Source organism: Rhodococcus pyridinivorans (assembly GCF_900105195.1).
Classification (GTDB): Bacteria; Actinomycetota; Actinomycetes; order Mycobacteriales; family Mycobacteriaceae; genus Rhodococcus; species Rhodococcus pyridinivorans.
Genome location: NZ_FNRX01000002.1, coordinates 3,784,754 through 3,842,233, shown reverse-complemented (window position 1 = coordinate 3,842,233; position 57,480 = coordinate 3,784,754). Strand labels below are relative to the sequence as shown.

The following is a 57,480-nucleotide window of genomic DNA, read 5'->3' as shown; positions in this document are numbered from 1 at the left end:
GCCCTGCTCGGTGTCGGCGTGTGTCTCGCCTTTCCGCGCCGGAATCCGGCCGCGACCGTCCACACCCTCGAATCCGTCACCCCACTGAAGGAGTCCGCATGACCATCGTCGATCGTGCAGAACAGGCCGCCGACTACGCCCGCGCCGGTTTCGGGCAGGAGCTCCAGCCCGGAACCCGTCCTGCGCTGGTCGTCGTCGATCCCGCCCGTGCCTACATCGATCCCGACTCCCCGCTGTATGCAGGGGTGGAGGAGAACGTCGAGGCGATGCGCACCCTGCTCACTTCCGCGCGCGAGGCCGGAATCCCGGTGGTGATCACCGAGGTTCGCCTGCGCGCCGACGGTGCCGACGCCGGGGTGTTCTTCAAGAAGTCGGGCACCCTCGTCGCGTTCTGCGAAGGCAGTCCGTACGGGGAGTTGATCGAGGGTCTCGAACCGACGTGCGCGGAAATGCTGGTGACGAAGAAGTATCCGAGCGCGTTCTTCGGGACCACTCTCAATTCGCACCTCACGTCGCTCGGCGTGGACACCGTGCTCATCGCGGGGTTGTCCACCAGCGGGTGCGTCCGCGCGACGACACTGGATGCGATGCAGCACGGCTTCGTTCCGATCGTCGTGGAAGATGCTGTGGGAGATCGTGATCCGGCGATCCATTCGTCGAACCTGTTCGACATGCAGCAGAAGATGGCAGAGGTGTGGCCGCTCGGCCGGGCACAGGAGTACCTGGAGACGATTTCCGCACGCAATTAACACGATCGAACCAAGGATGTCGGCGCACGCAACACGATGCGGATACATTCGAAGTCATCGCCTTCCCAGTCGGTCCCGCAACGACGCGGCCGCTTCTTCTTCGGCACACTCCTCATCCCCCAGGAGAATCCATGCGTCATTCCCTTCCCGGCCGCGCCGCGATCGCCGCGCTCGCCTTCTCGGCCGTCTTCGGTCTCGCCGCGTGCAGCAGCGTCGGCTCGGGTGGCGGCGACGTGTCCGACGCCGACGTCACCGCCGGAATCGAGTACGCCCGCGCCCAGCTCGCCCTGTACGAGGCGGACCCGGAGTTCACGCTCGAGGCCGAGCCGTTCCCGATGAAGGACATCGCCGGCAAGACGATCTTCGCGATCCCCACCAACAGCGAGAACCCGTACAACGTCGCCGTCGACGAGGAATCGAAGAAGGTCGCCGAACGCTACGGCGCCACCTGGATCGAGTACACGAACCAGGGCCAGCCCGCCCAGTGGGCGACCGGTGTCGAACAGGCCGTGAACCAGAAGGTCGATCTCATCATCCTGTCGCAGGGTGTCGACGCATCCCTCATCAAGCCGGCGCTCGAAAAAGCCGATGCTGCGGGGATTCCCGTTCTGCTCACCCATACCATCCTGCGCGGCGAGCCGGTGCCGACCGACCTCGAAGGACTGATCGACGCCACCACCGACGCCCCGCTCTCCGAGGCCAACCGGCTCACCGTCGACTGGATGATCGACCGCACCGAAGGCGAGGGCAACGCGCTCATCATCACCTCCAACGAGGTTCCGCCGGCCAAGGCCGAGGTCGCTGCGATGGAAGACGAGATCGCACAGTACTGCCCCAAGTGCACCTACAAGATCGTCAACGTCCCGGTCACGGAGTGGGCCACCAAGATCCAGTCCGAGGTGCAATCCGCGCTCTCCGCCGACCCGAACATCAACTTCATCCTGCCCATCTACGACTCGATGTCGCTCTACGCCCAGTCGGGCATCAATGCCGCGGGCAAGACCGGCCAGGTCGAGATCTCCTCGGTCAACGGCACCCCCGCAGTCCTGAAGATCCAGCAGGACGACGGCATCGTCACCATGAACGTCGGTGAATCCATCCCGTGGCTCGCATGGGCGACGATGGACCAGGCCGGTCGACTCCTGCTCGGCTACGACCCAGTCCCCAACGGTGCGCAGGAGACCCCGCTCAAGCTCATCACTGCCGACAACATCGACGAGACCGGCACCCCGCCGCAGCCCGACAAGGGCTATGGCACGGCCTACGTCACCGGTTACGAAGCACTGTGGGGGCCCAGTGAGCAGTCCTGATCCCATCGTCAACATCGTCGGTCTGTCCAAGACCTTCGGTGAGCACACGGTGCTGAAGAAGGTCGGCCTGACGATCCACGCCGGCGAGGTGCACGGTCTGCTGGGTGAGAACGGTTCGGGCAAGTCCACGCTCATCAAGGTCCTCGCCGGCTTCCACGCTCCCGACCCCGGCGCCGCGCTGCAGGTGCGTGGCAGGGACGTGGCACTGCCGGTCCCGGCCGGCGGATTCCGCGACCTCGGCATCAGCTTCGTCCACCAGGACCTCGCCCTCGTGCCCGATCTGTCGGTGGTCGAGAACCTCCGCGTCGGACCCGTCGTGGCCGGATCGAAACCGTGGATCTCGTGGCGGCGCGAGAAGCGCACCGCCCGAGCGCTGTTCGAGCACTTCGGACTTCACATCGATCCCGAGGCGCCGGTGTCGAGCCTGAACGAGACCGAACGTGCCCTCCTCGCGATCCTGCGAGCGACCGAGGAACTGGGGGAGCGTCGCACCCTGCTCGTGCTCGACGAACCCACGGTCTTCCTGCCCCGCGAGGGCACCGACCTGCTGTTCGCCGTCGTCCGCGAGATCGTCGCCGACAAGAAGGCCGCCGTCCTGTTCGTCTCCCACGATCTCGACGAGGTGCTCGACCACACCGACCGCGTCACCGTGCTGCGCGACGGGGTGTCGCAGGGCACGCACCGCACCCGCGACCTCACCGCGACCTCGCTCATCGACCTCATCGTCGGACGCAGTCTCGACTCCGCCGACCCGCGCGTCGCCGGGCCCGTCCGCGACTTCGAGGACGTTCCCGCCCTCGCCCGGATCGAGGACCTCGAGACCACCACCGTCGACGGTGTCGGGTTCGACGTGCGGCCCGGGGAGGTCGTCGGACTCACCGGCATCGCCGGCTCGGGCTACGACGACGTGCTGCCCGCCCTGTACGGGGCGCGGCAGCCTCGTGGCGGACGGCTGACGGTCGGCGACGACAGCGTGGACCTGCCCGCGATGACACCGATCGACGCGCTGGCCCGCAAGGTCGTCTACGTGCCGCCGGACCGCAAGGTCGAGGGCAGCGCACCCGAGCTGACCGTAGCCGAGAACGTCACCCTGCCCGTGCTCGGTACAGGCTTCGTCAAACCGCGAACGCTGAAGGACATCGCGACCGCGCTCGCCGAGCACTGCGACGTCCGGCCACGGGACCCGCAGGCCGTCTACGGGTCGCTGTCCGGCGGCAACCAGCAGAAAGCTCTGCTCGGCAAGTGGCTCCAGACCGACCCGGTGCTGGTGCTCCTCGCCGAACCCACCCAGGGTGTGGACATCGGTGCCCGCGCCCGCATCTTCGAGATGTTGCGAGAGACCGCACGTGGGGGAGCGGGCATCGTCGTCGCCAGCTCCGACTACGAGCAGCTGTCGGTCCTGTGCGACCGCGTCCTCGTCTTCTCCCACGGACACGTCGTCGCCGAACTCACCGGCGACAACCTGTCCAAACACCACATCTCGGACAGTGTTCTCGGTCTGACCCGACAGGAAGTGATCGCCTGATGTCCGTCACCATCGACAAGAGCAACACCGCGAAAACCGCATCTACCGAATCGGATCCCGCGCGCCCTCGTCGCTCTCTCGGTCCGCTGTTCGAGAAGTACGCGCTCGTCCTGGCGCTGATCGCCGTCGTCGTCGTGTTCAGTGCCCTGCGACCCGAGACCTACCCGACCGCCAACAACCTGCAGAACATCCTCGGCTCCCAGGCCGTCCTGCTCGTCCTGGCCCTGGGGCTCATCGTCCCGCTCACCGCCGGCGAGTTCGACCTGTCGGCCGTGTCGACGATGTCGCTGGCCGCCATGACGATCGCGGTGCTGAACGTGCAACACGGCTGGTCGCTACTGCCGGCCATTGCTGTCGCCGTGCTCGCGTGCCTCGTCGTCGGCCTGATCAACGCACTGCTGGTCGTGCGATTGCAGATCGATTCGTTCATCGCGACCCTCGGCAGCGGCACCGTCGTCCTCGGTGTGGTCCAGTGGATCTCCGACTCGACCTCGGTTACCGGTGTCGACTCCGCGCTCGTCGACGCGACCATCGGCACCCGCATCTTCGGGGTGTCGCTGCAGTTCTACTACGCCCTCGCCCTGGTGCTGATCATGGCAGTAATCTTCCAGTACACCCCGATCGGACGCCGACTGCTCTTCGTCGGACGCGGTGCCCAGGTGGCCCGACTCAGCGGCCTGCACGTCGACCGCATCCGCGGCGGCGCACTCGTCACCTCCGCGCTCGTCGCGGCTCTGGCCGGCATCGTCTACGCCGGCATGCTCGGTGGCGCCGACCCGTCCTCCGGCCAGTCGTTCATGCTGCCGGCCTTCGCGGCGGCCTTCCTCGGTGCCACCGCGATCGTCCCCGGCCGCTTCAACGCGTTCGGCACGCTGGTCGCGGTGTACTTCCTCGTCGCCGGGGTGGTCGGCCTGCAGATGCTCGGTGTCGCCAGTTTCGTCCAGCAGTTGTTCTACGGCGGCGCACTGGTGGTCGCGGTCGCGCTGTCCGGCGCGGTGCGGCGCCGCACGGCGTCACGCTCCACACGATGACGAACGGCGGAATCGGGCTGCATCGTCGGATCCGCCCTGGTGCCACGCAGCCAGATCCGCCTCCCGACGGCGCAATGTGCACGCCATATTTCGGCATCGTTCCCGACATGCCTGTCGGGTCGAATATCCGGTGACGGGCGGAAAGCCTCGCCCGAAAGGAGATCCACATGAAGGTCACTGTCGTTGCCGGTAACCCGAAGCCCGGCTCCCGTACGCTCGACGCCGCCACCGTGCTGGCCACCGCGCTCACCGGGGAGGCCCCCGATCACGTGGTCGACGTCGTCACCCTCGGTCCGGGCCTGCTCGGCTGGGGCGACGACGCGGTGAAAGAGGCGGTCGAGACCGTCGCCTCCTCCGACCTCGTGGTCTTCGCCAGCCCGACCTTCAAGGCCACCTACACCGGCATCCTGAAGCTGTTCCTCGATCAGTTCGCCACCGGTGACGGACTGCGCGACGTCACGGCGGTGCCGCTCATGCTCGGCGCCGGACCCGCCCACGCGATGGCGCCCGACCTGCTGCTCAAGCCCGTGCTCGTCGAACTCGGCGCCACCTGCCCCGCCGCGGGGCTGTACCTGATCGATTCCACCTACACCACCGACACCCGGATCGCCGAGTATGCCGAGCGCTGGGCGCCGGTGCTGCGATCCACCATCCGGACGGAGGCACGATGACCACCCTCGCCCTCGACGGCGCCGCCCTGCGCCGCGCGTTCGCCCACGTCCCCTCGGGTGTCGTCGCGATCTGCGCCGACACCGGCAGTGAGCGGATCGGCATGGCCGCAAGCACGTTCGTTCCCGTCTCACTCGATCCACCGCTGGTGGCGTTCTGCGTGCAGAACAGTTCGACCACCTGGCCGAAGCTCGAAGCGCAACCGCGTCTGGGCATCAGCGTCCTGTCGTCGGAACATGACATCGCGGCCCGGGTGCTCGCCGCAAAGAACGGAGACCGGTTCGCGGGCATCGAGACCGAAACCCGTGAGGGTGGAGCGTTGTTCGTCAACGGCTGCGGTGTGCGGATGGACGTGTCGATCGAACAGCAGGTGCCGGCCGGTGACCACGCGATCGTGGTGCTGCGCGTGCACGAATTGTTCTGCGGCGAAGCCGATCAGGCGACGGAGCCGATCGTCTTCCACCGCAGCTCGTTCCGGCGTCTGGTGGCGTCGTGAGCCGCATCGAGGCGGCGTTCGAGGCGTTGCGGGCGGGTAAGCCGGTCCTCGTCTCGGACGCCGCCGACCGGGAGAACGAAGGCGACGTCATCCTCTCCGCCCAGCACGCGACCGCGGAGTGGATCGCGTGGACCGTCCGGCACACCTCGGGTCTGCTGTGCGCCCCGATGACCGGTGCCCGCGCCGACGCCCTGGACCTGCCGGCCATGGTCGCCGACAACCAGGATCCGAAGCAGACCGCCTACACCGTCACGGTCGACGCCGCGCGCGGCGTCACCACCGGCATCAGTGCTGCGGATCGTGCGACGACCCTGCGCGTGCTCGCCGATCCGACGGCCACCTCGCGTGATCTGATCCGTCCCGGCCACATCCTGCCGTTGCGGGCCCGCCCGGGTGGAGTGTTCGAGCGTCCCGGTCACACCGAAGCCGCCGTCGACCTGTGTGCACTCGCGGGTCTGCCGCAGGTGGGTGTGATCGCCGAGCTCGTCTCCGACGACGGATCGATGATGCGCATGCCGGAGATCGAAGCGCTGGGTGCGCAGTACGACCTGCCGGTGCTCACGATCGAGGAGTTGATCCGCTACCGCGCGGCGCATCCGTTTCCGTCACCGGTGGTGCCGTCCGGGCGGGTCGTGAGGGCCGACGAGGCATCGATGCCGACCCGCTTCGGAACCTTCCGTGCCGTCGGCTATCTCGACCGCCACACCGGCGCCGATCACATGGCGCTCATCGCCGGACCTGTGGGTGACGCCCCGCTGGTCCGGGTGCATTCGGAGTGTCTGACGGGCGAGTCGTTCGCGTCGCAGCGCTGTGAGTGCGGTCCCCAGCTCGACACCGCGCTGGAACGGATCGCCCAGGAAGGCGGCGTCCTCGTCTACCTGCGTGGCCACGAAGGCCGGGGGATCGGCCTGCTCAAGAAGCTCGCGGCCTACCGACTGCAGGACGGCGGCTTCGACACGGTCGCAGCCAACCTCGAACTCGACGAACCGGCCGACGGACGCGAATACGGCGGCGCCGCGGCGATACTCCACGATCTCGGCGTCGGCTCGGTGCGACTGCTCACCAACAACCCCGCCAAGATCGCCGGACTCGAGGACAACGGCATCGTCGTCGCAGGGCGGGAGCCGCTGCACGTCGGCGTCGCACCGGCGAACGTGCGGTATCTCGAGACGAAGCGGCGGCGGATGGGGCACATGTTGCCCGCGGCGCAGAATTGAGTCGGATCCTCGCTACACGAACCGAGGTTCGCCCCTGCTGCAGCAGGGGCGAACCCCGTTTCGGCGCGCGAACCCGGACACTGTCGGAATTCTTGAACGCGCACTTGCCGCGCGTCCTACGGTTGTCGGCATGGGCACGCCCGGTATCGACCAGTGGGTCCTCCACGTCGACCTCGACCAGTTCATCGCCGCGGTCGAGGTGCTGCGCAATCCGGAGTTGGCGGGCCGTCCGGTGGTGGTCGGCGGTCGCGGCGATCCCACCGAGCGCGGCGTGGTCTCCACTGCGTCCTACGAGGCGCGGGCGCACGGGGTGGGGTCGGGGATGCCGCTGCGGGTCGCTGCGCGCAAGATCCCCGACGCGGTCTTCCTCCCTGTCGACGCCGATACCTACAACGAGGTATCGCAGGTCGTGATGGACACCCTCCGCGGCTTCGGCACGGTCGTCGACGTGCTCGGATGGGACGAGGCGTTCATGGGCGTGCAAACCTCCGATCCGGAAGCGTTCGCGCGCGAGGTGCAGGCCGCCGTGCTCGACGCGACCGGGCTGCACTGTTCCGTCGGGATCGGCGACAACGTCCTGCGCGCGAAGATCGCGACGGGTTTCGGCAAGCCCCGCGGGATCTTCCGGTTGACGCGCGACAACTGGTTCGCGGTGATGGGGGAGCGCTCACCCGATTCGTTGTGGGGCATCGGTTCGCGCACGGTGAAGAAACTCGACGACATGGGCATCCGCACGGTCCGCGAGCTGGCGAGTGCCCCGGTCGACGAGATGGCGGCGCGGTTCGGACCCAAGATCGGCCCGTGGCTCGTCGGCCTCGGCGCCGGTGCGGGTTCGACGGAGGTGTCGGCGGAACCGTGGGTGGCGCGGTCGCGCAGTCGGGAGACGACCTTCCAACACAATGTCGGCGACTGGAACGCGATCACCGAGTGCGTGCGCGACCTCGCGGCGCGGGCCGTCGACGACATCCGAGGTGAGAGGCGTGAGGGAGTGCGGGTCGCGCTGAAGATCCGCTACGCGCCGTTCGTCACCCACACCGCGAGCGTCGCTCTTCCATCGCCCACCACGGATCTCGCGACCGTCACGGAGGCCGCCGTCGGACTGCTCGACCGGTTCGATCACGAGCGGGAGGTCCGGCTCGTCGGAGTGCGGGTGGAGATGACGCCACCGGAGAACGTGCGGTCGCAATAGCGGCTGGCAGACTGGGCCCGGTGCGATCGGTGACCAGGACACGGGGACCTCTACGACCACCGGAGGCCGCCGCAGCGGCGGTCTTCGGGACGTTGACGGCTGTGCTGTCGGTCGTCACCGGGCTGATACCCGTCGGTGTCGCCCAGGTGCTCGTGGCGCTCCCCGTCGCCTTCCTCGGCGCCACCGGCCGCCTGCGCGCGATCGTCGCTGCGACGGTCGCCGCCGGGGTCGTGGCGCTCGTGGCCGGTGGGCCGTTCGCCGTCGCCGCGGTCGTCGTCCTCTCCGGGATCGGAACGCTCGTCGGGTTCGCGCACAGGCGGTGGGGTCACGCGGCGGTGTTCGTGGTGCTGGCCGGATCCGTCCCGGCCGGGCTGCTGCTCGCGGCCGCCGCCTGCGGTCTGCTGCTGTTGTTCGACCGGACCCGGGTGCTGCTGCTCGAGGCGCTCGAAGCATCCATGCGCGGCACGCTCCGGGCGTTCGAGGTGGCCGGTGCGGGGCAGCAGTTCGTCGACACCTGGGAACGGACCCTCGAGATCATGGTGCGGCTGTGGTGGGTGTGGATCGGCGGTGCGGTGCTGGTCGGCACCGTGGGGACCGCACTGCTGTGCTTCGGGATCTTCCGCGTGGTGGCCCTGCGCAGCACGTGGGCGACCCGGTCGGTCGACTGGCCCGAGCAGGACCCGACCGCCGACCCGGCTCCGCTTCCCGTCGCACTGCGGCTCGTCGGTTACCGGTATCCGGGAACCGACCGCGACGCCCTCTCGGACATCGACCTCACGATCGGGCCGGGGGAGTTCGTCGCGATCGTCGGCGGCAACGGCTCGGGCAAGTCGACGCTCGTACGGTTGCTCGCGGGACTCGAGCCGACCGTCGGCCTGATCGACCGGCCCGGGTCCGTCGGTCCGGGACGACCCGGTGGCACGGCCATGATCCTGCAGCATCCCGAGAGTCAGGTGCTCGGTCGCACGGTCGCCGAGGATCTGCGGTGGGGGATCGACGACGTCGACGTCGACGATCTGCTCGCCCGCGTCGGCCTGGCCGGGATGGCGGACCGCGCCACGGAAGATCTGTCCGGCGGGCAACTGCAGCGACTGGCACTGGCGGGCGCACTCGCCCGGCGACCCGCACTGCTCATCGCCGACGAGATCACCGCGATGGTCGACGCCGACAGCCGCGCGGACCTGATCCGCCTGCTCGCCGACGTCGCGCGGGAGGGCACCGCTGTCGTGCTCGTCACCCACCTCGACGACGAGGCCCGCGCCGCCGACCTGATCGTGCACATCGACGACGGCCGGATCGTCCCGCGGGTCGCGGCGCCGCCACCCCCGGCGCCGGTGCCTGCTACCGTCCCGTCCTTCCCGCAGCCGATCCTCGAACTGCGCGACGTCACGCACATCTACGCGGCCGGCACACCCTGGGCACACACCGCGCTGCGCGACGTGTCGCTGACGATCTGCCGCGGTGAAGGGGTACTGGTCGTCGGGGAGAACGGTTCGGGCAAGTCCACGCTCGCGTGGATCGTCGCCGGACTGATGCGCCCCACGCGCGGAACGGCCGTGCTGCACGACACCCCGACGGCCGATCTGCACGGAGAAGTGGGCATGGTCTTCCAGCAGGCACGGCTGCAATTGCAACGACCGACCGTGGCCCAGGAGATCTCCGAGGTGGCCGGGCTTCCGCACACCGACCGCGGCTACGTCGCCGCCGTCCTGCACCGGGTGGGTCTGCGTCCCGAACTGATCGACCGGCCGATCGACCGGCTCAGCGGAGGCGAGATGCGGCGGGTCGCGATCGCCGCCCAACTCGCCCGCACCCCGCGGGTGCTCGTGCTCGACGAACCGCTGGCCGGACTGGACCTGCAGGGCCGCCGCGAGGTCGTGTCGATCCTCGCCCATCTACGCGCGGTCGAGCACGTCACCGTCGTCGTCATCTCCCACGACCTGCACGGAATGGAAGAGGTGTGTTCACGCACCGTGGTACTCGAGGACGGACGCATCGTGGAGCAGACGGGAGCGGTGATCGCATGAGTCGCACACGCACACGCACGCGCACACGCCAGCGGCGCCCGATCATCCTGCTGCGGCCCGTGCCTCGGGAGACACCCCTGCACCGGGTGTGGGCCGGCACGAAGGTCCTGTCGGCAGCGGCGCTGTCGGTGGCGGCGAGCTTCGCTCCGAGCTGGACCGGACTCGGCATCCTGCTCAGCGTGCTGGTCGTGGGTGTGCTCGTCGCACGGATCCCGCGCGGGGTGGTCCCGACGATTCCGTGGTGGGTGTTCGCGGTCCTCGCCGTCGGCCTGGTCCTCAACGCAGCGGGTGGCGGGCTCACCGCCTACGTCCGGACGATGCTGCTCGGCGTGGGTTTGCTGGTCCTTGCGTCGCTGGTCGGGTGGACGACGCGACTGTCCGATCTCGTCGACGCCCTGCCGGTGCTGTTCGCCCCACTGCGACTGCTACGGATGCCCGTCGACGAATGGGTGACGGTGTGCGCGCTGGCGCTGCGGATGCTGCCGACCGTGCGTGCCGAGATGCGGGTGCTGTTCGCCGCGCGCAAGGTCCGCGGCCGGCCCGGCATCCGCACTCCGGCGGGATGGTGGCAGGAGGTGGCCGACTCCGTCGGCGCGGTGGTGTCGGTATCCATGCGCCAGGTCCGCGATCTCGGCGACGCGCTGGCGGTACGGGGACCACGATCGGCGACCCGCCGGGGTCCTCGATCGGCGACCCGCCGGCCGCTGCGACTGCGGCTCGGGGACGTCCTGACGGTGCTGGTCGTGGCAGGCGCGTGCACGGCGATCACCGTGTGGGGCTGACCCGTCAGTTGCGGTTGTGCGAAGCGGTGTCCTTCGAACGCGAGCGGATGCGCCGGACGATCCCGTAGCCGATCACCGCGACGACGACGGCGATCACGACGTACTGCAGCGCCGAGGCGTACGGTTCGACGGCGCTCCAGTTCTCGCCGAGCTGATAACCGGCCAGCACGAAGATCGAGTTCCAGACGAGGCTGCCCGCGGTGGTGAACGCGAGGAACTGCCAGATCGGCATCCGTGTGACACCGGCGGGGATGGAGATGAGGCTCCGGAAGACGGGCACCATCCGGCCGAAGAAGACGGCCTTGCGTCCGTGCCGCTGGAACCAGGCGGTCGAACGGTCGAGGTCCTCGACATCGACGAGTGGAAGCTTCCGCACGACCGCGCGAATCCTGTCCTCACCCACCCAACGGCCGATCGAATAGAGACCGAGAGCGCCGACCACGGAACCGAGGGTCGTCCAGAACAGCGCACCGAACAGGGTGAAACTGCCCAGGCTCGCGGCGAACCCGGCGAGCGGCAGGATGACCTCGCTGGGAAGCGGCGGAAAGAAGTTCTCGAGAGCGATCGCGATGCCGGCGCCGACACCGCCGAGGCGATCCATCAACTCGAGCGCCCATCCTGCGAGACCGTCCGTGGGGGCTGACTGTGAATCCGCGACACTCATCCACCCGACCCTACCGAGGGGTCGTCGAGGTTTCCGCTCGTACGGATCGAAACAGTTCCGGTCTGCTCGATCGGCGAGAAGGATGGCGGCGAATGTCGCTCTCCACCCCGAGGGCCGATCCGGAAGGTGATCTCCAGTGACGATCGTTGTCGTCGCGGGCAACCCGAAGCTCGCGTCCCGCACCCTCGACGCCGGAGCCCGCCTCGCCACGGCCCTCACCGGACGAGAGCCCGATCACGTTGTGGATGTGATCACACTCGGTGGTAGAACTGGGGCGCTATGCCCAGCCCCCGGCCTGTATCTTCACGATTCGACCTACACAACCGAGATCCGTATCGCGGACTACGCCGAACGCTGGTCGTCGGTGCTGTCCGCCGCACTTCGAAACGAGGCCGCCTCATGACCACTCTCGACGGACCGTCTCTGCGCCAGGCATTCGCGCACGTCCCCTCGGGCGTCGTCGCGATCTGCGCGGAGATGGACGGAGAGCGGATCGGGATGGCGGCGAGCACTTTCGTGCCGGTGTCGCTCGATCCGCCGCTCGTCTCGTTCTGCGTACAGAACACCTCGACCACATGGCCGCGTCTGGCGTCGCTCCCGCATCTCGGCATCAGCGTGCTGAGCGAGGAGCACGACGGTGCCGCGCGGGTGCTCGCCGCGAAGAACGGCGATCGCTTCGCCGGGATCGACATCGAGAGCCGCGAAGGCGGCGCGCTGTTCGTCTCGGGCACGAGCGTGCGCATGGACGTGACTGTGCAGCAGGAGGTTCCGGCGGGCGACCACGCGATCGTCGTACTGCGCATCAACGAACTGCTCACCGACGCCGATGTCGAACCCATCGTGTTCCACCGCAGTTCGTTCCGTCGACTGCTCGCGTCCTGACCTGCATACGATCGATTTCGGTGGTTCCACCCCCGCTCAGCGCGGGTGGAACCACCGAAGTTCTCTAGGGCGGTGGTGTTCCGACCGATCGTCGCGGCAGCCGTCCGGTTCCGAACAGCGCCGCGATCGCGAGGAGCGCTGTCACAGCGAACGCGGCGCGTAGCCCTTCGAGTCGAGCGTCGGCGTTGACCGCGACGAGTGCTTCCGTTGTGGACGGGTCGACACCCGCCTCGTCGAGCCCGGCCCGCAACTGGGTCGTGGACAGGAACGGCACACCGGAGGCCAGCTCGGTCGTCGCCTGCTGCTGCACCGACGGCGGGATGTCGGAGTTGTCCTCGATTCCGGCAACGACCGATGTGGTGAGGGTGGCGATCAGGATCGATCCGATCAGTGCGGTGCCCAGCGACGCCCCGAGATTCGTTGCGGTGTTCTGCACACCGCCGACTTCGGCGCTCTGGGAATCCGGTACCGACGAGACCGTGATCGCGCCGAGCTGGGACGCCAACGCTCCCAGGCCGAGACCCATCAACAACATCGGTATCGACACCACGGCCGCATCGGCACCCGGGTCCATACCGCGGCCCTTGCTGACGAGAGCGCTCTGCCACCGCATGAATGCATAGAGCACCAGCGAGCCCGCGACGAGAAGCCAGATGACCGGGGACAGGCCCAGTACGGCGGGTGCGCCCGGCTCGGCCCGTACCCAGCCCCACTCGCTCGAGCGCAGGACGCCGTAGACGACGGATCCCAGACCGAGCACGGACAGTGCGGATCCCACGAGGTCGAGGTGGACGCGATGAGGGGGAACGTCCTCGATGCGGCGCAGCACCAGCAGGATCAGCACCACCAGGACGACCTCACCGAAGAAGACGTAGCGCCACGACGCGAACGTCGTGACGGCCCCGCCCAGCAACGGCCCCACAGCCACGGCCGACGCACCGGCCGCCGCCACCAGACCGTACGCTGCGGAACGTCGCTCGGGAGCGAAGTTGGCCGCGACGAGCGAGACGATCGCCGGCATGATCAGGGCCGCGCCGATGCCTTCGAGCAACGACCAGCCCACCAGTAGGACCGCGAGGTTCGGGGCGAGTCCGGTGGTGAACGAGCCGATGCCGTAGATGACCAGTCCGACACCGAACGCGCGACGTCGACCGAGGATCGTGCCGACCTTCCCGCCGGTGATCATCAAGGATGCCATCACGAGGGTGTAGAGGGTGATCGCGGTCTGGATGCCGGTGATCGTGGTGCCGACGTCCTGCGCGACGGTCGCCATCGACACGTTCATCACCGAGCTGTCGAGCGTCATCAGGAACTGGCCCGACGCCAGCACTGCGAGTACCAGTGTCGAACCCGAGCGGACCTCCGGCTGCGACGACACCTGTCCGTCCTTCGGCTCAGGTCGCCGGCAACGGCCGACAGGAGCTACTGCCGCTACCGGTGGGCACCGGCATCCGCTGCGACATGACTTCTATTCTTCGCGTTCGAACGTCACGAGCATTCCCTCGACGCCACCGGGACCGATCCGTCCCTTGATGTCGGCGGAGGTGATCGCCTTCAGGCGCCACCCATCTCGGGCATGATCGTTGAGGATCTTCTCGAGCTTGCCGCCGGACATCTTCCCGCCGAGCATGCCCTCGCGGATCTCGATCACCTTGTACGAGTACACCCGTTCAGCTTACGGTCGTCCCGCGAGAATCTCGTCGAAATCCGACGGCTGTACGTGACACTGGAAGGTGACGTTTTCGGAACCCGGAGGCAGCAGTGGAGACGATGCCGGACCGTCGGACTCTCGAGTCGGCAGTTGCGCTCGCGAGTCGATCGCCGTCGCTTCACAACAGTCAGCCGTGGCGGTGGACTCTGGACGCGGACGAGCTTGTGCTGTTCAGCGACAGTGATCGCATCCTTCCGGCCACCGATCCGTCCGGTCGTCAGATGGTGTTGTCCTGTGGAGCAGTGCTGCACCATCTGCGGGTGGCGCTCACCGCCCGGCACTGGGCCACGGTGGTCGAACGGATGCCGGACGCGACGAATCGTCGTTGTCTCGCGACGCTGCGCTTCCGCCGAGTTGACGCGGTGACCGACACCGACCTCCGGATGGCAGAGGCGATCGGCCGCCGACGTACCGAGCGGTTACCGATGGGGGCTCCGCAGGAGTGGGCTCGGACCGAGAGCGCTCTGCAGATGTTCGCCGAGCCCGCGGGTGTCCGCCTGAGTGCCATCGCCGAACACGAGCGACCTGCACTGGAAGAGTTGTCCCGTCGCATCGGCGGTGAGCGTCGCTCCGATGCGGCCTACCAGACGGAACTTTCCTGGTGGGCCGGGCACGGGATGCACCCGGACGGAATACCTCCGGACGCACTCCCACCGGGACGGCGCACGGTGGCGACGGAGCGGGAGTTCCCTCCCGGCAACGCGACCGGCGAGTCGGCAGAGGCGGAGGACCGAGCCGCGATACTTCTCCTGTCGACCACGACGGACACGCGGCTCGACTGGCTGCGGAGCGGTGAAGCCCTATCGGCCGTGCTCCTCGCGTGCACCGCCCGTGGACTGGCCACCTGCTCCGTCACGCACCTGACGGAATCCGAATCCTCACGTGCGTTCCTGCGGGAAACGGCCCGCATCGAGGGCGTGCCGCAAGTGATGATCCGGGTCGGTGTACGCGCGGGACCGGGTCCGGATGCGACGACGCCGCGCCGTCCGACTTCCGCGATTCTGTTCCGCAAGCAATCCTGATCCCGAACTTCGGTGTTCCCGACCGCGCTCAGCGACGTCGAAACCACCAGAATCGTTCGAGGACAACAAAAGCCCGGATCAGCGGGCGGCGCCGTAGAAGCGGGAGACCCGTACACGCAGCAGCAACCTGCGATCGGCGACCATCGCGGCCCGGAAGTCGTCCCAGTCCGGATGCTCGCCCTGCACCGCTCGATACAACTCGACGAGCTGCTCGACGGTGTCGTCGTGGGGGTCCGCGGCCACCGGCGTCAGCTCGGCCTCGCCCTCCGCGACGGCGTAGGACCACTTGTCGTCGGAGTCGACGAACAGGCTCACACGCGGGTCGCGGCGCACGTTCCGGGTCTTTGCCCGGTCGTCGGTGATGGAGACGGAGAACGTGCGGGTCGCGGGCTCGTACCGGTAGGTGACGTTCGACAACTGGGGTCGCCCGTCGCGCTTGATCGTCGCGAGCACAGCGACACCGGTGGGAGGGAACAGGGCTTCGAGTGCGCTCTCGTCGGCCGGCATGGCGCCCAGACTACGGCCGACCGTGCAGAATCGGGGCGGGTATCGGGCCGAGTACGAAGGGTAGGCATGCTGGACTACGCGCGTTACTGCGGAGAGATCGTCGAACAGACGGAACTGCTGGTGGACTCACTGGCCGGGCAGGACATGACCACACCGGTGCCGTCGTGCCCGGGATGGAACCTCGGTCAGCTCGCCCGACACATCGGCTACGGCCACCGCTGGGCGAGCGAGGCGGTCCGCGGTGAAGGGGCGATGCCGCGCACCGACCGCGCGATGCGGGAGTTGGCGGACTACGTCGACGAGGATCCGGACGAGCTGATTCCGTGGTTACGGGAAGGAGCGCGCGAATTCGGGGCCGCGTTGCGGGAGGTCGGTCCGAACATGCGGGTGTGGACACCGATCCCGGGTGGCAAGAAGACCCCGGAGTTCTTCGCCCGACGCTTCGCCCACGAGACCGTGGTGCATCGCGCCGACGCTGCACTCGCACTGGGAGCGGACTTCGAGCCGGCCCACGATCTTGCGGTGGACTGCGTGGACGAATGGCTCGACCTGGCGGTCGTCACCTGGCCACGACTCGATGTCGAACGGCACCGCGCGTTGCACGGACCCGACCGGACGCTGCATTTCCACGCGACGGACACGTCGGCGGAATGGGTCGTGGACCTGTCCGGCGAGGACTTCGCGTGGCGGCATGCCCACGAGAAGAGTGCCGTGGCGGTACGCGGACCGCTGACGGAACTGCTGTTGGTGCTCTATCGTCGGCGTGCTGTGGACACAGCCGACGTGGAGGTCTTCGGCGACACCGGGTTCCTGGCGTCCTGGCTCGACGTCAGTCCCTTCGGCTAGCCCGAAGGCAGAACGCACAGCGGGTGGCCGCACCGCGACGTTGAGGCGCGGCCACCCGCCTGCGAGTCAGACCGACAGGCGCGACGCCGAGTACGCGTGGCGGATGGCGTCGAGTGCGCTGGTGCAGGGAATATGAGCTTCCTGCAGCGAATGGATCACCTCGGCGATCGGTCCGGACTGCTCGAAGGCGCTACCGGCGGCGACGGCCCAGGCGACTTCGCCGGGCTCGAACGTCCGGGTGGGCTTCCATCCTCGCTGAGGAGCGAGCTCGCGCAGAGTGCTCCAGTGCGCGACCTCGTCCGCATCCGGACGTCCGATGAAAAGTAGGCGGTCGTGTCCCACGGTGAACCCCTTCGTTCCTTCTCGTGCTTCGACAGGTAGGTCGTCTTCACTGTGCGCTTCGTTACATTCACCTGATCGAGAAGCGTCGCAGGTTTAGGACCTTCCACTATGTGGTACACCCGCCCGAATCCGACGGACCTGTCGGACAAGGGCGATCATCCACCGCCGTAGCGAGCCGCGAACGCGCCCGGCGTCATGCCCATGACCCTCGCGAAATCACGTACGAAATGCGGCTGGTCGGCGTAACCGAGGACCGCGGCGACCTCCGACAACGAACCGGGTTTCTCGCGCAGGCGACCGGCGGCCTCCTGCAGTCGCCGCCGCTGGATCAGCCACTTCGGGGTCAGCCCGATCCGTCGCTGGACGAGGCGTTGCAGCGCGCGCTCGCCGAGACCGAACTCCGCGCGCACCTGCTCGACCCGCAGGACGTCGGAGTTCTCTTCGACGAATGCCACCACCCGGTTGACCAGTCGCCCCTCCTCATCGATCGGCAGATGGGCGCGCAGCACGTCGTCGAACGCCTCCGTCGCGGCGCGGTGCGACTCGCGAGAGTCCGGGCCGTGTGCCATCGCCTCCCGAACCCGCGTGATCAGACGCGCGCCGGCATCGCCGAGGACATCGGTGAGGTCGATGGCCCGGTCGGTGAACGCCGCGAGCGAGGTGCCCGTGATCAGTGCCCCGGCCGCCGGGCTGAGCATGGACCCGACCGCCCAGCCCTCGCCGGTGAGGGTGACCGTGGACAGTCCGTGTTCGACACCGTAGAAGCGCGCGTAATCGTGCGCAACCACCAGTTGGCAGACCGGATAGCGCAGCACCCGCTGGGGTGCCTCCCGCCCGGCCGGCACCGACCACACGGGAATCCAGTACCGCTGCATCAGATCCGTGAGGTCGGAAGCGGCGGGATAACGGTGGATGGTGTGCGAGGCGTCGTGCGGATCCTTCAGGTGGGCACGTTCGATGTCGTCGCGACCGCCGACGCGGTCGGTGTCGTCGCGACCGCCGACGCGGTCGGTGTCGTCGCGACCGCCGAGGGGGTCGCCGCCGTCGGGTTTCATCAATACCTCACGCTCGCCGGTCGTCAGTATCGAGTCATGAATACAACAGCACTGCGACACGCAGAGGCCGACAAGCCGCTCACCGACGTGATCTCGTCGCTCCGCGGCACCGACTGGGATGCGCAGTCGCCGTGTGAGGGGTGGACGGCGCGCGACGTCCTGGCCCACGTCATCGACACGCAGCGGGACTTCTTCGCCGGACGCGGCGTCGAGATGGGGGAGCGGCCCGAGACCGACCGTCCTGTCGAGGCGTGGAGGACGCACACGGCACGGATCGCCGAGATCCTCGCGGACGACTCGTTCGTCTCGACGACATACGACGGATACTTCGGGCCGACCACGGTGGGTGCGACCTTCGAACAGTTCTACCTCTGGGACATGCTCGTGCATCGCTGGGACATCGCACGCAGCGCGGGGGTCGATGTGACCTTCTCGGACGCCGAACTCGACCGGATGGAGGCCGGCGCCGACAGTTTCGGCGACGCGCTCTACATGGACGGTGTCTGTGCTCCGGCGGTGCCGGTTCCCGAGGACGCAGACCGCACGGCCCGGATCCTCGCGAAGATGGGACGTCGCACGGCCGCGTCGATCGGTTAGGCCGCGTTATCGTCGGTCGTATGAGCGAAACGATCCGCGTCGCGGACTACGTGCGCGAAGCGATCGCGGCCGGACGGCCGGTCGTGGCGCTCGAATCGACGATCTTCACACACGGCCTCACCCGGCCACGCAACGTCGAGGTCGCCCTCGAGGCCGAGAAATGTCTGCGCGATTCCGGGGTGCTGCCCGCGACCATCGGGGTTGTCGACGGCACGCCGACGGTCGGTTTGTCGGAACAGCAGATCCGCATGCTCGGTGCCGAGGACGTCCCGGTCGTCAAGCTTGGTATCCGCGACCTGCCGGTCGCGGCGGCGAAGGGATTGCACGGGGGGACCACGGTGTCGGCGACGGCGCTGCTCGCGCATCGCGCCGGGATCGACGTATTCGCCACCGGCGGCCTGGGCGGCGTGCATCGGGGGGGCTTCGTCGACCTTCGACGAGAGCGCGGATCTCGTTGCGCTGGCGACACTTCCGATCCTCGTGGTGAGCGGCGGCGTCAAATCCGTCCTCGACATCCCTGCCACACTCGAACGGCTCGAGACGCTCGGGGTGGTCGTGGTCGGCTATCGGACCACGCGTTTTCCCGGCTTCTATGTGCGCGACAGCGGCTGCGATGTCGACGAGGTGGAGTCGGCGGAGCAGGCCGCGGCGGTGGCGCGGGCGCGGGACGGGCTGGGTCTGCGGGCGGCGGTGCTCGTCGGGAATCCGGTGGCGGCCGAGGCTCAGATCGATCCGGAACTGCACGATCGCGTGCTCGCCGAGGCCGAACACGCCGCAGCCGAGGCCGGGACACGCGGCAAGGCGATCACCCCGTTCCTGCTCGAACACATGCACCGGGCCACCGAGGGGCGCTCGCTCGAGACGAATGTCGCGGTCTATCGCGGGAACGTCGCGGTCGCCGCGGAGATCGCGCACGCGCTGGCGTCCTGATTCTTCATTGCAGGCCGACGGCCTGATTTCTCACTGCAGGAGGAAGGCGGCGGTGGACGACGGCAGGGGAGTGCCGCGCCGGCGGTAGATCTCGGCGGGCCGGCCCGTGCCCTCCCTGTGCAGTTCGCCGGTGGGTTCTAGGCCGTGCAGCAGGTGCCGGCGGAAGGTGTCCTTGGGATAGCTGCGGGCATAGACGGTCTCGTACAGCAGCCGCAGGTCGAGCACGGTGAACTGCTCGCCGAGGAAGTTGCCGGGGTCGACCTCGGCGGAGTACCTGCGTCGCAGGTCGGCGACGGCCAGGTCGACGATCTCGGCATGGTCGAAGGCGAGGTCGGAGGTCTCGGTGGTCGGCACGAGATACGCCTCGGCGGGGATCTCGGCGACCGGCACCGCGGCGCCGTGGGCCATCGACAGCACCCACCCGCGGTCGTCGCGCTCGGGATCGTCGAGCATGGCCAGCTGGTGGAAGTCGACACCCGTGAGTCCGGCCTTGTCGCGCAGGGCGCGTTCGGCGGCCTCGGCGAGTCGCTCACCGGGGTGCAGGAAGGTGCCCGGCAGGGCGAAGGTGCCGTCGGGACGTTCGACGACCAGAACCTTCAGTACTTCGTCGATGGTGAGGACGGCGACGTCCACGGCCACCGAGGGGCGCGGGTAGTCGGTGAGCGACCTGCCGGTCGAGTCGGTCGGTGTGCCCATGATGGACATTCAATCATTGATGCGCTAACTTTAGCGCAAACTTGATCGAATAGAGGGGTTCATGGAAACAACCGCAGCACAGAACGACCGGGCAGCCGGAGTCCTGCTCGCCACCGCAGCAGGCGACGCACTCGGGGCCGGATACGAATTCACGTATCCGACGGACACCACGCCCATCGACATGATCGGCGGCGGACTCGGGCCGTTCGCGCCCGGTGAGTGGACCGACGACACCTCCATGGCCCTCGCGATCGCCGAGGTCTCGGCGACCGGCGTCGACATCGGTGAGAGCGCCGGACTCGACGCGGTCGCGGCGCAGTTCCTCCGCTGGTACGCCACGAACCCCAAGGACATCGGCAACCAGACGCGTGCCGTCCTGCGCGAGGCGAGCCCCACCGCCGTCACCATGACGGCGCGCGCCCGCAGCCTCCCCGGACGCACCGGTGGCAACGGATCGCTCATGCGCACCGCACCCGTCGGGCTCGCCTACCTCGACGACGCCGAGCGGTGCCTGTCCACGGCGCATGCGATCAGCAGCCTCACCCACGCGGACGAGCAGGCATCCGAGGCATGCCGACTGTGGTCGTTCGCGATCCGTCACGCCGTCCTCCACGGCACCTTCGACGGGGTGCGGGTCGCCCTGTCCTGCCTGTCCCAGCCCGCCGCACAGCGGTGGACGGCGCTGCTGGACGAGGCGGAGACCGCGCCGAGTCCGCGCGTGTTCGACAACAACGGCTGGGTCGTCCACGCCCTGCAGGCGGCGTGGTGGGCGATCACGCACGCCCGCACCGACGGCCCCGGGCACCTGCCGGAGGCGCTCGAACTGGCCGTGCGCGCAGGCAACGACACCGACACGGTCGCGGCCATCGCGGGCGGACTGCTCGGCGCCCGGTGGGGTGCGTCCGCGGTGCCGGAACGGTGGCGTCGCATGCTGCACGGATGGCCCGGTTACCGCGCGGACGACCTCGAGCGCCTCGGGCTGCTCACTGCGCGGAAGGGCTCCGGGGCAGGCGGGGATGTACTACGGGTCGTCCAGAGCTGAGACTCCCCGAGATCCGCCGGATGTCTCCACTCGCGGTTGTGATGCGGTAGACACGACCCGTCCGACGGATACTCGAGGAGGGATCGCACGTGGCTTCCATCGCACTTCCACGCATCATGCGCGTCGGCGGGGGCGCCGTCGAGGAGATCGGTGAGGTAGTCGCCGGACTCGGACTCGCCCGGCCCCTGGTGGTGACCGACAAATTCCTGGTCGGCACCGGTGCGGTGGATCGGATGGTCGCGCAGCTCGAGGCCGCCGGACTGCGGCCGGCAGTCTTCGCCGAGACCGTTCCCGACCCCACCACCGCCTCGCTCGACGCGGGTGCCGCAGCGGTCGCCGAGCACGACGCCGACTGTGTGATCGGGTTCGGTGGAGGAAGCCCGATGGACACGGCCAAGGCCCTCGGCCTGCTCGCCCGGAAGGGCGGTCACATGCGCGACTACAAGGTGCCGCGCGACAACATCGGCCCGGCGCTACCGGTGATCGCCGTGCCGACCACGGCGGGAAGCGGCTCGGAGGCAACCCAGTTCACGATCATCAGCGACAGCGAGTCCGACGAGAAGATGCTGTGCACGGGCCAGGCCTTCCTGCCGGTCGCTGCGATCGTCGACTATCGGCTCACCATGACGATGCCCCCGCGCCTGACGGCGGACACCGGCGTGGATGCACTCACCCATGCCATCGAGGCCTATGTCAGCAGGAAGGCGAACCCGTTCTCCGACAGCCTCGCGCTCGTCGCGATCGACACCATCGGACAGGTACTGCGGCGCGTCTACGCGGACGGGCAGGACGCCGAGGCGCGCGAGCGGATGATGCTGGCCGCCACGCAGGCGGGCATCGCCTTCTCCAACTCCAGCGTCGCGCTCGTGCACGGCATGAGCCGTCCGATCGGGGCGCACTTCCATGTTGCGCACGGACTGTCGAACGCGATGCTGTTCCCGGCGGTCACCGAGTTCTCGGTGGATGCCGCCGAGTCCCGCTATGCCGACTGCGCCCGCGCGCTCGGCGCGGCCTCGACGGACGCCTCGGATGCGACCGCCGCCGCAGACCTGGTCGTCGCGCTGAAGGAACTGTGCCGCGACGTGGAGGTGCCGACACCGAAGTCGTACGGCATCGACAAGCAGACCTGGGACGAGAGGCTCCCGGTCATGGCCGAGCAGGCGCTGGCGTCGGGATCCCCGAACAACAACCCGAGGATCCCGACGGCCGAGGAGATCCGCGATCTCTACGGGCGGATCTACGCCTGAGGCCGGCTCATTCGGGAGCCTGATCGTCGGGCTCGACCTTCTCCGTCCTCACCCGGTCCGCGACGTTGCCGGGCGCACCCTCCTCCTCGCGTTCCTTCTCGACCTTCTGCTCGAGCTTGTCGACGAGATGTTTGATCTTCTGCCCGGTGAGGTCGTCGTTGTCCTCTGGGCGGCCCGAACCGTGCTTGGGGGCGTTGTCCATCGACGTCCGTCCTTCGTTCGTAGGGTGCAGGGGAGCGGTACCCGAGCGCCGGAACGGTCAAACGGGCAACGGTTCTGCTCACACCGATCACCACCGGCAAGCTCGATGAGACCGTTCCCGCCGCCTAGCTCATCCCGCCCGCTCGGCTGCGGCGGCGATGTCGGCGAGGTCCTGTTCGAGGGCCTTGCGGGTCGCGCGTTTCGCGAGCGGCGCGAACAGGGTCATCGCAAGCTGCGCGAAGGCGCCGAGGGGTCCGCTCTCGCCGGAGAACTCCACGGACAGATCCGTGCCGCCCGCCGAGGGGATCAGATCGAAGACGGTCCGGTAGCGGACGCCGCGGGATTCGGCGACGACGACGGTGCGCCGCTCCGGATCCGCCTCGGCGACCTGCATCTCCTCGGTCGACGACTGCCCGAACATCACGCGGGTCTCCCGCCACCGTGTGCCCACCTCGTAGCCGGTGCCGTCCAGTCGTTCCACGGCCTTCACCGCACGCAGGGTGGTGGGCGCCTCGTCCAGCGCGGTGAGCACCCGCCACACCGCGGATGGTGGTGCGGCGATGTTGCGCGAGACCTCGATGCGTTGTTCCACTTCTCTCCTCGTGATCGTTCGGGTCAGAGCGGGAGCTCGGTCTCCTGCAGCCCGGGCGGAACACCGCGGCGCCGGAACCATTCGACACCGAAGGCGGCCCGCAGGTGTTCCTCGGGCATGTTCAGCATCGGCCCGAAATCTCCGATCTGCGACTCATAGCCGATCATGGCAGCGCGTTTGGCGGCCAGCGCCGTCGACACGTCCACCGCGGTGGTCAGTTCCGATTCCGGTAGGCCGAACGACTCGAGGTCCGGTGGGCGCACGTCGTCGGGGGTGTCCGGCAGCGCCGAGAGCAGCCGCATAAGGTGGTCCCGGTTGCTCGATGCCTCGTAGACGGCGTCGTGTCCGGTGATCCGTTCGGCATGGATCCCGGCCCGGTGGACCTGGACGTGATCGGGATGGCCGTAGCCGCCGTGCTCGTCGTAGATCGTGACGACATCGGCGCGTTCCTGCTCGATCACGGCGGCCAGTCTGGCTCCCACCTCGCTCGGATCGGCGTTGGCGAAGGCATTCGGGTCGTGGTTGCCGGCGGTGCCGGCCATCCCCGAATCGCCGTAGCCGAAGGGCACCACCCTCGCCGCACCCAGCGCCCGGGCGGATTCCTCCAGCTCCTTCGCGCGCCGGGCGGCGAGGGATTCGCCGGGCGCGAGCAAACCGTCGGGATACTCGCCGCGGGCACCGTCGGTGGCGACGACGAGGACGACGCGATGCCCGGCGTCGGCGGCTCGGCGCATCACGCCACCGGTGAGGAACACCTCGTCGTCGGGGTGTGCATGAAAGCACAGCAGAACGCTCATGGCGTTCATGCTGACACGCTGCTCGTGCGGTGCAGCGGTCAGTCCGACTCGCCGTAGCGGGCCGCGAGATTCTCGGGCATCGGTTCGTGCCGCAGATACTGGCGGGCGAAATCGGCGGTGCCCTGCGTGATGGCCCGCAGTTCCACCGGATAGCGGCCGAGTTCGAGCTCGGGAACCTCCGCGCGCAACAGGGCGACACCCGGCTCGGGGGATTCGGTGCCGAGCACCCGTCCGCGCCGGGCCGACAGATCGCCGAGGACCGCGCCGAGATGCTCCTCCGGCACGATCACCCGCACGGCGGCGACCGGTTCGAGTACGCGAACGGTGCTGTGTGAGGCCGCATCCCGCAGGGCCAGCCCGGCGGCGGCCTGGAAGGCCGCGTCGGACGAATCCACCGAGTGGGCCTTGCCGTCGACCAGGGTGACTTGCACGTCGACGAGCGGATATCCCGTCGTCACGCCCTTCTCGGCCTGCGCGTACACGCCCTTCTCCACGGACGGGATGAACTGGCGCGGAACCGCACCGCCCACCACCTTCTCGGCGAACACCACCCCGCTGCCCACCGGCAGTGGTTCGACCTCGACGTCGACGACCGCGTACTGACCGTGCCCGCCGGATTGTTTGACGAGCCTGCCGTGGCCTTTCGCGGGGCCGGCGAAGGTCTCCTCGAGCGGCACCCGATGCTCGACCGTGTCGACCTGGACACCGTGCCGGGTGCGCAACCGTTCGAGGACCAGTTCGGCGTGCGCTTCACCCGTGCACCACAGCACGAGCTGATGGGTCTCGGGATTCTGCTCGACGCGCAGCGCGGGATCCTCGGAGGCGAGGCGCGACAGGGCCTGGGACAGCTTGTCGTCGTCGGTGCGGGTGTGTGCCTCGATCGCGACGGGGAGCAGGGGAGTCGGGGTGGGCCACCGGTCGAGCGGGACCGGATGGTCGGGGTCGTACAGGACGTCACCGGGTTGTGCCGTCGCGAGCTTCCCGACGGAGGTGATGTCTCCCGCCACGGCTTCACCGACCGGGCGCTGTTGCTTGCCGAACGGGCTCGTCAGGGCGGGAATGCGTTCGCGGCTGTCGCGGTCGCCGTCGGCCAGCGCGACGATCGTGTCGGGTCGCAGCGTGCCGGAGTACACGCGCACCAGGCTGATCCGCCCGACATAGGAGTCGCCGGCCACGCGCACGACCTGCGCGGCGAGCGGACCGTCCGGATCGCACGGCGGTGCACCACGACCGCGCTGCGTCGGTGCGGGGAATCCGGTGGTGATCAATTCGAGCAGTTCGACGGCACCGATCCCCGTCTCGTCGGCGGGAACGGCCGGGTGCAGGGTGCACGCCAGGATCTCGCGGGTGAGTCCTTCCTGCAGGGAGGCCGTGTCGAGTTGCTCGCCGGCGATGAACCGCTCCATGAGCGTGTCGTCCTGGCCGGAGATGGCCTCCACGAGGCTCTCGCGCGCTTCGGTGGACACCGGGCACGGACCGGGTTCGCCGTAGCTGCGGCCCGTCAGCAGACCCATCGACCCGATCGGGCGGTCGCCGTCGTAGACGGGATAGAACATGGCCCTCAGGGTGTCCGGTCCCAATCCGAAGGCGACGTGACAGTCGGTGAGCATGTCGTCGAAGCTGTGCCGGGCGACATCGAGTTTGTTCACCACGATCGCGCGGGGGATCGCCTCGTCGTCGCATTCGCGCCAGAGCGCGCGGGTCGCTGCGCTGATGGGATCGGTGGCGGAGACGACGAAGATCGCCGCGTCGGCCGCGTGCAGGGCTGCGCGGACCTCGGCGTCGAAGTCGGGGTGTCCCGGCATGTCGATCAGGTTGATCTTGATGTCGTTCCATTCGAGGGGGACGACGGACAGCTGCACCGACCTGCGGTGGCGCTGCTCGATCCCCTCGTAGTCGGACACCGTGGTGCCCTCTGCCACGCGCCCGGCGCGCCCGACGGCGCCCGCTGCGACGGCGAGGGATTCGGTGAGGGTGGTTTTCCCGGAGCCGCTGCACCCCACCAGGGCAACGTTGCGGATCCGGTCGGGACTGTCGGCGGTCGGTGCCTGCCGGCTGCGTGCTGCGGAGCGATCGGGCATCGAGCTACTCCCTCGTGTGACCTGCAGCACAGTCTAAGGCATTCCGATGGTGCCTCCGGGGAGGTTCGCAACACGCGCTCGGGGCTCGCAACGCCACCGGTGACCGATGGTGTTGCGAGCCTCGCGGCGGCGGTGCGTACCCCCGGCCTGCTCAGTACACGTCGCGCACGTACCGCTTCTCGCGCTTGAGGGTGGTGACGTACTCCGCGGCCTGCTCGTCGTTCATGCCGCCGTGCTCGGCGACGATCTCGTGCAGCGCACGGTCGACGTCCTTCGCCATCCGCGACGCGTCGCCGCAGATGTAGAAGTGTCCACCCTCCTCGAGCCACGCGAACAGTTCCGCGCCGTGCTCCTTCATGCGGGTCTGCACGTAGATCTTCTCGGCCTGATCGCGGGAGAACGCCAGGTCCAGGCGCGTGAGCACACCCGAGTCGGCGAACTCGGCCAACTCCTGTTCGTAGATGTAGTCGCAGCCGCGCTTCTGGTCGCCGAAGAACAGCCAGTTCTTCCCCGTCGCACCCCGTGCGCGACGTTCCTGCAGGAAGCCGCGGAAGGGTGCGATGCCGGTGCCCGGACCGACCATGATCATCGGTGCGGTGTCGTCGGCGGGCACGCGGAAGGCCTTGTTCTTCGACACGAAGATGCCGACCTTGCCTTCACCGACACGATCGGCGAGGAAGGTCGAGCACACCCCGCGACGCTCGCGGCCGTCGGTGCCGTAGCGCACCGCCGCGACCGTCAGGTGCACCGAACCGTCGCACGCGTTCGGACTCGACGAGATCGAGTACGCCCGGTGCTGCAGCGGACGCAGCAGCGCCAGGAACTGCTCGGCCGACAGCTCGGGCGCGGGATCGAGCAGGAGCACGTCGAGAATGTCGCGGCCCCACAACCATTCGTCGAGCGCGGCCTTGTCGCTGTGCCGCAGCACATAGGTGAGTTCCTCGTTACCCGTGTGTTTCTCGATCTCCTCGAGGAGATCGACGGACGGAGCGGTGATCTCGTAGTTGTAGGTGAGGAGGTGCTCGAGCGTGTCGTCGTGACCCTCGGGGACGGCCGCGCCGTCGAGACCGAGCCGACCGAGGATCGCGTGCACGAGTTCGGTGTCGTTGACGGGCACCACGTTCAGCGCGTCGCCCGCTTCGTATTCGAGACCGGAATCGGCGAGCGCGAACTCGTAGTGCCGAATCTCCTTGGCCGAGTCCTCCCCGGACAGGAGCACGTTCGACGTCAACACCGCCGGATAGGGATTCTTGCGGGTCCACTGCGACTTCGCCCGGGCCGGTGCCGCCGGTGCCGCGGGAGCGGGAGCACCATCGCCCACGATGCCCTCGACGGCCGCGACGAGCGGCAGCGTCTCCGCGATCCACGTCGCGGCGAGCTCCTCGAACTCGACGTCGCAGTCCACCCGCGGCACGATGCGCTGCGCACCGAGCTGCTCGAGACGCATATCGATGAGCTTGCCGGCCTGGCAGAACCCGTCGTACCCCGTGTCACCGAGAGCGAGCACCGCGAAGTTCATGCCGTCGAGGCGCGGCGCGCTCTCGGCCGACAGCGCATCCCAGAACAGCTCGGCGTTGTCGGGCATCTCGCCCTCGCCGTAGGTGGATGTGACGATCAGGACCTGGCCCAGACCGGCGAACCGGTCGAGGTCCATGTCGTCGAGAGCGCACACGACGGGCGCGAAGCCCTGGGTGCGCGCTGCAGCCGCGGCGTCCTCGGCGACGGCTTCGGCATTGCCGGTCTGCGAGCCGTAGAGCACGTGCAGAGCAGTCGCCGAGCCGACGGTCCCGGCATCGGCGGCGGGACCCCCGGAGAACAGGCGGGTCTGCATCCCGGCGACGAAGCCGGAGAGCCACGACCGCTGATCGGCGGTGAACGGAGCGTCGAGGGGAATGAACGGGCCGGTGGTGGTCACGCGGAGACTCCCATCGTGGAGGTGAGGACGTTCGGGACGGCGTTGCGTGCGAACAGTTCCTCGTAACCGGGCAGGCGACCTGCGGCGTCGAGATTCTTGCGGCTCTGCAAGAGGATCCAGCCGTAGGTACCCGGCGCATCGACCGAGCGGACGTTGCGCAGGGCCAGGGCCTGCTTGTAGTCGTTCAGGCGCTTGTCGGCGACCAGCGCCGCGAGCTGCTCGTCGGTGTGGTCGGCGATCGCCGCGAGGGCGTAGCGCTCGAGCTTCGCGACGAGGAAGAAGTCCTCGGTGAGCAGCAGATTGCGAGCGGCCTTCTGCACCGCCGGATCCGACACGTCGGTGGCGCCGGGGACCTTCTGCAGCGCCATCTCCTGCGCGGCGGCGAGCACCGTGTAGTTGTTGAGCAGCGCGTACATGGCCTCGGTGTCGGTCGCGTCCGGGGTGACACCACCGGCGACGGGAACACCCGAGCGGTAGTTCTCCTTGAACTTGCGCACCTGGTGCGCGACCAGCGCCGTGGCGACCTCGGCGGCGAGGTCCTTGCGCGACGCTGCGGCGAGGATCTCGTCGAGGTCCTGGTACTGCAGCAGCGCGCGCGGCATGCCGTACGCGAAGCGGTGCTGCTCGACCTGCCAGTTGTCGATCAGGAAGCGGGCCTTCACCGAGCCGGTCGCCTCGACGTGCAGGTGCAGCAGCTGCAGCACGGCGGCGTTGTGGATCGCGGCCTGCGGGTCGTCGCCGGTGATCGACCCGAGGACGATCGAGTCGGCGCTGGCCTTGCGGGGGAGCAGGTCCTCGGGGTCGTACTGGTAGACGAACCCGCCCGACATGCCGTTGCCGAAGCCCTTGCCGAACTCGCCGATGTTGAGCACCGCGCCGTTGGTCATGTACTCGCAGGCGAACTCGCCGACACCCTCGACGACGGCGGTGGCGCCGGAGTTGCGCACCGCGAAGCGGTCGCCGGCCTCACCCTCGACGAACAGGCGACCACCGGTCGCACCGAAGAGCGCGAAGTTGCCGATGAGCACGTTGCCGCCGCGTCGGTCGCTGCCGCCGCCGGGGGAGTGCAGCACGATCTGCCCGCCGCACTGGCCCTTGCCGACGCCGTCGTTGGCGGTACCGGTGTGCTCGATGTGCATGCCGTCGTTGCAGAACGCCCCGAAGGACAGGCCCGCCGAACCGGAGGTGGTGATGGTGACGGTGCCGTCGCGTAGCCACCGGCGTCCGCGCTCGTCGTCGAGCACGGCCGGCAGGGCGCCGAGATCCTCGTGGTTGAGCATGCGCTCGATGTCGATCGCCAGCTGCGCGCCGACGCTCTTGTTGTTGTTCGTCAGCTGCACGCCGTCGCCGAGCGAGACGGTGAGCTCCTTCGCATCGACGAGGGCCTCGCGCAGCCGGGCCACCCACGCCTCGTCGAGCGAGTAGTCCTTCTCCATGTAGACCGGATTGTCGATGTGCACCTCGGGCAGCACCGCGAGCATCGCCCGCAGGTCCAGCCGGCCCACGCTCGACGGGTGGTCGAGCAGGTGCAGCAGGTCGGCGCGGCCACGCGCGTCGCGCAGCGACCGCAGACCCAGGCGGGCGAGCAGCTCTCGGGTCTCGTGCGCGACGTTGAGCAGGTACTGGGCCATCGCCCGCGGATCGCCGTTGAACACTTCGGGATTCGTGGTCAGACCTGCCGGGCACTTGACGTTGCAGTTCTTCGCCATGACGCAGCCGAGCATCATCAGCGCGGTGGTGCCGAACTCGAAGCTGTCGGCGCCGAGCAGCGCGGAGACGATGACGTCCGACGCCGTCTGGTGCGCACCCGAGCAGCGCAGCACGACCTTGTCGCGCAGACCGTTGGCCGTGAGGGCCTGGTGGACCTCGGCCACACCGATCTCCGCGGACCGGCCCGCGTACTTCAGCGAGGTCACCGAGGCGGCACCCGTGCCGCCGGTGTTGCCGGCGACGTTGATGACGTCGGCGCCGGCCTTCGCGACACCCACGGCGATCGTGCCGATACCCTCCGAGGAGACGAGCTTGACGATCACCCGCACCCGCGCCGCCTTGGCGTCGTGGATGAGCTGGGCGAGGTCCTCGATGGAGTAGGTGTCGTGGTGCGGCGGCGGCGAGACCAGCTCGACGCCCGGGGTCGCACCGCGCGCCGCGGCGATCTCCACCGTGACCTTCTTGGCGGGCAACTGGCCGCCCTCACCGGGCTTCGCGCCCTGCGCGATCTTGATCTCGATCTCCTCGAGCATCGGATCGGCGAGATAACCGGCCCACACACCGAAGCGGCCGGACGCGAACTGCTTGATGCGCGACCCGCGGATGGTGCCGTAGCGGGAGATGTGCTCGCCGCCCTCACCGCAGTTCGACATGCCGCCGACCATGTTGGTGCCGTGGGCGACGGCCTCGTGGGCGTTGGAGTTGAGCGCGCCATGGCTCATCGCACCCGACGCGAGCGCCGGGGTGATCTCGTGCGCCGGCTGCACCCGGTCGAGCCGCACGCTCAGCGGGGCCTGGCGGACCTGCTCGAGATAGCGCGCGGCGTCACCGATCGCGTGCACGGTCAGGGTGTCGCCGTAGCAACGGTGCGAGACGATGCCGTCACCGAAGCGCGCGACGAGCGAGGCCGCGAGCGCATCGGGACGACGGTGGTCGTCTGCGAGCGGACCGGTCAGACGCAGGACGAATTCGCTCTCACCGACCCGCGCCGCGGAGATCCCGCGCACGAGCATCGAGTTGTTGCCGAACCGCGCGAAGCGGCCCATCTCCTTGGTGAAGTCCTCGGCGGTGACGGCGTAGGTGACGTCGGCGGGCAGGGCGAGCACGTCGCGCAGCGCCGCGGGACGCTGTGTGCGCTCGTCGGCCATCGTGCGGGCGAACGCGCGGTAACCCGGGGTGATCTCGAAGGCATCGATCTCGGCGGGTGTCAGGGCGCGGAAGCCGCCGTAGCGGTACGACGCGTCGTCGAGACCGTGCGCGTCGGAGAGCCGGTGCAGCGGCAGCAGACGCAGCGCGTCGGTCAGATCCGGCTCGGCCTCCTTCTCCACGGGCAGCGCGAAGGGCTCCTCGGTCATGTCCACGAAGCCGCGCACGGCGGTCGTGCCGAACGAGTGACCGGCGCCCTCGGCGCGCTCCTTGAACAGACCCAGCAGCGGGACGTCCTTCTCCGTCTCCACGGTGAGAGCGCGACGGTGCCAGTCGGCGACGGCCTGCGCGAGGGTGGTGAAACCGACACCGCCGACCGGGGACTTCACGTTCGGGAACCAGCGCGCGAGCACCTCGTCACTCGTGTCGAGATAGCTCGGCTCGAAGAACTCACCGCCGATGTACGACTCGACGGTGCACAGGCCGACGCGTCCCATCGTCTTCATGAGCGACTTCTCCGCAGCCTTGCGGAACTTCAGGAACGCGGCGTCGGCATCGTCGCCGAACTTCTCCTCGGCGCGCATCTGCACCGTGAGCGGATACACCGCAGCGGCACCGAAACCGAGGGTCGCGGCGATGTGATGCGACGAGAACAGCTGTCCGGATTCGACGATGACGGACACGCGCAGACGCAATCCCTCGTCGATCAGGCGCTGGTTGACCGCGGCGACGGTGAGCACCATCGGCAGTCCGGCGCGGTCGGTGGAGACGTGGCGGTCGGTGAGCACGGCGATGCCACCGGATTCGCGGGCGAAATCGGCAATGGCCTCGGCCGTACCGTCGATCGCGGCGGCGAGCGCGGCCGCGTTCGCCTTGGCGTCGTCGAAGACGGGGGAGTACAGCATCTCGAAACGCCGCACCGGGGTGTCGGACTGCTCGCGGATACGCAGCATGTCGAGGTGCGTGAGGATCGGGGTGGGCACCACGATCTGGGTCGCGGACGAGACGGGAGCACCGCTACCGGGGCGAGCACCGAGCGCGACGCGCAGGGTCATGCCGTCCGCTTCGCGGATCGAGTCCAGCGACGGGTTGGTGACCTGGGCGAAGCGCTGCGAGAAGTACTTGGCCACACCGCCTTCCTGATCCGACAGCGCGTTGATGGCGTTGCCGTAACCCATCGCGGAGATGCGCTCCTGACCCGACGCGAGCATCGGGTCGAGCATGAACCGGAAGGATTCCTGGTTGATGCTGTAGGACACGTAGCGCTGGTAACGCTCGAGATCGCCGTTGTAGCGCAGCGGGGAACCGGCCTTCTCGGCGGGAACCTCGGGCAGGGCATCGAGACTGCGGCGGGCCTCGTCGACGAGCGACGCGTAATTCTGCGGGGCAGCAAGAAGTTCGAGCGCCTCATCCGCTCCGTAGGAGCGGCGCGTGCGGTGATCGAAGTACAGCATGCCACCGGCCTCGATGCGGCCGCGACGCAGCACGGTCTCGGGCGCGAAGTCGAACTGGCCGGCCTCGGAGGTGACGGCGAGGTACTCTTCGGTCTCCACGGTGCGCAGCGGACGCAGGCCGAGGCGGTCGAGGCGGTCGAGGCGCGCGCCGACGACGGTGCCGTTGCCGAAGACCAGCGCCGCGGGGCCGTCGTTCTTCTCCTCGTACAGGGAGAAGAACTCGAGCATCGCGCGGACCTGTGGCGACAGCTCGGTGTCGTTCTCCCAGGCAGGCGGCATCATCTGCACGACGGCGGTGACGAGGTCGAGTTCGTTGTGGGCGATACGCGAGGCCAGGGTCTGGTCGAAGCGGCAGCTGTCGGACTGTCCCGGCGGGCGAATGATGTCACGGCCCATCGCGCGGGCGAGGGCGCCCTCGAACAGCCGGTTCTTGCGATCGGTGTTCAGCTCACCGTTGTGCGCTATGAGGCGGAACGGCTGCGCCATCGTCGGATGCGGATCGGTGTTCGTCGAGAACCGGGTGTGGAAGAACAGGGTGTGCACCGCGTGCCGCGGATCGGTGAGATCGCGGAAGTACGGGATGACCTCGTGAGAGTTCAAGCGGTTCTTGAGAACCTGCGTGCGCGCACTGAGCGAGAGCGGGTACAGCCCGCCCAGTTCCGGCTCGGTGTAGGCGCGGGCCTCGACCTCGAGGAGCACGCCGTGCAGCAGTCGGTCGAACTCGTCGACGGAGTCGCACGCGTCGGGCCGCGTGAAGATCCACTGACGGATCGGCAGCTGGTATTTCGTTGCGGCAGGACGCAACACGCTGTCGTCGACGGGGACGTCGCGCATCGTGAGCACGGTGACCCCGGCTCCGGCGAGTGCCGACGAGACGAGTTCCTCGGCATCGGCATGCGCCGCGGGATCGGTGGGGAGGAAGAAGTTTCCGACACCGAAGTGCCCTTCCTGCAAGGGTGTTCCGGTGATCTCGGAGAAGAAGGCGACCGACAGGTCCACGTTGATGCCGGCTCCGTCGCCGACACCCTCGGCGGACATGCCACCGCGGTGCGGCACGACGCACAGGGCCTCGTGACCGCGGGTGAGCACGTCGTGGGTCTGCACGCCGTCCTTGCGGGTGATGAAACCGACACCACAACTGCTCTTGTCCAGCGTGCTGTCGTACAGGCCGGTGTCACTGGCGTGCGTCACGGACGTCCTCCTCGGTGCATCGAATTCGACGTCGACCGGCAGTGACGATGCGAAGAAGGGGAACGCGTGGGAAGGCGCAGCTCCTGAGGTGCATAGACGTGTGCCGGAGACGATGTGTGTGAATGCAGACGTCTTTGTCCGAATGCGCCGTGCGTTGCGACGGTGGAGCGCGCGAGCAGCAATGGCAAGTGTAGCGCACGTGTTAACTCCGGTGACGGCGGGATACATCACAACCCGCCGGGAGTAAACGCTTTATTGCGGGAGGGTCTTCGCTACGCTCGCGCCCAACGGCGTCGACAGGCCGGACTACGAGCAGGGAGAGCGATATGACCGACATTCTCGACCGCACGAAGATCTACATCGACGGGCAGTGGGTGGACTCCGACGGCGCCGGCCGCATCGAGGTCGTGAACCCGACGACCGAAGAGGTCGTCGCCGCGGTCGCCGAGGGTGCCGCCTCCGATGTCGATCGGGCGGTCGCCGCAGCGAAGGCGGCCTTCCCGGCCTGGTCCGCGCTCAGTGGTGCGTCGCGCGCCGCCTACCTGGAGAAGGTCTCCTCGCTGGCGAACGAGCGTGCCGACGAACTCACGAGCGTCGTCTCCCAGGACATGGGGATGCCCGCTCACTTCGCGCGTGCCATCCAGGTCGGGATGCCGCTGAAGAATATTGCCGCCTATGCGTCGCTGGCCGGAACGTACGACTTCGACGACCAGGAGATCGGCAACGCCCTGGTCGTACGCGAACCCATCGGGGTCGTCGGGGCGATCACCCCGTGGAACTACCCGCTGCACCAGGTGGTGCTCAAGGTGTTCGCCGCGCTCGCCGCCGGGTGCACCGTGGTGCTCAAGCCCACCGAGGTCGCGCCGCTGGTGACCTACGCGCTCGTCGACATCGTCGACGAGGCCGGCCTGCCGCCGGGCGTGTTCAACCTCGTCAGCGGTTACGGACCGGTCGTCGGCGAGGCCATCGCCGCACACCCCGACGTCGACATGGTGTCGTTCACGGGCTCGACGCGTGCCGGCAAGCGCGTCTCGGTCGTCGCTGCGGAGACGGTGAAGAAGGTCGCGCTCGAACTCGGCGGCAAGTCGGCCAACATCATCCTCGACGATGCCGACCTCACCGCCGCCGTCACCGAGGGTGTCGGCAAGTGCTTCCTCAACTCCGGCCAGACCTGCACCGCCCTGACCCGCATGCTCGTCCCCGCCGACCGTCTGCAGGAGGCCACCGCCGTCGCCGAGCAGGTCGCGCGGGCCTACACCGTCGGGCTGCCCGACGATCCGTCGTCGAAGCTGGGCCCGCTCGTCAGCGGCACGCAGCAGGCCCGCGTGAAGGCGTACATCGACAAGGGCGTCGAGGAGGGGGCCGAACTGGTGCTCGACGGACGCGAAACCGAGTTCACCACCGGCTACTTCGTCGGCCCGACCGTGTTCACGAACGTCGCGCCGGAGATGACGATCGCCCGCGAGGAGATCTTCGGGCCGGTGCTGTCGATCATCGGATACCAGGACGAGGACGATGCGGTGCGCATTGCCAACGACAGCGAGTACGGCCTGTCCGGTGGGGTCTGGTCGGCCGACCCAGCGCGAGCGGAGGCCGTGGCCCGCCGTATGCGCACCGGTCAGGTCTACATCAACGGCGGCGCCTTCAACACCGACGCACCTTTCGGTGGTTACAAGCAGTCGGGTATCGGACGCGAGGCCGGTGTGTTCGGGCTCGAGGAGTTCCTGGAGATCAAAACGATCTTGCGCTGACGGCGGTGCCGTCGAATCTTGCGCTGACGGCGGTGCCGTCGAATCTTACGCTGACGGCGGTGCCGTATCGTTTCGTCGGACCGGTCAGTAGTAGACCGCGCCGGGTACGCCGCCGCCCACGGCGATCGCATCGCCGGTGATGCCGATGCTGCGCGGGCTCGCGAGGAACGCGACGACGTCGGCGACCTCGCTCGCGTCGATGAGGCGGTTCACGGAGTTCTTCGCGATCTGCTGTTCCAGTTCGGCTATCGGCGTGCCCGTCTCGGCGGACTCCTCGGCCAGTCGCGCCGCCAGCCGTTCGGTGCGGGTGCGGCCGGGGTGGACCACGGTGACGTTGATGCCGTGCGGGCCGAGTTCGTCGGCGAGGTTCTTCGTCACGGCTGCAACGCTGACGTTCCGGACCGTCTGGGCGATGGAGTTCGCGCTGCGCGCGCCGAGCCCGCTGATGTTGATGATCCGGCCCCAGCCCTGCTCGATCAGGTAGGGGGCGACGGCGCGTGCGGTGCGCAGACAGCCGAGGACCTTGATCTCGACTTCGTTGCGCACGATGTCGTCGGTGGTCGCGGCGAAACTCGTCGGCTTGTCGGCGGTCCAGGGTGTGGCGGCGGAGTTGACGAGGATGGCGACGCCACCGAGTTCGGCGACGGCCCGCGCGACGAGTGCGTCGACCGAGGACTGGTCGTTGGTGTCGGTGGGCACGGGAACGATTCGTCGCCCGGTCTCCTCCGAGAGGGTCTTCGCCGCGATGTCGAGATCGGCCGCGGTACGGGCCGCGATCACCACGTCGGCACCTTCGGTGGCCAGTGCCCGCGCGATGGCGTAGCCGATGCCGCGGCTACCGCCGGTGACGATGGCCCTCTTCGCAGTGAGTCCGAGATCCATGCTGCCCTTGTCCGTTCTTCGGGGATGTCCCGACGGTATGCCGACAGGGGAGCGGGCGGCCACATTTGCGACCGGCGTGATGCGAAGCGGTGGACGGCTACGGCGACGGCCCCCGCACCATGTGGTGCGGGGGCCGTCGGTGGTAGGTCTCAGGCCTTGCGGGTGCGGCCGAGGCGCAGCAGCGTCATCGCGAGCGTGCTGCCGTCGGTGCCGAGTTCGGCGAAGCGTCCCATGACGGCCATTTCCTCGGCCTGTGCTTCGCGGCTCGCGTCGGTGCCCTTCGCGGATGCTCCGGCGCGCTGAACGAGCTCCGAACGCCGCTTGATCACCGCGAGCAGCTGAGCGTCGAGCTCCTTGATCTGCTCGAACAGCTCCCCGAGCTCTGCCTCGGCCGACGAAGCTTCGCCGACGGACGCAAGGCCAGGCGAATCAAGCTGGACAGTCATGCAGACTCCTCCGGTCTCGTCTGAATCGTCACAGATTGTGTCGTGCTCACGCCTATAGGTGTTACCGACACGTAGGGAAAAATTCTCGCGAGATTCTCCCATGCGCGTCCTGTTCCTTCATAAACGGCCGTGACCTGGTTCAACACCCCGATGACCGAGGGGTATGTTAATTGTCACACCGACCGGTGCCAACTCGTGTGCCCGTCGGTGACGTCGCACCCGAAGGGTCCGCATCGGGTCCGCCGCTCGAGGTAGCGTTCCGGCCGACCGGCAGGGCCGAGGACGTCGGGGCTCCTCGGTACACCTGGAGGGGAGACCGATGCGACGACCTGTTGTCCCGTGGGGTGGGCGCGGCACGGAGGCTGCGACTTCCGGTGCCGAACCGACTTCCGGTGCCGAACCGACTTTCGGTGCCGAACCGACTTTCGGTGCCGAACCGACATCCCACATCGAACCGCCGAGCGAATGGCAGCACGGCACGCGCAATCTGCACGTGTACGCAGCGGCCGGTGCGGCGGTGCTCGTGGCGATTTTCGCCGCGGCCCGCGGAGCGAGCGCGTGGGGCACCGATTCGGTGGGCGCCGACCGCTTCTATTCGATCCTGGCGGTGCTGATGCTGCTGACGGCGGCCTTCGGCGCCACCTTCTGGTGGCCTGCCGGATCTGGGGCCCGGCGACCGTCGCCGTGGCCTCCGAGCCGCACCCCGCGGTTCCGGTACGTCGAGACGGCCGATCGCGGCAGTACCGAGATCGCGGGCCGTCGCCCCGTCTTCGGTCTGCTGCTCGCGATGGTGCTGTGCGGGACGTTCCTCTCGCTCGGCGCAGCCGTGGAGATCGTGGTCGGGAACGAGGGTTTACCTCTCGTGGCGCTGGTGCTGGCGCTCGTCGCCGGGGTGTGTCTGGCCTTCCTCGTGGAGGTGGCACTCGGGCGCATCCGGGCCGGTTCGCTGGTTCTCGGGCCGGACGGGATCAGGCTGCGCGGCTGGTTCGTGGAGTCCTATCTGCCGTGGGTGTCGGTGCGGGGTCTTCGTGCGGTCGACCGGGGGTTCCCGGAAATCTGGATCGAGGGGCACGGGTCGGCGGCGTGGGCGCGTCGGCGCACGAGTCGGGTGTTCCCCTTCGAGCGCCTGCCGTCCGAGCCCCGGATCGAGGTGGACTCACGGCATCTGGCCGTCGATCCGGTGCAGTTGTACCGTTTCCTCGAGTTCTACGTGGAGCACCCTCGCCACCGCCGTGAACTGGGCACACCGGCGGCTGCGGAACGTCTCGCGGAGGGTCCTCCGTTCACCGTCGACGACGAGTGAAAATAACGTAGCTCGTATTGCAGAATGGCGTTTCCGTTCCCGTTCCTGCAACTCGTGTTCGGACCTTCACAAGTGCGGCACTCGGTGCCGTAGCATCGAGTCAGACGCTTCGGGAGGACGCCTTCCCGAAGATCTGTGCGCTCGGCGGTGCCGGCGCGTGGACCCCCAGGTGTTCGACCAGATTGGACGAGAAATGACCGCTCCGGAACGCATCGTCATCGTCGACGGCGCACGCACCCCCGTCGGCAGCTTCGGCGGCGCACTCAAGGACGTACCCGCGCACGAACTCGGCGCCACCGCGGTCCGCGAGGCGCTGCAGCGCGCGGGTGTCGCAGGTGAGGACATCGACGAGGTTGTCATGGGTTGCATCGGCCAGGTCGGTGCCGACGCCTACAACGCCCGTCGCGTCACCCTCGCCGCCGGACTTCCCGTCTCCACCCCGGCCCTCACCGTCAACCGCCTGTGCGGCTCGGGTCTGCAGGCCGTGTGGTCCGCAGCCCAGGAGATCCGTTGGGGTGCCGCGGAGATCACCGTCGCCGGTGGCGACGAGAGCATGTCGCGCATGCCGTTCTACGACTTCGGTGCCCGCAACGGTTACAAGCTCGGCAACCGCGAGCTCGTCGACGGCACCGTCGGCATGCTCACCGATCCGTTCAGCGGACTGCACATGGGCGTCACGGCCGAGAACGTCGCCCGCGAGTACGGCGTCAGCCGCGAGCAGCAGGACGAGTTCGCCCTCGAATCGCAGCGCCGCGCCGCCACCGACGCCGCGAAGGCCGCCTTCGCCGAGGAGATCACCCCGGTCGAGATCGGTGGCCGCAAGCCCGTCACCGTCACCGAGGACGAGCACCCCAAGCCCGACACCACCCTCGAGGTGCTCGGCAAGCTGCGCTCGGCGTTCATCAAGGACGGCACCGTCACCGCCGGTAATGCCTCCGGGATCAACGACGGCGCTGCCGCGCTCGTCCTGGCCCGCGAGTCGGTCGCCCGTGAACGCGGTCTCGGTGCCTCTGTCGTGCTCGAGTCGGTCGTCACCTCGGCGATGGAGCCCGAGCTGATGGGCTACGCCCCGACCCTCGCCCTGGTGAAGCTGTTCGAGCAGAACGGCCTGACCCCGGCCGACATCGACACCGTCGAGCTCAACGAGGCCTTCGCCTCGCAGGCCGTGGCGGTGGCGCGCGACGCCAAGCTCGACCCGGAGAAGACCAACCCCTACGGCGGTGCCATCGCCCTGGGCCACCCGGTCGGCGCGACCGGCGCGATCCTGACGCTGCGCGTCGCCAAGGACCTGATCCGTCGCGATCTCGAACTCGGCGTCGTCACCATGTGCATCGGTGGCGGACAGGCACTCGCCGCGCTGCTGCGCCGCGTGTCCTGATCCGGGCAGGTTTCGAAGGACCGACAGTGGTGGGAGCGATACGTATCGCTCCCACCACTGTCATGTCTGCAGCTCGGTGAGCGGTCGGAGTTGCCGGACGCGCCCGTCCCAGTGCACGCGGGTCGTCACGGCCGCGCCGTCGGCGAGTCGCCGGACCTCGTAGACGTCGAGCTCGGGCACCTCCGGCACACAACCCCACAGTGCGTGCCCGGTCATGACGAAGTCGATATCCTGCCGTACGAGCAGACCCATGAGTTCACCGATCGTCGGGTCGTCGATCTTGGCGAACGCGTCGTCGAGCAGCACGAGCCGCAGTGCGGTGCCGGTGTCGGGTAGGCCCGAGAGATAGCCGTCCGCCGCCGCGAACAGCGCCACGTACGACACGAATCGGGTCTCACCCTGGGATATCTTGGCGCGCGCGGAGATCCGCCTCTCCCGGTCCGGTTCGGGGCCGAGGATGGTCACCTCGACCTCGTGCCAGCGCCGGTAGTCCAGTGCCTGCGACAGGTGCTGCGCGTAGCCGGCGGACGGATCGGCGGTGTGGGCGGATTCCACCCGGCGCCGCAGCACCCCGACCAGTTCGGACGCATCCTCGGGTGACCGCTCGGTGGCGGTGAGCAGCTGCGTCAGCCGCGCCGCGTCGGCGTCCTCGCCACCGGGGCGCCACTCGATCCTCACGCCGATCCCGTGCGTCGTGCGGCTGTCGGCGAGACTGTCGTTCATCGCGGCGATCACCTGTCGTGCCCGCTCGATCCGCCGGCGCAGTTCGTCGGCCACACCGCCGAGCACGAATCCCGTGAACACGTCGTGTTCGCGTTGCGACAGTGCCCGCCGGCCGTCCTCGACCTGCCGGGTCAGGGTGACTGAGAGACCCGCGGGCGTGGTGTCGTCACCCGCCCCGGCGATCCGGACGCGATGGGCGCCGTGCGTCACCGTGTGCTCGATGTCGAACCGGGCCGTGAGGTCGCGGTCGAACTGTTGCAGCGCGACGAGCATCGCGTTCTCGTCGACTCCCGTGCGTGGCGGCAACGTGGCCAGCAGGGTGCGGGCCACGGAGAGCACGTGATCCGGATCCTCGAGGTGGACGGGAGGCAGAACCGTCCGGGCAGAGGCGGAGTCCGACTCCGGATCCTCCTCGAGTGCGCCGCGTAGTTCGGGCAGCTGCAGGTGAGCGGCGAGCAGTTCGGCGGCCGCGGCGAGTTCGCGACGGTCGCGGTCGAGCCGTTCGCGTGCGGCAGCACATCGCTGCAGCACCTCGGCGACGGCACGGCCGAGATGGTCGCGATGGGCGACCGTGCGCCGGAACTGTTCGTCGGCGCGTGCCCGTTCGGCCTCCGAGTCACGCAGTTCCTGCGCCAGGTCGGCGGCGTCGACGTCGACAGCGGCGGTCTGGGCAGCGACCACCGCGGCCTTCGCGTGCCATTCGTAGCGGCACGATTCGGCGATCTCCTCCGAGTCGATCCGCTCGGCGGTGGCCTGCACGCACCGTTCGGCGGCATCCGTGAACCGGACGTGGGCAGCAAGGACGTCACCGAGATCGCGTGCCAGCTCGGTGCACAGTGTCTCTGCGGAGGCGCATCCGGCGACCAGCGCCTCGAGTTCCGGAACATCGCCGGGCACGCCGAAGTGCTCGCACGCTGTGCGGTGTGCGTCGAGCTCGGCGGTCCAGCGAGCACGCAGCGTCGTCGCCCGCTCGCGCAGTTCCACCGCGGTGTTCGCCGCGGACCGCACGTGCGCGTACGCGTGCCGACGTCGTTCGAGCGCGGCGCGCAGAGCGTGTGAGGTCGGCGCGGTCGACAGGTGTGCGTCGATCTCCGCCCGCCGGTGCGCCGCGTCGGGATAGTCGACGCGCAGCTGTTCCACCGCCAGGTCGATCCGGATGAGTTCGGCGCGGATCTCGTCGAGACGCACCCGACGTGCCGCGGTTGCGGCCTCCCGGGCAGGACTGCCGATGCTGCGCGGGGCCTCGGCGGTGTGGCGCCCGCGCAGAACTCCGTTGTGCCAGCGGCCGTCCCGTGAGACCGAGGCCACCGCGGTGGCGTCCTCGAATCCGATCGTGTTGAGGACCGCCTCGATCGCCGGGCGCGGTACGTCGGCCTCGGGGTCGGGACGCAGGACCGTCGACAGGGGCTGCGCCGGTGGTTCACCGCGCGGCGAGACGAGGACCTGGCCGCCGAGCGCACGCAAGCGGCCCTCGCCGTCGACCGTGGCGGTGAGGAAACCCGCGGAGAGCAACGCCGCCTCGATTCCGGCGCGATCGTCGTCCCCGAGGGTGTCGACGAACTCGACCGCCCGCCACAGGGGGACACCGTCGGTGCGCACGTGCCAGGGCGCCTGTTCCGGTCCCTCGCCGATCGCGTCGAGTGCCGCCTGTTCGCGGACGAGGTCCTCGCGCGCGGTCCGCGCCTCACGTTCGCGGCGCTCGCGCTCGGCCGGGGCGCCGGCGAGGTCGCTCAGGGCGGACCGAGCGGCGGTCGTGGGCAGCGAATCCAGCTCGGCGAGTGCCGAATCGACGTCGACGTCCTCGGAGTCCGTGTCCCCGGCGTCGGTGGGGGACGAGTCGATCAGTGCGTCGAGTCGCGTGGACAGTCGGCGCATCAGGATGACCCGATCCCGATCGAGTTCCGGCAGCAGAGCCGTCGTGCGGTCGGCGGTGATCCACTCGCGCCACCGGTGCTGCAGACCGGCGGCGGCCGCACCGACACCGGCATCCGTCTCGGCGGCCTCGACGGCACGCTGCTCGGCGTCGCGGGCCGCGCGGTCGGCCGCCGCCTCGGCTTCCCGGACCGCATGCGCGGCGGCGTCGAGTCGACGCGCCTCGAGCAGTCGCCGACCCGCTTGGTCCCGCCGGCGACGGGTCGCCTCGGCGGCACGCAGGATCGCGTCCCGGACCTCGTCGACGTGCCCGGCGTCGAGGGAGACCGTCGCGACCACCGGCCGCACCACCTGCTCGGTGGTGTCGTCGATGCCGGTGCGCACGGGCTCGAGCACAGCGGGTGGACGGTCGGCGGAGAAGTGCAGCGTGGTCGGCGCGGTGTCGTGCGGAAGACCCACCGACAGCAGGTCGCGACCTACCGTCGCAAGCCGTCTCGCGGCACGCGTGACCGAGAAGGTCAGTTCGTCGAGGAGGCGGGCCGCGTGGTCGGTGTGGCGCCGTTCCTGCATGCGGCTGCGATCGGCGGCGGCGGTTGCGTGCTCGGCGGCGCGGCGGAGCGCATCGACGGCGAGCTGGCGCTGCGCGAGATCGTCCGCGGACCGGAACATCTCGTGGGTCTCGAGTCCGCGGATCGCGCGGTCGAGTTCGGCGACCTGGTCGCGGCGCTCCTTCAGGCGGGTGTCCGCGGCGGCGGCCTGCGCGTCGAGGTCGGCCGCCTCGGCTTCCGCGACGGTGAGTGCGCGTCGCGTCTCGACGACCCGCTGCGCGAGGTCGCGCGCGGTCTCGGCGCCGGCGCGCAGCAGATCCGCAGCGTACTGCCGGTACACCTCGTGGAACCGCAGCACGTGTGCGTGCGCCGCTTCGAGACGGACCTGTTCCTGACGGGTGTCACCGAGCAGGTCGAGGCGACCTCCCGCTTCGGCGAGCATGTTCTCCGTCAGAGGTGGCAGCGCATCCGACAGGATCTGAGGGAGGCGTCCCTCGTCGATGCGGTGGCCGACATCGGGTGAGCGCAGGGTGTGCAGCAGTTGCAGCAGGCCGTCGTAGCGTTCGCGTCCCGTCTCCGCGTGCAGGCCGAACACCGACTTCCGCACGGTCTCGCGATGCCGCTCCGGATCACGGGTGAGGTTGTCGGCACCGATGAGTTCGGCGAGTCGCTCCCGCGAGAGCGGGATGCGGGCGTCATCGACGAGGTGCAACTCGGTGCCGACACGCAAAGGTGTCGTGAAGAAGTGCACGTCGCTGCGACGGGCGTCGGCGCGGTGCCGGACCTGCGCCCCGACGGTGAAATGTCCGCTGGGGCGCGCCAGTTCGAGCCAGAGATAGCCGACACGGTCGGTGGTGTCCGAGGCCCCGGTACGCATGAGTTCGTCGAGATCGACCTTCGCGGCGCCCGTCGCGTCCATGCGCCTGCGGTCGGCGTCGAGCAGGAAGGGCAGCAACATCTCGAGGGCGCGGGACTTCCCCGATCCGTTGGTGCCGCGCAGGATCATCCGCCCACCGGACAGGACGAACTCGACGTCCAGGTAGTGCCACACGTTCACGATGCCGGCGCGGTGGAGACGCCAGCGATCCGGGAAACGGGGTGGAGAGTTCTCGTCGAGGGCGGACGGGTCGGACGAGTGGGTCATCGACACTTGCTTTCGGCGGGGACGGGGCGGTAGCGGGCGGCGGGTGCGGTCAGTTCGAGTCCGTTCTCGTGCGGTCGCGCCAGCCCGAGCCGGAAGAGCAGAGCCACGACGTCCCGGCGCAGGAGCGCGAAATCGCGGACGTAGATGCTCTTCCAGGTGCGGGAACGCACGGCGGCGAGATCGGCGAGAACCGAGTCGAGGATGTGCGCGTCGACGTGCAATGTGGTCGCCGCCGAGTCGCCGAACCGTTCGGTGAGTTCGGCCAGGAGCAGCAGGCAGGCGTGCTTCAGGGTGCCCGACCCCGGGAACGCCTCGTCGGTGAGCACGCCGGCCGGGTCGTACGCGAGCGCGCCCTCGGCACGCACCTCGAGCACGAGGCCGAAGTCGTTCTCCAGCATCCGGGCGAGCTCGTGCCGGTCGCGGGCGAGGATCGTCGCCGACTCGTCGTCCAGTTCGTCGCGCGCGACGAACGGGTCCTCGACGAGCCTGCGGTACAGGCGGAGAGCGGCGGGTTCGTGCTCATGACGTGCGAGTGCCGCTGCGGGACCGGGCATCCCATGGAGGGGAGTGTCGAGCAGCTGGGAGAGCAGGTCGCGGTGGACGTCGAGATGCGGCCCGTCGCCCCTCACCTCGTCGCCGCTCACCTCGTCCCCGTGACCGGACTCGGCGATCACGCCCCATTCCTCGAGGACGCGCAGGGCCGCAGCGAGGTTCCGCTCCTCGGACACCGGGTCGCCGAACACGATCCCGTTCTCGCGCGCATCGGCGCGCACCTGCTCGAGCAGGTCGTCGACGGACACCCTCTCGCCGGTCCCGGGTTCGAGCAGTGCCGCGCACACCAGCGCGAGACACGCGTAGGTGATCGCGCCGAACTCGGTGCCGTCGGCGTGGCGGAGCGCCCGGTGCGGTGAGGTGGGCCCGAGCGGTGCCTTGATCAGACGGGCGAAGGTCGGTTCGACGACGAGCCGGTATCCGAGGCGGTCGGCGAACATCGACTTCAGGGCCGGGGCGTGGCGCCGAACGAGGTCGAAGGTCTCCCGTTCGCTCGCGGCGGTGACGATCGGCTGTTGCAGCAGCGCCCGCGCCGCGTCCCGCCGACCGGAGACGTCCCCGGACACCGTGCTCGCGTACGAGGTGCTCATGGCGCCGCCGCACTGTGATCGAGCGATGCCGTGACCGACGTGCGCAACGAGAAACCGTGCACGGTGAGATCGCCGTCGGGGGAGTGCACCACGGTGTCGGCGCCGGGCTCCGCCGTCAGCGACAACCCGAGATCGGGATCGTCCACCTGCACCGGACCGTCGGTGGTGAGGTGGCCCGCGAGCGCGGCGGCGAGGACGTCGAGCAGGACGTCGCGCGCCTCCGCCGACAGGTCCGCTCCGTGCAGGTCGCCCGCCGCACTCAGTTCGGCGACGGCGTCGGAGCGGCGGCGCGACTCTCGCCGGGCGAGTTCGTCGGCCCGGACCCGGCCGGGCATCGAATCGGGGAGTCGGCCGACGGCCCCGAGGGACGTGTGGTCGCCGCGTTCGCGCAACGACACGGGCACGACGACGGGATCGGCCCGCCACCACGACGTGCCTGCACCCACTCGCGGGTCGGGCTCGTCGGGGCCGAGCAGCAGGTGCCGGCTCGGGAAGGCACCGAAGGTCGCGGCGAACAACCGGTGGCCCTGCTCGTCGGAGGACTCGGTGAACCACCGGGCCAGGCGCAGGAGATCTGCGCGGTGCGAGAAGCCCGGCGTGCTCGCCATGATCCGCCGAGTGCGCACGAGCAGCCGGTTCAGCGCCTCCGCCGCTGCCTCGCGCACGCGGCGCGGGCCGGCGTCCTCGGCGTACCACTGCGCCAGTTCGTCCCAGTCGGTGCGACGGCGACCGGGGGACCCGGGCACGGTGTTCGGCAGGCCGGACTCGCGCAACGCGGCGAGCAGGGAGTCCAGACGCGGCCTGATCCGGTCGAGCCTGCCGGCGACGAGAGGGGCGAGGCGCTCGACGTCCGAACCGATGACGTCGACGTAGTCGAGGAGCAGGTTCTTGGTCTCCGCGTGATCGTCGACCGCCCCGGCGCGTTCGCGATCGGATGAGTGTTCGGGACGGCCGGAGTGCTCGAGACGGCTCAGGATCTCGGCGAGGTGCGAATAGAAATCGGCGACGCTGTCGGTGAACATCCGGTGGTGCGCGAACAGGGCGGTGACGTGGGCGGCCAGCTCGTCCCGATCGGGCACGTTCCCGTCGTCCACCAGCAGCTCCTCGATGCGGGCGAGCCCGTCCGCGACACAACGGAGCGACACGCGTGCCACGCCGCGCACGTCGTCGGAGGTGGAGAGAAGCCTGCCGGTCTCGCGGTGCACCCGCAGCCCGGCCGGTGTCGGCCGGTATCGGGCACGGACCTCGGTCGAGGCGGTCTCGGGAGCGCTCCGCCGGTGGGAGCCGCCACCGTCGGTTCCGCCGCTGGTGAGTGCGAGATTGCCCCACCGGACCAGGCTGCGACACCGGGCATCGACGACCGCGATGTCGAGCGCCACCCCGCGCCGCGCACACGAGACCGCGATATCGTCGGCGGACAGATCGGCGAGCAGGAGGTCGGTGAAGCAGTCCATCACCGCGAGGTACTCGTCCGCTTCGTCGGCGACGAGATGACGGAACAGGTCGCGACCGATGTGTTCGCCCATCCGACCTCTTCTCCCGAGTGCTGACGCCGTACGGACAGACAGGCTAGCCCGGTGAACGCCGAGCGGGGCGGACGAGTTCACCGGGTGCGCGCACGGGCTGTGGAGAGGCAGGCCGGAAATCGGCAGGACACCGCGCGGATTCGTGCCGTGCCTCACTCGCGTTTATAGTTGCCCTGTGCAACACAATCGGCAGGCCCGGCGGCCGTCTGCGGACGGCGTTGCCCGCGTATACGAGGAGTTCGTGCTTCTCGTGCGCTTCCTGACGTCCGGAGCACGAACGCAGGACAGCGGACTCTCGCTGGTCCAGCATTCGCTTCTCGGCTTCATCTCCCGAAATCCGGGCTGCCGCGCCACCGACATATCCGAGGTCTTCGGTGTCCACCGCTCGACCGTGTCGCGCCAACTGCGTCACGCCGTCGATGCGGGCTGGGTCGAGGCGGGGACGGGTCCGGCACGTGCCGGACATCCGCTCCGGCTCACCGACCACGGAGCGACAGTTCTCGAAGGTGCGGTCGTGCGTCGTCTCGACGACGTCCGCGCCGGCCTCGAGGGCTGGGACGAGAACGAACTCGAACGCTTCGTGGATCTCCTGCGCCGCTTCCGCGCAGGAATCGATTCCGACGACCGGACTCCCGACCAGAACGATGGAGATTGCAGTGCGTGAGTACTCGACCCCGGCCCCGTTCACCATTGGTGACGACGAATCGGTCGTCCACACGGTGTTCACCCATGCGGAGAAGACTCCGCACCGCGTGATGTACTCCCGGCCGCAGGGTGACGACTGGGTCGCGGTCACTGCGCAGCAGTTCGCCGACCAAGTGAAGGCCGTCGCAAAGGGCCTGATCGCCAACGGTGTGCAGCCCGGCGATCGTGTCGCGCTGCTCTCGGCCACCCGCTACGAGTGGTCGCTGTTCGACTACGCGATCTGGACGGCCGGCGCGGTGTCGGTACCGATCTACGACTCCTCGTCCACCGAGCAGATTCGCTGGATCCTCCAGGACTCCGGGGCCGTCCTCGCTGTCGTCGAAACCGCGCGGCACGAGAAGCTCTTCGTCGACATGCCCGACACCCTCCGTCGCATCCTGCAGATCGAGGACGGCGCGGTGAACACGCTTGCGGCCGATGGTGCCGAGGTCGACGACGCCGAGATCACCACGCGTCTGGCCGGAATCCGTTCCGGCGGCCTGGCTTCCCTCGTCTACACCTCGGGAACCACCGGGCGACCCAAGGGCTGCATGCTCACCCACCGCAACTTCCTCGCCGAGGTCCGGTCCATCCTCACCTCGGACATCGGTATCGTCGCCAAGCCCGGCAACCGCGGCCTGACCTTCCTGCCCCTCGCGCACGTGCTGGCGCGCGCGGTGTCGCTCGCGCTCTTCGAAGCAGGCACGGCGCAGGCTCACTGGGCGGACTTCTCGACCGTCTCCGCGCAGTTCGCCCGGTACTCGCCGAACATCATCCTCGGTGTGCCGCGCGTCTTCGAGAAGGTGCGTGACGCGGCAGCGGGCAAGGCGGCGGCCGGCGGACCGGTCAAAGCGGCGATCTTCGATTTCGCCGAGCGCACCGCCATCGCCTACAGCGAATCGCTCGACCACGGCGGCCCCACCTTCACGTTGAAGGCCAAGCGCGCCCTCGCCGACAAGCTGGTCTACTCCAAGCTGCGCGAGGCCATGGGCAACGAGTGCTGGTACGCGATCTCCGGCGGCGGTGCCCTGAGTGCCCGTCTCGGTCACTTCTTCCGCGGCGTCGGCGTGCCGATCTACGAGGGCTACGGCCTCACCGAGACCACGGCCGCACACAGCGTGAACACGCCCGGTGCGCAGAAGATCGGCACCGTCGGGCGTCCCATGGGCGGGAACTCGGCGCGCATCGCGGATGACGGCGAGATCGAGCTGCGCGGCATGGTCGTCTTCGACGGCTACTGGCGCAACGACGAGGCCACTGCCGGTGCCTTCCACGACGGCTGGTTCCGCACCGGCGACCTCGGCTCGCTCGACGAGGACGGCTACCTGTCCATCACCGGGCGCAAGAAGGACCTCATCATCACCGCCGGCGGCAAGAACGTCTCACCCGGGCCGATCGAGGACCGCATGCGGTCGCACACCCTCGTCTCCCAGGCCGTCGTCGTCGGCGACGGACGCAGCTTCGTCACCGCTCTGGTGACCGTCGACCCGGACGTCTTCGAGAACTGGAAGACCGAGAACGGCAAGCCCAGCGGTGCGACGATCGCGGACCTGCGCCACGACGCCACGCTGCGGGACGCGATGCAGACCATCGTGGACGACGCCAACACCCTCGTCTCGCACAGCGAGGCGATCAAGAAGTTCGCCATTCTCGACCGCGATCTCACCGAGGAGTCCGGTGAGCTCACACCGACGCTGAAGATCAAGCGCAACGTTGTCACCGAGCATTTCGCCCACGAGATCGACGCTCTGTACGCGAAGTGATCCTTTAGGGGCGCGTACCCGAGCAGCGGCCGCCGATCCGGCATCCGGGTCGGCGGTCGCAGTGTTCGTGTGGTGTCACTCCACCGGGGAGGTGTCTCCGGAGACTGCCCGGGCCAGTCGCGCGAATCCGTCGTGGTCGACGAGATCCTCGACGAGCACGACCTTGCCGCGGGCATCGGCGAGCGGAACCCGCCAGTTCGGATACTCGTCGACGGTGCCCGGCTGGTTCTGGCTGCGACGCTCGCCGGTCACATCTGCCAGCGAAACGCCCAGCAGCGCAGACGGACTCGCCGCGATCAGCCGGTGCAGCGCCTCGACCTGGCGATCGACGTCGGTCTCGCCTTCGTCGAGCAGACCCCGTTCGACCGCGAGCGCCAGAACCGAGTCGCGTTCGGCCGCCGCATCGGTGAGTTCGGCGTCGAGGTCGCCTTCGAGCAGGCCGAGCTCCGACCGCAGCCGGATGTGGTCGCCCGCAAGGTATCCCGCGGTGGGCGCGAGGTCGTGTGTGGTCACCGAGGTCAGGCACAGGGTGCGGTAGGTTTCCGGCCCGCGTGGGGAGTCCTCGTCGCGTTCGAACCACAGGATCGACGTCCCGGCGATCCCCCGCTCGGCGAGATACTCCTGCACCCACTCCTCGAAGACCCCGAGGTCCTCACCAACGACCACGGCGCCGGCGCGATGCGCCTCGAGCGCCAGGATGCCGACGAGTGCCTCGTGGTCGCTGCGGACGTACGCGCCGTCGGCGGGCGACATCCCCTCCGGTACCCACCAGGTGCGGAACAGTCCCAGGATGTGATCGGCCCGGACACCACCCGCGTGCCGCAACGCCGAGCGCACCACATCGCGGAAGGGGATGTATCCCAGCTCCGCGAGACGATCCGGCCGCCACGGCGGCTGATTCCAGTTCTGGCCGTTGCGGTTGAAGTCGTCGGCGGGGGCGCCCACCGTGACGCCCGACGCCAGCGCGTCGCCCAGCGTCCAGGCGTCGGCGCCGTGCGGACCGACACCCACTGCGAGGTCGTGCAGGATTCCGATATCGGAACCTGCTGCAAGCGAAGCAGCCTGAGCGTTCGCGAGCTGCTCGTCGCACAACCACTGCAGCCGGCGGTGGAAGTCGATCCGCGAGGCCAGTCGCTCGCGCAACCGGGTGACCTTCGGGTCGTCGGGGCTCGGAGCGCGTGACGCCCACCGGTCGGCGCGGTCGCCGAACTTCTCGTACAGCGCGCACCACAGCGCGAAGTCGTCGAGCGCCTGCCCGCCCTCGGCGCAGAACGCCTCGTACCGTGCGCGGCGGGCCGGGCCGAGCGGCACCCGGTACACGCGCTCGAGGACGTCGAGTTTCGCGCGGAAGGTCGCGTCCCGGTCGAGACGCCGCGCCTTCCGGTTCGCCTTCGCCGCGCGCTGCGCGTGCTCGTCGAGTTCCTTGCGGTGTTTCGCGGGGAGGTAGGCCACCTCCGGGATATCCTCGATCCGCAGGTACAGCGGGTCGACGAAACGCCGCGACGACGGCAGATAGGGCGACGGTTCGTGCGGGGGCACGGGCTCGGCCGCGTGCACGGGGTTGATCAGGACGAAGTCGCCGCCGTAACCGGCCGTGATCGCCGCCAGATCGGCCAGGTCGGCGAAATCACCGATGCCCCACGACCTGCGGCTGCGCACCGAATAGATCTGGGCCGCAAGGCCCCAGCGCTTCTTCTCGAGCAGTCGGTCGGCGGTCGACAACCGGCGCGGGGTCACGACCAGGACCGCGGTGGCCTCGATGTCGTTGCTGCGGGCGTGCACGACATGCCAGCCGAGGGACAGCCGCGGAACGGCGAAGGTCGCGCGGCCCACGAGCCGGCCGTCGACCGTACGCGGGTCCACCCACACGTCGAGTTGCTCGACATCGACCTCCGCCCCGTCCTCGGCGACGACCCACACCGACACCGGGTCGCCGTGCGGCACATGCACCGGGAACGTCCGGTCGTCGCCCTCGACGACCACGAGCGCGGGCGGGAGCATGCAGCGCCACGGGCGGTCGTCGAAGTCGGCGAGCGATGCCACGACCTCGTCGTCCGTCCCGGCCGGGACGTCGAGCGCGGCGAGTACGCGCCGCAATGTCTCGTCGGAGACATCGTGGTCGTGTCCCCCCCATCCCGTGTAGGTGGTGGTGATGCCGTGCTTTCCGGCCAGTTCGCGCAGCTTCGCCGAGGACGTCACGGTCCTGAATCATGCCAGCAAAACGACTCGGGGGCAGCGTGCGGAACATAGGGTCGACAGGGTGACCGCTCTCGACATCGCGCACGGCGACATCACCACCATCGCGGTGGATGCGATCGTCAACGCCGCGAACTCCTCCCTGCTCGGTGGCGGGGGAGTGGACGGTGCGATCCACCGGGCCGGAGGCCCGGAGATCCTCGCGGCCTGCCGCGAACTCCGCGCGACCTCGCTACCCGACGGACTCGAACCGGGCCGTGCAGTGGCGACAACCGCGGGGCGTCTCCCGGCGCGATGGGTGATCCACACCGTGGGCCCGGTGTGGTCGGCGCACGAGGACCGATCCGGGATCCTGCGTTCGGCGTACCACAACAGTCTGCTCGTCGCGCACGATCTCGGTGCCCGTACGGTGTCGTTCCCGCTCGTCTCGGCCGGCGTCTACGGCTGGCCGCTCGACGACGCCGCCCTGCAGGCCGTCACCACCATCCGGGAGACACAGACGGGCGTGGAGACCGTCGTACTCGTCGGCTTCGACAACGCCGCGGTCGACGCGCTCCGTCGCGCCGTGTCCCGGGCGGGATCGGCTCAGGAGTAATCGCCGAAGCCGTCGAAGAGAGTCGGTTCGTCGGGGTTGTCGAACAGTGCGGGCTGCTCGGGCGCCGACTCACGGCCGGCGCTCGGCTTCGACGCGCGTGAGCCGGCCGAATCGGTGCCCTCGCCCTGTTCGAGGAACTGCAGGGCCTCCGCGAGCGAGCGGCTCGTCGCCTCCCATTCGAGTGCCCGCGCCCGTGCCTCGCGAGCACCGTCGGTGTTGAGCGCCGCCTCGCGGGTCTGCGACTCGCCGTCCCACCACACCTGCAGTTCGGTGCTGATGGTGAGGAACCGCCGCAACTGCTCGGGATTGCGATCGCCGATCGCCGCGACGGTGCTCGCGGCGACATCGGTCGCGCCGTCGAGATGGAAGTCGCGCACCGCGAGCAGGGCCACCGGCAGATCGTCCTCGGCGTCGGGTAACTGCGAGACGTCGCCCCAGGGCGGATCGGCCGCACCACCCGTCGCCCCGTCGAATCCCTGATCGCGCAGCAGCGAGCCACCGATATGGGTGGCGAACGAACTGTCGACGGTGTCGAGGAACCGAGTGATGGTCTCGAGCGATCCGAGCAGGTGCGCCGGAGCGAACGGCGCGGCCGGAACGTGGTCGACGATCGCGAGGCGGTCGTCGACCAGCACGAACTTCAGGTGCGGCCACCGGCGGTTGAGGTCGACGCAGATCTCGGCGGCCCGCGTGCGTCCGGTGATGGAATGGACGATCGGTGCGAACAGGTCGACGGTGCCGCCTCCGGGGCCGACACCGACGAACACCAGGACCCCGGCGATCCGCAGGACGAGATCGCCGTCCTCGTCCCAGGCGGGCAGATCGTCGATCCGCTCGTGCAGGGTGGATTCGATCAGTTCGCGCACGTGGTTGTCGCCGCTGGGGACGACCGCGAGCGGCACCTTCGGGGCCTGCGTGCGACCGGCCTGCGGCGTCTCGGGCACGAGGAACGAGGTGAGCTCGGCGACCGAGCGCTCCGTCCCGAATGTCTCGGCCCGCAGGAAGAGGGGATGGGGAACGCCCCACACCGAGCGCAGGGCACGCACGGCGATGACGGCGAGCTGATCGGCCCAGCTGCCCGGACGATCGATCCAGAACGCCGGGGATCCGTCGTCCTCCGGATCGTCCGGTCCGCGGGAGGGCGCCTTCAGCCCGAGTTCGAGGAGCATCTGCTCGTCGACCGGCGTGAGGTGCCGGTCGGGGGCGAGGTGGGCGTTGGACGGGACCTCGCAGCGGACGAGCCGGTCTCCCCACGCGTAGAACTGCACGCACGGCCCCGCCGGGCCGCCGGCCTCGTCGGTGAAGGGTTCGAGGACCAGGCCGTCGCCGTCGCTCATGGCCGCGACATGGTCGGCCAGGCGCGTGCGGAACTCGCGCCAGGCCGCATCGACGTCCTGGTCGAACCGGGTCTGCGCGTCGGCCATGATCGGACCCCCTTCTCTGTGCGGTCGAGCCGAGAGAAAGACTAGTCGCCGGTACCGACAGGCATTCCTCCGCTCGGTCGCACGAGCGACAGCTCGCCGGAGCGCACGGTGCGCGGTCGCCGGCGGCCCGCGCGAGCGCACGGTTCTCGGCCGCCGACGGCCCGCCGGAGTGTTCCGATCCCGGCGAGCGAAACCGTGTCGATCCGTCCGGAGATGGTCGACCATCGACGCATGATCGACGCCATCATCCGTCTCGTCCGGACGCTGCCGGCCCGCATCCCCGCAGTACAGTCGGCAGATCCGTTCGTGGAGATCGTCGCCATATCGGCCGGGGTGGCCGAATGCACCGCAGATGCCGTGGCGGACTACGCAATCCGCGTGTCGATATGACCGTCAGCGACGGGACGGAGATCGACACCGACGTCCTCGTGCTCGGTGGGGGACCGGCCGGTACCTGGGCGGCGCTCGCGGCCGCCCGGGCCGGGAGTCGCGTGGTCCTCGCCGACAAGGGCTACTGCGGGACGAGCGGCCCGACCGCGTCCGGCGGCAACAACCTCTGGTACCTGCCGCCCGGACCCGAGCGCGTCGCGGCCGTCGACCGCCGCCACATCGAAGGGGGACTGCTCTCCGATCCCGCCTGGATGCACCGGGTGCTCGACGAGACCTATCGACGCGTCGACGACCTCGCCGTCCACGGCCGTTATCCCTTCGGCGTGGACCCGGAGACCGGACGTCGCCGGGGCAGCAGCGTGCAGGGACCCGAGTACATGCGGCGGATGCGCCGCCTCGTCCACCGCGCCGGCGTGCGCATCCTGGATCAGTCGCCCGCCCTGCAGCTGCTCGTCGACACCGACGGTGCGGTGGCCGGCGCGACCGGTGTCCACCGCCGGCAGGGGTACGAGCCGTGGACGGCGCGTGCCGGTGCGGTCGTCCTCGCCACGGGAGGCTGTGCCTTCCTCTCCGGCAGCTTCGGTACCGACGTCGACACCGGCGACGGTCACCTCATGGCCGCCGAGGCCGGTGCCGAGTTCTCCGGGATGGAGTTCTCCTCGGCCTACGCGCTCGCGCCTTCCTGGAGTGGGCACACGAAGGGACTGTTCATGCAGTTCGCGACGTTCTACGACGACGCCCGTGTGCGGCTCGGCGACGACCGCGCGACCGCCATGCGGTACCTGCTCGACGGTATCCCGGTCCACGCCCGTCTCGACCGGGCACATCCCGACCACCGCGAAGCGATGCGTCGTTCCCAGCCCAACTACTTCCTGCCCCTGGACAAGGCCGGGATCGACCCGTTCACCGAGATGTACCCGGTGCGGGCGGTCCTCGAGGGAACGGTGCGCGGTACCGGTGGCCTACGGATCATCGGGACGGACTGCAGCACGACGGTCCCTGGTCTGTTCGCCGCCGGCGACGTCGCCACGCGCGAGCTGATCACCGGGGGCCGCAGCGGTGGAGGCAGTCACAACGGGGCCTGGGCGATGTCGTCGGGTTCGTGGTCCGGGGCGGCCGCCGCAGAGTTCGCCCGGAACCGCGGTGTCCCGGACGTGGCGAGACCGATCGGCGGGGTCGGCCTCGAGGGTGACCCGGACCGCGCCGCGACCCGCGCGATCATCGGCCTGGTGCAGGAGCACACGCTCCCGCTCCGACGTAGTTTCCGGCGGACGGCCCGCAGTCTCGAGGACAGCATCGCCGCACTCGACGACGCGTGGACCGCGGCGCCCGTCGTGCTCGGCGGACGAGGGCGGGAGCTGGTACGAGCCCGGTCCGGTGCCGCGCTCCTCGCCGTCGCCCGGTGGGTGAGCCGCACCGCCCTCGCGCGTACGGAGACGAGGGGCATGCACGTGCGCACCGACCACCCGGACACCGACCCCGACCTGCAGTACCGCCTCGTGACGAGTGGTCTGGACCGCGTGGACGTCCGTGCCGAAGGACACCTCGTGCGACGAGGAGCGAACCGATGATCGAGGTGATCGTCGCGGAGCGGTGCATCTCGTGCGACATCTGCATCGCGGTGTGCCCGACCGACGTCTTCGAGCGTGCACCCGACGGGCTTCCCGTTGTCGCGCACCAGGAGGACTGCCAGACCTGCTTCATGTGCGAGGTCAACTGCCCCGCCGACGCTCTCTACGTCGCACCCTATTCGGCTGCGGTGAGCGAGGATTCGCCACACCGGGACGTCGATGCGCTCACGGAGTCCGGTGCGCTCGGGCGCTACCGCGCCGTCGTCGGATGGGGTCGGGGACGACGAGCCGGTGCCCGTGAGGACCGCAACGACCTGTTCACGGGCCGGGCCTGAGGGCAGCGGCACCCGGGGAGCGGGTTAGCGGGTTCACCGCAGTTCACGCACGAAGCGGCCGATCTCGGCGATCGCGCGGCCGCTCTCCGGGACGACCCCCGCCGCGGCCTGGAAGGCGTGCACCTGTTTCTCCCACACCTGGAGTTCGGTGGAGACCCCGGCGAGTTGCAGTCGCCGGGCCATCAACTCGGCGTCGACGTAGGTCATCTCCTCGGATCCGGTCTGGATGAGTGCGGGAGGCATCTCCGACAGATCGAGATCGACGGGGGAGGCGACCGGTTCGTCGCCTTCGCCGCCGAGGCGTTCGGCGCGTTCGACGAGGGTGGACAGCACAGCGACGGCGCGTCGCGGGAAGACGGCACACCGGTGCGAGTTGGGATGGTCGAGTTTGCCCCGCGGGTCGAGATCGGTGAGCGGCGACAGTGCGACGGTGCCGGCCGGGCGGCCGATGCCGAGTCGTACCGCTTCGTGGGCGACGGCGAAGGTGAGGAAGCCGCCGGCGGAATCCCCGGCGATCACGACACGCTCGGCCGGGTGGCCGTGCGCCACGAGCCAGCGCAATCCGTCGAGGCCGTCCTCGACCGCGCGCCGGATCGGATGGCGGGGCAGCATGCGGTAACCGACGGCCAGGACCGGCGCGCCGGTGGTGGCGGAGATGCGGGAGACCAGATGGCGGTGCGTGGTGAGGCCGCAGCACAGGAACGCGCCGCCGTGCAGGTACAGGACGGCGGTGCCGTCCATACCGACCTGCGCGGCGGTGCCGTCCATATCGACCTGCGCGGCCGGGAGTGCGGCACCCGGCGCCCAGAGCAGTTCCGCCGGGCACATCGGTAGGTCGACTCGCCGGCGGTGTGTGCCGGGCACGGGCACGAGAGGGAACGCGAGGTGGTCTATCGCCGACGCCGGCCAGGGGAGGGTCGGGGCGTACGACCATGCCTCGATGAACGGCCGCACGGTACGGCGCACCGAGAAGGACAAGGCACGGGACCGAGTGCTCACCCCCGCGAACTCGCGCGTGGTCGCGTGGTGCGTGGGCAGAGGGAGCAACTCGGTGCGGGCGACGCTCATGACCGGCACCTCCTCGGTCTGCCCGGAGTTGTGGTCGGACCCGGTCGTGGTGGCTGCACGAACTTCGGATTTACGAGGATACGCCCGTTCATCCAGGTCGCGAGGGTTTGCTGAGCAATCGTTGTGGTCCTGGTCTCAGAGTGACGATTTCGGGCGGAGGCGGGTTCTCGGCGATGTACCTTCTGTCAGGTACCGGCAGTGCAAAAAGTTTTCCGGACCTTCTACACATCCCGTACTTTTCGGGCCACACTGACTGTATGTTTCGACTGCGGCGCGCGGCCCGGCGTCGCTCCTGGGGGACGAACGAAGGCGAGATGTTGCGTAAATTCGACGTTGCAAGCATGAGTGCCGACGAGATCACCGCGGCGGACCTGCCCCGGATGGTGGCGGACGCCGCGGCATGCGAGCCCGACCGGATCGCCGTGGCGCACGGCATGGACACCACCACCTACGCCCGCTTGCACGATGAGGTCGTCAAACTCGATGCGGCCATGGGGATCCTGCTGGGACAGGCCTCGCTCGTGCCCATCGCGCTCGCCACCGTCTTCCCGGCGCTGGCCGACTCGGCGCGCGGCGACCTGCGCAACGTGCTCGACGCACTCGTGATCGACCTCGTCGACTGCGTGGCCCCCGCGCCTCTTTCCGCGGCCGGCTGACGAACCGCCCGGTATCCACCATCATTGAATCGGTAGGTCGACGAACGAAGTGATCGGTGCTGCACGACAGTACCGGTTCGGGTGGGAGGTCACATGGACGACGACACGCTCACCGTCGCCTGCAAGTACGGCGAAGTCCGGGGGTATCGCGACGGCGAGGTCTACGTCTGGAAGGGCATCCCGTACGCGGCCCCGACCGGTTCCCGGCGGTTTCGGGCGCCGCTACCGCCCGAACCGTGGGACGGCGTCCTCGACGGCGCACGGTTCGGACCGATAGCTCCGCAGAGCCGACAGAGCCCGATCGGGATCGACCCCGAGATGACGTTGAGCGAGGACTGTCTCTCGCTCAACATCTGGGCGCCGTCGCCCGACGGACGCCGACGCCCCGTCATGGTCTGGATCCACGGTGGCGCCTACGTGCTCGGTTACTCCGGTCAGAAGATCTACGACGGCCGAAACC

The 57,480-nt window shown here is 69.1% G+C and carries 51 protein-coding genes and 1 pseudogene (2 of these 52 only partly in view); 31 read left to right on the top strand and 21 right to left on the bottom strand.

All coding sequences use genetic code 11. From position 1 onward, the window contains the following. The 11 genes from BLV31_RS18225 to BLV31_RS18175 form a co-directional block, all read left to right on the top strand. A protein-coding gene (locus tag BLV31_RS18225) for an MFS transporter (RefSeq protein WP_033098057.1) crosses the window boundary here: on the top strand, positions 1-102 show its 3' portion. 1,386 nt of this gene lie to the left of the window's left edge; only the last 102 of its 1,488 coding nucleotides appear in the window; its start codon lies off the left edge, out of view; the stop codon is at positions 100-102. Continuing rightward, positions 99-749, top strand: coding sequence for an isochorismatase family protein (locus BLV31_RS18220; RefSeq protein WP_033098029.1), 651 nt, complete (start codon positions 99-101; stop codon positions 747-749). Before BLV31_RS18225 ends, BLV31_RS18220 begins: the two co-directional genes overlap by 4 nt. Before the next feature lie 131 nt (positions 750-880). Continuing rightward, on the top strand, positions 881-2,059 hold the full coding sequence (locus BLV31_RS18215) for a sugar ABC transporter substrate-binding protein (protein WP_064061384.1): 1,179 nt from the start codon (positions 881-883) through the stop codon (positions 2,057-2,059). Next, a complete protein-coding gene (locus BLV31_RS18210; protein ID WP_064061385.1) occupies positions 2,046-3,584 on the top strand; it encodes a sugar ABC transporter ATP-binding protein in 1,539 nt (512 codons plus the stop codon). The genes BLV31_RS18215 and BLV31_RS18210 overlap by 14 nt, the downstream gene beginning before the upstream one ends. After that, complete coding sequence (locus BLV31_RS18205; RefSeq protein WP_064061386.1) at positions 3,584-4,615, top strand: ABC transporter permease; 1,032 nt, start codon at positions 3,584-3,586, stop codon at positions 4,613-4,615. The genes BLV31_RS18210 and BLV31_RS18205 overlap by 1 nt, the downstream gene beginning before the upstream one ends. A gap of 167 nt (positions 4,616-4,782) precedes the next feature. Next, complete coding sequence (locus BLV31_RS18200) at positions 4,783-5,286, top strand: NADPH-dependent FMN reductase (RefSeq protein WP_016692083.1); 504 nt, start codon at positions 4,783-4,785, stop codon at positions 5,284-5,286. Beyond that, entirely contained in the window at positions 5,283-5,780 is a 498-nt protein-coding gene (locus BLV31_RS18195; RefSeq protein WP_019288207.1) for a flavin reductase family protein, read from the top strand. Before BLV31_RS18200 ends, BLV31_RS18195 begins: the two co-directional genes overlap by 4 nt. Beyond that, positions 5,777-6,997, top strand: a complete 1,221-nt coding sequence (gene ribB / locus BLV31_RS18190) for a 3,4-dihydroxy-2-butanone-4-phosphate synthase (RefSeq protein ID WP_019288208.1) — start codon at positions 5,777-5,779, stop codon at positions 6,995-6,997. The genes BLV31_RS18195 and ribB overlap by 4 nt, the downstream gene beginning before the upstream one ends. A gap of 130 nt (positions 6,998-7,127) precedes the next feature. Next, positions 7,128-8,186, top strand: coding sequence for a DNA polymerase IV (locus tag BLV31_RS18185; RefSeq protein WP_064061188.1), 1,059 nt, complete (start codon positions 7,128-7,130; stop codon positions 8,184-8,186). A gap of 29 nt (positions 8,187-8,215) precedes the next feature. Then, entirely contained in the window at positions 8,216-10,213 is a 1,998-nt protein-coding gene (locus tag BLV31_RS18180) for an ABC transporter ATP-binding protein (protein ID WP_211269813.1), read from the top strand. After that, entirely contained in the window at positions 10,210-10,995 is a 786-nt protein-coding gene (locus tag BLV31_RS18175) for an energy-coupling factor transporter transmembrane component T family protein (protein WP_064061190.1), read from the top strand. The genes BLV31_RS18180 and BLV31_RS18175 overlap by 4 nt, the downstream gene beginning before the upstream one ends. A gap of 4 nt (positions 10,996-10,999) precedes the next feature. Here BLV31_RS18175 and BLV31_RS18170 read toward each other — a convergent pair whose 3' ends face one another. Continuing rightward, on the bottom strand, positions 11,000-11,659 hold the full coding sequence (locus BLV31_RS18170) for a DedA family protein (protein ID WP_064061191.1): 660 nt from the start codon (positions 11,657-11,659) through the stop codon (positions 11,000-11,002). A gap of 136 nt (positions 11,660-11,795) precedes the next feature. On the opposite strand from BLV31_RS18170, the gene BLV31_RS18165 reads away from it, so the two are divergent. After that, entirely contained in the window at positions 11,796-12,062 is a 267-nt protein-coding gene (locus BLV31_RS18165) for a hypothetical protein (RefSeq protein ID WP_019288904.1), read from the top strand. After that, positions 12,059-12,541 (top strand): flavin reductase family protein, encoded by a 483-nt coding sequence (locus tag BLV31_RS18160; RefSeq protein ID WP_006552866.1) that lies wholly within the window; start codon positions 12,059-12,061, stop codon positions 12,539-12,541. Before BLV31_RS18165 ends, BLV31_RS18160 begins: the two co-directional genes overlap by 4 nt. 64 nt (positions 12,542-12,605) lie before the next feature. Here the strand turns inward: BLV31_RS18160 and BLV31_RS18155 are convergent, their stop codons facing one another. Next, positions 12,606-13,919, bottom strand: a complete 1,314-nt coding sequence (locus BLV31_RS18155) for an MFS transporter (RefSeq protein ID WP_064061192.1) — start codon at positions 13,917-13,919, stop codon at positions 12,606-12,608. Between the two features lie 90 nt (positions 13,920-14,009). Next, complete coding sequence (locus tag BLV31_RS18150; RefSeq protein ID WP_006552868.1) at positions 14,010-14,207, bottom strand: DUF4177 domain-containing protein; 198 nt, start codon at positions 14,205-14,207, stop codon at positions 14,010-14,012. 104 nt (positions 14,208-14,311) lie between these two features. Here BLV31_RS18150 and BLV31_RS18145 point away from each other — a divergent pair, with 104 nt between their 5' ends. Next, positions 14,312-15,274 carry an Acg family FMN-binding oxidoreductase gene (locus BLV31_RS18145; RefSeq protein ID WP_064061235.1) on the top strand — a complete coding sequence of 321 codons (963 nt, stop codon included), beginning with the start codon at positions 14,312-14,314 and terminating at the stop codon, positions 15,272-15,274. Positions 15,275-15,352: 78 nt separating this feature from the next. Here the strand turns inward: BLV31_RS18145 and BLV31_RS18140 are convergent, their stop codons facing one another. After that, the gene (locus BLV31_RS18140) at positions 15,353-15,790 is read right to left on the bottom strand and encodes a PPOX class F420-dependent oxidoreductase (protein ID WP_371746955.1); all 438 of its coding nucleotides are present in this window, start codon (positions 15,788-15,790) and stop codon (positions 15,353-15,355) included. A 57-nt stretch (positions 15,791-15,847) separates the two neighbouring features. On the opposite strand from BLV31_RS18140, the gene BLV31_RS18135 reads away from it, so the two are divergent. Continuing rightward, the gene (locus BLV31_RS18135; RefSeq protein WP_064061193.1) at positions 15,848-16,627 is read left to right on the top strand and encodes a maleylpyruvate isomerase family mycothiol-dependent enzyme; all 780 of its coding nucleotides are present in this window, start codon (positions 15,848-15,850) and stop codon (positions 16,625-16,627) included. A 66-nt stretch (positions 16,628-16,693) separates the two neighbouring features. Here BLV31_RS18135 and BLV31_RS18130 read toward each other — a convergent pair whose 3' ends face one another. Both BLV31_RS18130 and BLV31_RS18125 read right to left on the bottom strand, forming a co-directional pair. Further along, positions 16,694-16,969, bottom strand: a complete 276-nt coding sequence (locus tag BLV31_RS18130; protein ID WP_006552872.1) for a hypothetical protein — start codon at positions 16,967-16,969, stop codon at positions 16,694-16,696. Between the two features lie 155 nt (positions 16,970-17,124). Continuing rightward, positions 17,125-18,024, bottom strand: coding sequence for a helix-turn-helix domain-containing protein (locus BLV31_RS18125; protein ID WP_064061194.1), 900 nt, complete (start codon positions 18,022-18,024; stop codon positions 17,125-17,127). A 36-nt stretch (positions 18,025-18,060) separates the two neighbouring features. Here BLV31_RS18125 and BLV31_RS18120 point away from each other — a divergent pair, with 36 nt between their 5' ends. The 3 genes and pseudogenes from BLV31_RS18120 (at position 18,061) to BLV31_RS26030 (ending at position 19,551) form a co-directional block, all read left to right on the top strand. Next, positions 18,061-18,621, top strand: a complete 561-nt coding sequence (locus BLV31_RS18120) for a TIGR03086 family metal-binding protein (protein WP_033098055.1) — start codon at positions 18,061-18,063, stop codon at positions 18,619-18,621. 20 nt (positions 18,622-18,641) lie between these two features. Continuing rightward, positions 18,642-18,983: pseudogene (locus tag BLV31_RS26035) on the top strand (pseudouridine-5'-phosphate glycosidase); the annotation flags it as partial. A 121-nt stretch (positions 18,984-19,104) separates the two neighbouring features. Then, entirely contained in the window at positions 19,105-19,551 is a 447-nt protein-coding gene (locus tag BLV31_RS26030; RefSeq protein WP_437438428.1) for a pseudouridine-5'-phosphate glycosidase, read from the top strand. A 30-nt stretch (positions 19,552-19,581) separates the two neighbouring features. On the opposite strand, the gene BLV31_RS18110 is transcribed toward BLV31_RS26030, so the two are convergent. Beyond that, positions 19,582-20,247 carry an NUDIX hydrolase gene (locus tag BLV31_RS18110; protein ID WP_024103645.1) on the bottom strand — a complete coding sequence of 222 codons (666 nt, stop codon included), beginning with the start codon at positions 20,245-20,247 and terminating at the stop codon, positions 19,582-19,584. 61 nt (positions 20,248-20,308) lie between these two features. Here BLV31_RS18110 and BLV31_RS18105 point away from each other — a divergent pair, with 61 nt between their 5' ends. Together BLV31_RS18105 and BLV31_RS18100 are read left to right on the top strand one after the other, a co-directional pair. Continuing rightward, positions 20,309-21,289 carry an ADP-ribosylglycohydrolase family protein gene (locus BLV31_RS18105; protein WP_064061195.1) on the top strand — a complete coding sequence of 327 codons (981 nt, stop codon included), beginning with the start codon at positions 20,309-20,311 and terminating at the stop codon, positions 21,287-21,289. 116 nt (positions 21,290-21,405) lie between these two features. Further along, positions 21,406-22,536, top strand: a complete 1,131-nt coding sequence (locus BLV31_RS18100) for an iron-containing alcohol dehydrogenase (RefSeq protein ID WP_064061236.1) — start codon at positions 21,406-21,408, stop codon at positions 22,534-22,536. Positions 22,537-22,543: 7 nt separating this feature from the next. Here the strand turns inward: BLV31_RS18100 and BLV31_RS18095 are convergent, their stop codons facing one another. The 6 genes from BLV31_RS18095 to BLV31_RS18070 form a co-directional block, all read right to left on the bottom strand. Next, positions 22,544-22,738, bottom strand: coding sequence for a hypothetical protein (locus BLV31_RS18095; protein ID WP_006552878.1), 195 nt, complete (start codon positions 22,736-22,738; stop codon positions 22,544-22,546). Positions 22,739-22,867: 129 nt separating this feature from the next. Continuing rightward, entirely contained in the window at positions 22,868-23,329 is a 462-nt protein-coding gene (locus tag BLV31_RS18090; RefSeq protein ID WP_064061196.1) for an SRPBCC family protein, read from the bottom strand. A 23-nt stretch (positions 23,330-23,352) separates the two neighbouring features. Beyond that, the gene (locus BLV31_RS18085; protein WP_064061237.1) at positions 23,353-24,126 is read right to left on the bottom strand and encodes a PIG-L deacetylase family protein; all 774 of its coding nucleotides are present in this window, start codon (positions 24,124-24,126) and stop codon (positions 23,353-23,355) included. Between the two features lie 38 nt (positions 24,127-24,164). After that, positions 24,165-26,207 carry an elongation factor G-like protein EF-G2 gene (locus tag BLV31_RS18080; RefSeq protein WP_064061197.1) on the bottom strand — a complete coding sequence of 681 codons (2,043 nt, stop codon included), beginning with the start codon at positions 26,205-26,207 and terminating at the stop codon, positions 24,165-24,167. Positions 26,208-26,358: 151 nt separating this feature from the next. After that, a complete protein-coding gene (locus tag BLV31_RS18075) occupies positions 26,359-28,122 on the bottom strand; it encodes a sulfite reductase subunit alpha (protein WP_064061198.1) in 1,764 nt (587 codons plus the stop codon). Next, positions 28,119-33,623, bottom strand: coding sequence for a glutamate synthase-related protein (locus tag BLV31_RS18070; protein WP_064061199.1), 5,505 nt, complete (start codon positions 33,621-33,623; stop codon positions 28,119-28,121). Before BLV31_RS18070 ends, BLV31_RS18075 begins: the two co-directional genes overlap by 4 nt. A 326-nt stretch (positions 33,624-33,949) precedes the next feature. On the opposite strand from BLV31_RS18070, the gene BLV31_RS18065 reads away from it, so the two are divergent. After that, a complete protein-coding gene (locus BLV31_RS18065; RefSeq protein WP_006552885.1) occupies positions 33,950-35,374 on the top strand; it encodes an aldehyde dehydrogenase family protein in 1,425 nt (474 codons plus the stop codon). Between the two features lie 84 nt (positions 35,375-35,458). Here the strand turns inward: BLV31_RS18065 and BLV31_RS18060 are convergent, their stop codons facing one another. Together BLV31_RS18060 and BLV31_RS18055 are read right to left on the bottom strand one after the other, a co-directional pair. After that, positions 35,459-36,256 carry an SDR family NAD(P)-dependent oxidoreductase gene (locus tag BLV31_RS18060; protein ID WP_064061200.1) on the bottom strand — a complete coding sequence of 266 codons (798 nt, stop codon included), beginning with the start codon at positions 36,254-36,256 and terminating at the stop codon, positions 35,459-35,461. 149 nt (positions 36,257-36,405) lie between these two features. Beyond that, on the bottom strand, positions 36,406-36,702 hold the full coding sequence (locus BLV31_RS18055; RefSeq protein WP_019288919.1) for a chorismate mutase: 297 nt from the start codon (positions 36,700-36,702) through the stop codon (positions 36,406-36,408). A gap of 319 nt (positions 36,703-37,021) precedes the next feature. Here BLV31_RS18055 and BLV31_RS18050 point away from each other — a divergent pair, with 319 nt between their 5' ends. Both BLV31_RS18050 and BLV31_RS18045 read left to right on the top strand, forming a co-directional pair. Beyond that, positions 37,022-38,005: a hypothetical protein gene (locus BLV31_RS18050; RefSeq protein ID WP_081263461.1), complete on the top strand. Its 984-nt coding sequence runs from the start codon at positions 37,022-37,024 to the stop codon at positions 38,003-38,005. Between the two features lie 193 nt (positions 38,006-38,198). Further along, on the top strand, positions 38,199-39,383 hold the full coding sequence (locus BLV31_RS18045; RefSeq protein WP_006552890.1) for a thiolase family protein: 1,185 nt from the start codon (positions 38,199-38,201) through the stop codon (positions 39,381-39,383). Between the two features lie 60 nt (positions 39,384-39,443). Here BLV31_RS18045 and BLV31_RS18040 read toward each other — a convergent pair whose 3' ends face one another. From BLV31_RS18040 to BLV31_RS18030, 3 genes are read right to left on the bottom strand one after another with little or no spacing between them, the layout of a single operon-like run. Beyond that, positions 39,444-43,670, bottom strand: a complete 4,227-nt coding sequence (locus tag BLV31_RS18040) for a TIGR02680 family protein (protein ID WP_064061201.1) — start codon at positions 43,668-43,670, stop codon at positions 39,444-39,446. Next, on the bottom strand, positions 43,667-44,812 hold the full coding sequence (locus tag BLV31_RS18035) for a TIGR02678 family protein (protein ID WP_064061202.1): 1,146 nt from the start codon (positions 44,810-44,812) through the stop codon (positions 43,667-43,669). Before BLV31_RS18035 ends, BLV31_RS18040 begins: the two co-directional genes overlap by 4 nt. Continuing rightward, the gene (locus tag BLV31_RS18030) at positions 44,809-46,338 is read right to left on the bottom strand and encodes a DUF2397 domain-containing protein (RefSeq protein WP_064061203.1); all 1,530 of its coding nucleotides are present in this window, start codon (positions 46,336-46,338) and stop codon (positions 44,809-44,811) included. The genes BLV31_RS18035 and BLV31_RS18030 overlap by 4 nt, the downstream gene beginning before the upstream one ends. A 175-nt stretch (positions 46,339-46,513) precedes the next feature. On the opposite strand from BLV31_RS18030, the gene BLV31_RS18025 reads away from it, so the two are divergent. Both BLV31_RS18025 and BLV31_RS18020 read left to right on the top strand, forming a co-directional pair. Continuing rightward, positions 46,514-47,002, top strand: a complete 489-nt coding sequence (locus tag BLV31_RS18025) for a MarR family winged helix-turn-helix transcriptional regulator (RefSeq protein WP_016694262.1) — start codon at positions 46,514-46,516, stop codon at positions 47,000-47,002. Next, the gene (locus BLV31_RS18020; RefSeq protein WP_064061204.1) at positions 46,995-48,785 is read left to right on the top strand and encodes an AMP-dependent synthetase/ligase; all 1,791 of its coding nucleotides are present in this window, start codon (positions 46,995-46,997) and stop codon (positions 48,783-48,785) included. Before BLV31_RS18025 ends, BLV31_RS18020 begins: the two co-directional genes overlap by 8 nt. 75 nt (positions 48,786-48,860) lie before the next feature. Here the strand turns inward: BLV31_RS18020 and malQ are convergent, their stop codons facing one another. Next, on the bottom strand, positions 48,861-50,984 hold the full coding sequence (gene malQ / locus BLV31_RS18015; RefSeq protein WP_064061205.1) for a 4-alpha-glucanotransferase: 2,124 nt from the start codon (positions 50,982-50,984) through the stop codon (positions 48,861-48,863). A gap of 61 nt (positions 50,985-51,045) precedes the next feature. On the opposite strand from malQ, the gene BLV31_RS18010 reads away from it, so the two are divergent. Then, positions 51,046-51,576, top strand: a complete 531-nt coding sequence (locus tag BLV31_RS18010) for an O-acetyl-ADP-ribose deacetylase (RefSeq protein WP_006552898.1) — start codon at positions 51,046-51,048, stop codon at positions 51,574-51,576. On the opposite strand, the gene BLV31_RS18005 is transcribed toward BLV31_RS18010, so the two are convergent. Beyond that, entirely contained in the window at positions 51,567-53,000 is a 1,434-nt protein-coding gene (locus BLV31_RS18005) for a TY-Chap domain-containing protein (protein WP_064061206.1), read from the bottom strand. The two genes, BLV31_RS18010 and BLV31_RS18005, sit on opposite strands and share 10 nt — an antisense overlap. Before the next feature lie 231 nt (positions 53,001-53,231). Between BLV31_RS18005 and BLV31_RS18000 the strand changes: the two genes are divergently transcribed. Genes BLV31_RS18000 through BLV31_RS17990 form a run of 3 tightly spaced genes read left to right on the top strand, consistent with a single transcriptional unit; the run spans position 53,232 to position 55,296 of the window. Further along, positions 53,232-53,390 (top strand): hypothetical protein, encoded by a 159-nt coding sequence (locus BLV31_RS18000; protein WP_019288929.1) that lies wholly within the window; start codon positions 53,232-53,234, stop codon positions 53,388-53,390. Beyond that, positions 53,387-54,961, top strand: a complete 1,575-nt coding sequence (locus BLV31_RS17995) for an FAD-dependent oxidoreductase (protein ID WP_064061207.1) — start codon at positions 53,387-53,389, stop codon at positions 54,959-54,961. The genes BLV31_RS18000 and BLV31_RS17995 overlap by 4 nt, the downstream gene beginning before the upstream one ends. Further along, positions 54,958-55,296 (top strand): 4Fe-4S dicluster domain-containing protein, encoded by a 339-nt coding sequence (locus tag BLV31_RS17990; RefSeq protein ID WP_006552903.1) that lies wholly within the window; start codon positions 54,958-54,960, stop codon positions 55,294-55,296. The genes BLV31_RS17995 and BLV31_RS17990 overlap by 4 nt, the downstream gene beginning before the upstream one ends. A gap of 33 nt (positions 55,297-55,329) precedes the next feature. On the opposite strand, the gene BLV31_RS17985 is transcribed toward BLV31_RS17990, so the two are convergent. After that, positions 55,330-56,364, bottom strand: coding sequence for an alpha/beta hydrolase (locus BLV31_RS17985; RefSeq protein WP_064061238.1), 1,035 nt, complete (start codon positions 56,362-56,364; stop codon positions 55,330-55,332). Between the two features lie 341 nt (positions 56,365-56,705). On the opposite strand from BLV31_RS17985, the gene BLV31_RS17980 reads away from it, so the two are divergent. Both BLV31_RS17980 and BLV31_RS17975 read left to right on the top strand, forming a co-directional pair. After that, entirely contained in the window at positions 56,706-57,020 is a 315-nt protein-coding gene (locus BLV31_RS17980; protein ID WP_228044996.1) for a non-ribosomal peptide synthetase, read from the top strand. Positions 57,021-57,113: 93 nt separating this feature from the next. Next, positions 57,114-57,480 carry the start of a carboxylesterase/lipase family protein gene (locus BLV31_RS17975; RefSeq protein WP_006552905.1) on the top strand. Its footprint extends 1,172 nt past the window's final position, so the window shows 367 of its 1,539 coding nt (coding positions 1-367); its start codon is at positions 57,114-57,116; its stop codon lies off the right edge, out of view.

Excerpts from the sequence above, each read along its gene's own strand:
- BLV31_RS18220 (WP_033098029.1), top strand. The coding sequence starts at position 99 with ATGACCATCGTCGATCGTGCAGAACAGGCCGCCGACTACGCCCGCGCC.
- BLV31_RS18215 (WP_064061384.1), top strand. The coding sequence starts at position 881 with ATGCGTCATTCCCTTCCCGGCCGCGCCGCGATCGCCGCGCTCGCCTTC.
- BLV31_RS18205 (WP_064061386.1), top strand. The coding sequence starts at position 3,584 with ATGTCCGTCACCATCGACAAGAGCAACACCGCGAAAACCGCATCTACC.
- BLV31_RS18200 (WP_016692083.1), top strand. The coding sequence starts at position 4,783 with ATGAAGGTCACTGTCGTTGCCGGTAACCCGAAGCCCGGCTCCCGTACG.
- BLV31_RS18195 (WP_019288207.1), top strand. The coding sequence starts at position 5,283 with ATGACCACCCTCGCCCTCGACGGCGCCGCCCTGCGCCGCGCGTTCGCC.
- BLV31_RS18185 (WP_064061188.1), top strand. The coding sequence starts at position 7,128 with ATGGGCACGCCCGGTATCGACCAGTGGGTCCTCCACGTCGACCTCGAC.
- BLV31_RS18175 (WP_064061190.1), top strand. The coding sequence starts at position 10,210 with ATGAGTCGCACACGCACACGCACGCGCACACGCCAGCGGCGCCCGATC.
- BLV31_RS18170 (WP_064061191.1), bottom strand. The coding sequence starts at position 11,659 with ATGAGTGTCGCGGATTCACAGTCAGCCCCCACGGACGGTCTCGCAGGA.
- BLV31_RS18160 (WP_006552866.1), top strand. The coding sequence starts at position 12,059 with ATGACCACTCTCGACGGACCGTCTCTGCGCCAGGCATTCGCGCACGTC.
- BLV31_RS18145 (WP_064061235.1), top strand. The coding sequence starts at position 14,312 with ATGCCGGACCGTCGGACTCTCGAGTCGGCAGTTGCGCTCGCGAGTCGA.
- BLV31_RS18135 (WP_064061193.1), top strand. The coding sequence starts at position 15,848 with ATGCTGGACTACGCGCGTTACTGCGGAGAGATCGTCGAACAGACGGAA.
- BLV31_RS18125 (WP_064061194.1), bottom strand. The coding sequence starts at position 18,024 with ATGAAACCCGACGGCGGCGACCCCCTCGGCGGTCGCGACGACACCGAC.
- BLV31_RS18120 (WP_033098055.1), top strand. The coding sequence starts at position 18,061 with ATGAATACAACAGCACTGCGACACGCAGAGGCCGACAAGCCGCTCACC.
- BLV31_RS18110 (WP_024103645.1), bottom strand. The coding sequence starts at position 20,247 with ATGGGCACACCGACCGACTCGACCGGCAGGTCGCTCACCGACTACCCG.
- BLV31_RS18105 (WP_064061195.1), top strand. The coding sequence starts at position 20,309 with ATGGAAACAACCGCAGCACAGAACGACCGGGCAGCCGGAGTCCTGCTC.
- BLV31_RS18100 (WP_064061236.1), top strand. The coding sequence starts at position 21,406 with ATGCGCGTCGGCGGGGGCGCCGTCGAGGAGATCGGTGAGGTAGTCGCC.
- BLV31_RS18095 (WP_006552878.1), bottom strand. The coding sequence starts at position 22,738 with ATGGACAACGCCCCCAAGCACGGTTCGGGCCGCCCAGAGGACAACGAC.
- BLV31_RS18085 (WP_064061237.1), bottom strand. The coding sequence starts at position 24,126 with ATGAGCGTTCTGCTGTGCTTTCATGCACACCCCGACGACGAGGTGTTC.
- BLV31_RS18080 (WP_064061197.1), bottom strand. The coding sequence starts at position 26,207 with ATGCCCGATCGCTCCGCAGCACGCAGCCGGCAGGCACCGACCGCCGAC.
- BLV31_RS18065 (WP_006552885.1), top strand. The coding sequence starts at position 33,950 with ATGACCGACATTCTCGACCGCACGAAGATCTACATCGACGGGCAGTGG.
- BLV31_RS18060 (WP_064061200.1), bottom strand. The coding sequence starts at position 36,256 with ATGGATCTCGGACTCACTGCGAAGAGGGCCATCGTCACCGGCGGTAGC.
- BLV31_RS18055 (WP_019288919.1), bottom strand. The coding sequence starts at position 36,702 with ATGACTGTCCAGCTTGATTCGCCTGGCCTTGCGTCCGTCGGCGAAGCT.
- BLV31_RS18050 (WP_081263461.1), top strand. The coding sequence starts at position 37,022 with ATGCGACGACCTGTTGTCCCGTGGGGTGGGCGCGGCACGGAGGCTGCG.
- BLV31_RS18045 (WP_006552890.1), top strand. The coding sequence starts at position 38,199 with ATGACCGCTCCGGAACGCATCGTCATCGTCGACGGCGCACGCACCCCC.
- BLV31_RS18040 (WP_064061201.1), bottom strand. The coding sequence starts at position 43,670 with ATGACCCACTCGTCCGACCCGTCCGCCCTCGACGAGAACTCTCCACCC.
- BLV31_RS18035 (WP_064061202.1), bottom strand. The coding sequence starts at position 44,812 with ATGAGCACCTCGTACGCGAGCACGGTGTCCGGGGACGTCTCCGGTCGG.
- BLV31_RS18030 (WP_064061203.1), bottom strand. The coding sequence starts at position 46,338 with ATGGGCGAACACATCGGTCGCGACCTGTTCCGTCATCTCGTCGCCGAC.
- BLV31_RS18005 (WP_064061206.1), bottom strand. The coding sequence starts at position 53,000 with ATGGCCGACGCGCAGACCCGGTTCGACCAGGACGTCGATGCGGCCTGG.
- BLV31_RS18000 (WP_019288929.1), top strand. The coding sequence starts at position 53,232 with ATGATCGACGCCATCATCCGTCTCGTCCGGACGCTGCCGGCCCGCATC.
- BLV31_RS17995 (WP_064061207.1), top strand. The coding sequence starts at position 53,387 with ATGACCGTCAGCGACGGGACGGAGATCGACACCGACGTCCTCGTGCTC.
- BLV31_RS17990 (WP_006552903.1), top strand. The coding sequence starts at position 54,958 with ATGATCGAGGTGATCGTCGCGGAGCGGTGCATCTCGTGCGACATCTGC.
- BLV31_RS17985 (WP_064061238.1), bottom strand. The coding sequence starts at position 56,364 with ATGAGCGTCGCCCGCACCGAGTTGCTCCCTCTGCCCACGCACCACGCG.
- BLV31_RS17980 (WP_228044996.1), top strand. The coding sequence starts at position 56,706 with ATGAGTGCCGACGAGATCACCGCGGCGGACCTGCCCCGGATGGTGGCG.